This window comes from Caulobacter vibrioides (assembly GCF_002858865.1).
Taxonomy (GTDB): domain Bacteria; phylum Pseudomonadota; class Alphaproteobacteria; order Caulobacterales; family Caulobacteraceae; genus Caulobacter; species Caulobacter vibrioides.
Genome location: NZ_PJRR01000013.1, coordinates 1 through 57,380 on the forward strand (window position 1 = coordinate 1; position 57,380 = coordinate 57,380).

Below are 57,380 nucleotides of genomic sequence, written 5' to 3' on the forward strand. Positions count from 1 at the left end.
CAATTCAACAATGTCAAAGACCCGAACCGCCTCAGCGGCCCCATCGTTTAGCGCCCGATGTCGGCGGAGGCGGCTATCTATCCAACCCCGAATTCCGTGTCAAATCGTTTTTTTCAAAACTTTTCGAACCGGAGCGGCGAAACCCGAAAACCGGGGCCCGCCAGAGCGGCCAGCTTCTAGAGAAGTCGACCAATCCAGTCAACCGATTATTTTGAAGAAGCTTCAAAGCATCGAGTAACTAGACCTTACATCGCGCCGCTGAATTCTTGCGAAGTCTTGGCGGCGATGTTCGGAGCGGCGCTTCTAATGAGGCGACATTCCGAAGTCAACCAACTCTTTTCGACTTTTTCGACAACCGGGAGACCCAGGATCGAAGAGACAAAAAGAGGATCCCGGGGCCGCCGAAGCCGCCCTTGCGGATCCATCATTGAGTCGATTGGAGCGCGGTTTCTAGCGAAGCGTCTGGACCGATGCAACTCCCTTTCGGGGGCCGCGTCGTCCGGTCGCGATGCCGTTCCGAGCGAGGCGGTGATCTAGTCGGCCAGCCGACGACTGGCAACCCCCTCGCGACAATATAACGACGCTCTTTTGACGACGTCCTTAACAGACGCCCGTGGAGCCCGCCCAAGCGGGCTCCGGCCGTCATACTTAGTGCTGGCTTTCCGGCAGACGCACGACCAGGCCGTCCAGCGCGTCGCTGACCTTGATCTGGCAGGACAGGCGGCTGTTGGGTTCGACGTTCTCGGCGAAGTCCAGCATCGACTCTTCCATGGCCGACTTGTCGCCGGTCTTGTCGAGCCAGGCTTCGTCCACATAGACGTGGCACGTCGCGCAGGCGCAGGCGCCGCCACAGTCGGCGTCGATGCCCGGGACATTGTTCTTCACGGCGCCCTCCATGACCGTGAGGCCCGGCTTGACGTCGATGACTTGCTCGGCGCCGTCGTGCTGGATGTAGGTGATCTTGGCCATCTGTTTCCCGTTACCCTTGGAAGGCTCTCTGTATAGGGCGACCTTAGGCCGCCACCTCTTTCATGGACACCGACGGATCGGCGAGCTTGTTGGCGTCAACCGGCGTGCGCTTGGCGATCAGCTGTTTGCCGGCCATGAACTCCGGCGGAGCGTTCACCGCCTCGACAGCCTGGACCAGGTCGCCCTTGAGATGGAAGACGGCGAACTTCGCGGCGGCGACGTCGCCGCGCACGACCTGACGGTCGGCATCGAAGGGCAGCCCGGCGATCTGCAGCTTGAGGTCATACTGGTCCGACCAGAACCAGGGCGTCTCGGGCACGGGTCCCGGACGGCCCAGAATCGCCGAAGCCGCCTGCTTGGCCTGTTCGAGGGCGTTCGGAACGCTCTCCAGTCTGAACTGACGATCATAGAGCGGAAGGGGGCGATGGGTCACATCGCCGATGGCGAAGATCGAAGGATCTTCGGTCCGCGCCTCAAGGTCGACTACCACGCCATTGGCGGTGGACAGTCCGGCGTCCTTGGCCAGCTCGTCGTTCGGAACCGCGCCCACACCAACAAGCGCAACATCGCAAGCCACGACCCGGCCGTCATTGAAGCGCACACCGGTCACGTGGCCATCATGGCCTTCGAAGGCCGCAACGCCGGCGTTCAGCTCGAACGCGACGCCGTGCTTGCCGTGATAGTCCTGGAAGAAGTGGGACAGCGTCTCACAGGCGACGCGCGCCAGAACACGGCTCTCTCGCTCGATCACCATGGCGTGGCTGCCCAGAGCGCGCGCCGAAGCGGCGGCCTCAAGGCCGACATAGCCGCCGCCGACGACGGCGAGGCGCTTGTCCGGGCCCAGAGCGTTCTTCAGCAGTTCAGCGTCCGCCGCCGTGCGGAGCGCCAGGACACCAGCCAGATCCGCCCCCGGGATCGGCAGTTCGCGCGCGCGCGCGCCCGTGGCCAGAACCAGAAAATCGTAGGGGATCACCTCGCCCGAGGCGAGGGCCACGGTCTTGTCCGAACGGTTGATCCGTTCGGCGACGCCGCCGAGGCGCAACATCACATTGTTGTCGGCGTACCAGTCGGCGGGCTTGAGCGAGAGCGAGTCGGCGTCCGCCTCACCCTTCAGCCAGGCTTTGGAAAGCGGGGGACGTTGATAGGGCAGCAGCGGCTCGTCCCCGATCAGGACAATCCGACCCTCGTGACCATACTGGCGCAGGAACGCGGCGACCGAGCCGCCCGCGTGACCCGCGCCGACGATGACGACGCATGCGTTCTGATTAACTTCAGCGCTCAAGGACGCCCTCCCTTTCGTCAAAAATGACGCCGGCGTCACCTATTGGCAAGCGCCTTCGACAGAGGCGGATACGGAATGGGGCGGCTCGTTTCCGAAGCCGCCCCACATTTATCGCTCTGCAGCGTGCGTCAGACGACGCGCTCGACCATCATCTTCTTGATTTCGGCGATGGCCTTGGCCGGGTTCAGCCCCTTGGGGCAAACCTGGGCGCAGTTCATGATCGTATGGCAGCGATAGAGCTTGAAGGGATCCTCAAGCGCATCGAGGCGGTCACCGGTGGCCTCGTCGCGGCTGTCGATCAGCCAGCGATAGGCGTGCAGCAGGGCCGCCGGGCCCAGATACTTGTCGCCGTTCCACCAGTAGCTGGGGCACGAGGTCGAGCAGCAGGCGCACAGGATGCACTCATAAAGACCGTCGAGCTTTTCGCGGTCCTCGGGGCTTTGCTTCCACTCGGTCTGCGGCTCGGGCGTGTCGGTGTGCAGCCAGGGCTCGATCGAGGCGTACTGGGCGTAGAACAGCGTCAGGTCCGGGATCAGGTCCTTGACCACCGGCATGTGCGGCAGCGGACTGATCTGAACCGCCTTGCCCGGCACCTCGGCCCAGCCGTGGGTGCAGGCCAGGGTGTTGCGGCCGCCGATGTTCATCGAGCAAGAACCGCAAACACCTTCCCGGCACGACCGGCGGAAGGCCAGGGTCGGGTCGATGGTGTTCTTGATGTACAGCAGCGCGTCCAGGACCATCGGCCCGACGGCGTCGACGTCGACGTCGTAGGTGTCCCAGCGCGGGTTGCCGCCCGCTTCCGGATCGTAGCGGTAGATCTTGAAGGTCTTGACCTTCTTGGCGCCGGCCGGGGCGGGCCAGTGCTTGCCCGACTTGACCTGCGAGTTCTTGGGGAGCGCTAGCTCGACCATTCTACCGTCCTCTAGCTCGGTAATTGTGTTCTTCTTCCAACGCCACGATCAACCCGTTCAACGCTTCGACCTTGCCCAGCAAATCATTCGCTAACTTAGGATCCAGATCCTCGCCCTGCGTCAGGATTTCGTTCAGGCCTTCTTGTAGCTGACGACGAATATCGATCTTGCCGTATCTAATCTTATCCAACTGCTCTGCGGCTCGGAGAGAAAGTTCTTTCCGATCACCCAGATAGTGGAATGACAGGCGCTCCAAGGAGCTATCGACCCGCCACTCCGCATCGTTGAAATCACTGAGAACCTCTTCGATAGCTTCGCGAGAGGGCTGCCGCCCTTCCGCGAAATCACGGAGAAGTCCCCTTATCCCTTCCGGGGTGAAGTAAATGCGCCGCAAGGCTGCAACTATCTCATCCCGAACATCACCGTATCGTCGATCTAGGCGATCCTCTCGCCCAGAAGTCAGCGAACCTACGATCTCCAAGGCGGGCGAAAGCGTTGAAAGGACCTGCTCGAGCACCGCCTTCCCCCTCAGTAGACCCGTTGCTTCGGCGGGATGTAAGCGATGTCGTCCGACATGGTGTAGCTGTGGACCGGGCGGTAATCGATCTTCACCTTGCCGGTGTCGAGGTCGAGCCACGCCAGGGTGTGCTTCATCCAATCCTTGTCGTCCCGGTCGGCGAAGTCCTCGCGGGCGTGTGCGCCGCGGCTTTCGGTGCGGTTGGCCGCGCCGTTCACCGTGACGACCGCCTGGCCGATCAGGTTGTCGAACTCCAGGGTTTCCATCAGGTCGGTGTTCCACACCAAACCGCGATCGCTGACCTTGAGATCGGCCTTCTTGTCCCAGACGGCCTGCAGACGCGCAACGCCGCTGTCCAGGCTCTCGCCCGTGCGGAACACGGCGGCGTCTTCCTGCATCGCCTTTTGCATCTCAAGACGCAGTTCGGCGGTGCCGGTCGAGCCCGAGGCGTTACGGAAGCGATCGAAGCGCGCCAGGTGCGCGTCGGTCTGGGCGTCCTTCAGTTCCGGTTGCTTGGCGCCCGGCTTGAGAATCTCGGCGCAGCGCAGGGCTGCGGCGCGACCGAACACGACGAGGTCGATCAGCGAGTTGGAGCCCAGGCGGTTGGCGCCGTGCACCGAGACGCAGGCCGCTTCGCCCACGGCCATCAGGCCCGGGATCACCTGGTCGGGATTATCGCCCGACTTGGTGACGACCTCGCCGTGATAGTTCGTCGGGATGCCGCCCATATTGTAGTGGACGGTCGGCAGCACCGGGATCGGCGCCTTGGTCACATCGACGCCGGCGAAGACCTTCGCCGTTTCCGAGATACCCGGCAGACGCTCGGCCAGGATCTTGGGATCCAGGTGGTCCAGGTGCAGGAAGATGTGGTCCTTGTTGGGACCCACCCCGCGACCTTCACGGATCTCGATGGTCATCGCGCGGCTGACCATGTCACGCGGCGCCAGGTCCTTCACGGTCGGCGCATAGCGCTCCATGAAGCGCTCGCCTTCCGAGTTGGTCAGGTAGCCGCCTTCGCCGCGGGCGCCTTCGGTGATCAGGCAGCCGGCGCCGTAGATGCCGGTGGGGTGGAACTGCACGAATTCCATGTCCTGCAGCGGCAGGCCGGCGCGCAGCGCCATGGCGTTGCCGTCGCCCGTGCAGGTGTGGGCAGAGGTCGCCGAGAAGTAGGCGCGGCCGTAACCGCCGGTGGCCAGGATCACCATCTGGGCCTGGAAGCGATGCAGGGTGCCGTCGTCGAGCTTCCACGCCGTCACGCCGCGGCAGACGCCGTCGTCCATGATCAGGTCGAGAGCGAAGTACTCGATGAAGAACTCTGTGTCGTGGGCCAGCGACTGGCCGTACATCGTGTGCAGCATGGCGTGACCGGTCCGGTCGGCCGCCGCGCAGGTGCGCTGGATCGGGCCTTCACCGAAGTTCTTGGTCATGCCGCCGAAGGCGCGCTGATAGATCTTGCCGTCGGGCGTCCGCGAGAAGGGCACGCCCCAGTGCTCGAGCTCGTAGACCGCCGCCGGGGCGTTGCGGGTCAGGTACTCGATGGCGTCCTGGTCGCCCAGCCAGTCCGACCCCTTGACGGTGTCGAACATGTGCCAGCGCCAGTCGTCCTGGCCCATATTGCCCAGCGAAGCGGAAATGCCGCCCTGCGCCGCCACGGTGTGGCTGCGGGTCGGGAACACCTTGGTGATGCAGGCGGTCTTCAGGCCGGCCTGGGCGGCGCCCAGCGCAGCGCGAAGGCCAGAACCGCCGGCGCCGACGACGACGACGTCAAACTTGTGGTCGATGAACTTGTAGGCCGACATCAATGGGCTCCGGTCACGGTCAGGGCGACCTTGAGGATCGAGAAGACCCCCACGGCGCCGGCCAGCACGCAGACGAACAGGTTGCCGATCACCAGGGCGGTCTTGGTCGTGAAGCGCTCGATATAGTCTTCGATCACCACCTGCACCGCGCTTTGCAGGTGCACCAGGGCGGCGATCAGCAGCAGGCTCAAAAGCACGGCGTTGACGGGCTGGGCCATCCACTGGACGACCACGTCATGCGGCGCACGCACCTGCTTGAGCGCAGCATAGGCGCCCCACACCGTCAGCGGCGCCAGGGCCAGGCCCGAAACCCGCTCGGTGATGAAGTGGCTGACGCCGTGACGCGAGGCGCCCATGCCCCGGGCGCGCGACAGCGGCGTGCGGAACTGCTGGGGCTGAAAGAGGTCTTTCTTGCTCATGATCAGAACGCTCCGATGCCGCCGGCGATGACCCAGGTGACGATCGTCGCCACCACCGCGAACGCGATGGCCATGGCGCCGGTCATGTCGGCCGTGCGCGGGGCGAAGCCCTTGCCGGCGTCCCAGAAGGTCTGACGGATGGTGTAGGCGACGTTGAAGAACACCGCGAAGGTCTCGCCCAGCAGCACGAGCTTGCCGATCGGCGAACCCAAGAGGCCGACATAGCTCGCATAGGCGTCGGGCCCGGCGGCCAAAGCGGCGGCCCAGCCCGCCAGGATCACGGCGCCGACCCAGAGGCCGACGACGCAGCCGCGGTGAAGGATCGAGCAGGCCATCGTGATATGCCAACGCCACACCTGCAGGTGCGGCGACATCGGGCGCTCAGGCAGCCCCCGGCTCGTGTCGGTCATGAGAGGTCCAACCCCAGTAGCCTTTGTGCGTTGCGGGATGCTTTTAAGCGCGAGGGCGGGGGTGTCAATTAAACGGCGCCCTGTTGAGAAACGTTCGCAATTCTCCGCCTTGGCGGGTCGACGAGCGCATCCCAGCGCTTGAGGCGCAGGCCCTCGCCAACAATGCGAGGTCTAAGCCGCGCGCAGCTCTGTAAGGGCCAGGTGCTGGAGGAGCATGATCGTCTTGGCGTCGCGGATACGGCCGTCCGCGATCATGGCCAGAGCTTGCCCCATCGTCATCTCCAGGACCTCGATGTCTTCGCCCTCATCGGGGTGGCCTCCGCCGCCGCTGATGCGCATGGCCGCATCGTATTCGGCGACGAAGAAGTGCAGGATCTCGGTCACCGATCCGGGGCTCATGAAGGCCTCGAACACCTTGCGGACTTCACCCAGGCGGTAGCCCAGCTCCTCCTCGACCTCCGCTCGGATACGGACTTCGGGCTCGGCGTCGTCGAGCAGGCCGGCTGCGGCTTCGATCAAGAGGTCGTCGCAGCCGTTCACAAAGGCCGGATAGCGGAACTGCTTGACCAGCAGCACCGTCCGGTTCTCGATGTTGTAGGGCAGAAGGACGGCGCCGTTGCCACGATCGTAGTGCTCGCGCGACTGGGTCTGCCAGGTTCCGTCGCGGCGCTTCCAGTCGAAGGTCGTGGTCCGCAGCACGTACCAGTTGTCGGAGAGCAGTCTGGTTTCGCGAACCCGAACCCGATCCTTGACCGACATCGCCGCCTCCTAGTCCCTGACTCGACCGACATAGTCGGCGGACCGCATTTCCTGCAGGCGCGAGACGGTCCGCTCGAACTCAAAGGCCCCTTCCCCCTCTGGATAGAGCTGCTCCGGCTCGGCTTCAGCCAGCGCCACCAGCTTGACGTCGGCTTCGTAGAGCGCGTCGACCAGGGTGTTGAAGCGCCGCGCGGCGTCTCGGCGCGCCGGCGTCAGGCAAGGGACGTCCTCAAGGAAGAGTGTGTGGAAGCGCTCGGCGATCGCGAGATAGTCCTGCGGGCCGAGGGCTTGCTGGCACAGACTGGCGAAGGACGAGCGCACCAGGCCGCCCGCCGCGCGGGGCAGGCGCATCTTCCGCCCCAGCACCTCGAGAGTCGCGCCCGTCTCAGGCGCGCCGTCCAGCATGTCGGCCCAGAGGCCGTCGAACGCGGCCTGGCTCGCCTTGTCGTTGGGCGCCAACCAGGTGCGGGCCGCGCGCAGGCGATCCAGGCGGAAGTCGACGGGACCGCGCACCGCCACAACGTCCAACGCCGACTTCAGCATGTCGATGAACGGCAGGAAGAGCTGACGGTTGAGACCGTCCTTGTAGAGATCCTCCGGCGGCCGATTGGAGGTCGCCACCAGGGTGACGCCGCGCGCAAACAGCGCCTCGAAGAGCCGCCCCAGGATCATGGCGTCGGCGATGTCGGTGACCTGCAACTCGTCGAAGCACAGCAGGCGCGCTTCGCCGGCGATCCGCTCGGCGGTGGGCGCGACGGGATCATCGCCCTTGGACTGGCCAAAGCGCGCCTTGCGGGTGGCGGCGTCGCCCTTGCGCCAGACGTCGATGTCGGCGTGGACCTCGGCCATGAAGGCGTGGAAGTGGATACGGCGCTTCTTGGCCACCGGCGCGCTGTCGAAGAACAGGTCCATGACCATGGACTTGCCGCGACCGACGGGGCCCCACAGATAAACGCCGCGCTGGCTCTTGGGCTTGCGACCGAAGAACGAGAAGCCCGGCTCGCCGGCGGCGTCGAGATCGGCCTCCAGGCGCGACAGGGCCTCGACCGCGGCCGCCTGGGCGACGTCGGGCCTGATCTCGCCCTGGGCCAGGCGCTCGCGATAGGCGGTGCGAAGGGAAGTCGGCATCAAGGATTGCGGTTAGCGCGTTCGCCGCGCCGGGAGCAAGAGGGCGCTGACAGAACCGATCACCGCGCCTAAGCTCATCACATGGTTCATGTTCCGGCCGCCGGGGCGGTCCAAGCGGGCCAAGCCGCCGATCCCCACATCATCGACACCCTGATCGCCGAACGCGCCCCGCGCCTGACGGGCTCGCCGCTCTGGCCGCTGGTCAAGCCTGGTCTCTATCGCCTGCTCGACTACCGCAAGGCTCGCGCCATGGCGGAGACGATCGAGACGATGGGCGGCCAGGCGGCGCTCGATCATGTGTCGCGACTCTTGTCGCTGAAGGTCGATATCCGCGGCCTGGAGCATCTGCCCGCGGAGGGCCGCGTCGTGATCGTGGCCAACCATCCGACCGGCATTGGAGACGGCGTCGCCGTCTATGACGCCCTGAAGACCCATCGCCCGGACATCGTCTTCTACGCCAACGCAGACGCCCACCGCGTTTGCCCGCGCTTCGACGACGTCCTGATCCCCGTCGAATGGGTCGAGGAGAAGCGAAGTCGCGAGCGCATGCGCCTGACCCTATCCATGACCCGCGAGGCGATGGAGGCCGAGAGGGCGTTGATGATCTTCCCCGCCGGACGGCTGGCGGTGACGGATGCGCAAGGACGGCTCAGCGATCCGCCGTGGATGTCCTCGGCCGTCTCGATCGCCCGCAAATATGGTGCGCCGATCGCGCCCATCCACCTGGAGGGGCCGTGGTCGACCCTGTTCCACCTGTTCGGCCGTCTCTCGCGCGAGCTTCGGGACATCACCCTGTTCCACGAACTGCTGAACAAGACGGGACGGCGCTTCTCGCTGACCATCGGGCCGCCCGTTGATCCGGAGGCCTTGCCGCGAGACGCTGAGCAAGCCACCGAGGTCCTGAAGCGCTATGTGGAGCGCCAATTGCCGAACGAGCCGACGAGCCCCCTGACGTGAAGACCCTTTCCCTCGCCGACGAGGCCGCGACCCAGGCGCTGGGCCGGACGCTGGCTCGCGCCCTTCACCCCGGAGACGCCCTCTGCCTGACTGGCCCGCTCGGCGCCGGCAAGTCGACCCTGGCCCGGGCCCTGATCCGGGCTCTTACGACGCCGGACGAGGAGGTCCCCAGCCCGACCTTCACCCTCGTCCAATTCTACGAAACACCCGCTTTCCCCCTGGCCCATTTCGACCTCTATCGCCTTTCGGATCCCGACGAGGCCTACGAGATCGGTCTGGACGAGGCGCTCGACGACGGCGTCGCCCTGATCGAGTGGCCCCAGCGTCTGGAAGGGCGTTTGCCCCGGACTCGGCTCGATATAGACATCGCCCTCGACGGCGACGCCCGGCGCGCCGTCATCGTGGCGCACGGCGATTTCGAAGGACGTGACCTTGAGTTCTGAACGCGAGGCGGCCAAGGCCGCGTTCCTGTCCGCCAACGGCTTCGGCGACGTCCGCCGCGAGTCGCTGGGCGGCGACGCTTCGACGCGCGCCTATGAGCGGCTGCATCGGGGCGAGCAAAGCTACATCTTCATGGACCAGCCGCCCTCGCTCGAGACCGCACCCTGCCCGCCCGACGCCTCGCCGGCCGAGCGCGCGGCTCTGGGCTACAACGCTCTGGCGCGTCTGGCGGCGGGCCGCGTGGACGCCTTCGTGGCCTGCGCGGGGTGGCTCAACGCCCAGGGCCTGTCGGCCCCCAAGGTTCTGGCCGCAGACCCAGCCGCAGGCCTGGCGGTGCTGGAGGACCTGGGCGATGATCTCTACGCCCGCCTGATCGAGACCGGAACTGACGAGGCTCCGCTCTACGACGCCGCGATCGATGGTCTCTTGGCCATCCACGCGGCCCCGACGCCGAAGGTCCTGCGCTACGACGGCTCGACCTGGCCGCTGCTGACCTATGACGATCTGGCCCTGAAGACCGCGCACGACATCTTCGTCGAGTGGCAGCCCCGGTTCCGCGACATCGCCTTCGATGCGGCGGCGCTGGCCGAATGGGAAGCGATCTGGGCGCCGATCCGGGCCAAGGGCGAGGCCGACGCGACCGTCTTCTGCCATCGCGACTATCACGCCGAGAACCTGATCTGGCTGCCGGAACGCGACGGCGCGGCGCGGGTCGGCATGCTGGACTTCCAGGACGCCGTCCTGGCCCATCCGGCCTGGGACCTGTCGATGCTGCTGCACGACGCCCGCCGCACTGTCTCGCCGCAGCGCGAAGCCGCGTGCCTAGACCGTTATCTCGCCGCCCGCCCCGAGCTGGACCGCACGGCCTTCCTGGCCGACTACCATGCGCTGGGCGCGCTCAACATAATCCGGATCCTGGGCATCTTCGCCCGCCTAGTGACCCGCGACGGCAAGCCCCGCTACGCCGACTTCATTCCGCGCCTGTGGGTCTATCTGGACGTCTGCTTCGCCGACCCCGCCCTGGCCGAGCTGAAGGCGTGGTTTGATCGCTATGTGCCGGTGGAGACGCGTCGATGAGCAAGGCGCCCAAGATCGCCATGGTTCTGGCTGCAGGCCTTGGCACCCGCATGCGCCCCCTGACCAACGACCGGCCCAAGGCCCTGGTCGAGGTCGCCGAAAAGGCGCTGATCGATCACATGCTGGACCGGCTCGTCGCTGCCGGCGTCGAGACGGCCGTGGTCAACGTCCACTACTTCGCCGATCTGGTGGAGGCTCACCTGCGGGCCCGCGAGGCGAAGGGCCTCGCCCCCCGGATCGTCATCTCCGACGAGCGCGCCCAGGCGCTGGAGACCGGCGGCGGGATCAAGCACGCCCTGGCCTTGCTGGGCGAAGCTCCGGTGTTCGTCGCCAATATCGATTCGATCTGGATCGAACACGCCGGCGCCGCCGTCGACGCCGTGGCCGCCGCCTGGGATCCGGAGCGGATGGATGTGTGCCTGATGCTGGCCTCAACCACGGAGTCGCTCGGCTTCCACGATACGGGCGATGTGTTCCTCAGCGCTGACGGCCTGGTGCGCTTCAAGGACGCCGGAGAGATCGCGCCGCTCGTCTATGTCGGCGTGCACATCTGCAAGCCGGAGATCACGGCCGATGGTCCCGACGGGCCGTTCTCGCTCCTGCCGCTCTGGAAGCGCCTGGCCGCCGACGGCCGGGTCTGCGGCGTGGCCCCCGAGGGCCTCTGGATGCATGTCGGCGATCCGCAGGCCAAGCTGGCGGCCGAAGCCAGGCTCGCCGAGGCATGAGCGGGTCCGCGCCGTTCTTCGACCGTGAAGGGCCGCGCTGGTATTCGATCCCGGCGCACCGCCCGTTCGTCGACGATCTGGCGCGGGGCCTGTTGAACACGCTGGAGCCACTGGGTCCCGAGGCCCTGCCGCGCGCCACGGTGCTGACCCCGACCCGCCGGGGCGCGCGCGCTCTAGCCGACGCCTTCCTGTCGGTCGGCGGCGGTCGGGCGCTGCTGCTGCCGCAAATCCGGCCGCTGGGCGATCTGGACGAAGGCGAGCCGCCGTTCGAGCCGGGGGAGCTGTCCCTGACTCTGCCGCCGGCGATCTCGTCGCGGCGGCGGCGGTTCGAGCTGGCGAGGCTGGTGACCGACCACGGCGACAAGCTGTCGTTCAAGCCCGGCCCCGTTCAGGCGCTGGAACTGGCCAAGGCGCTCAGCGAGTTTCTCGACAGCTGCCAGATCGAGGAAGTGAATTTCGACGACAAGCTGGACGGCCTGGCGGAGGGCGATCTGGCCCAGCACTGGCAGGTCTCGGCCCGGTTCCTGCGATCCGTGTTGCGGGCCTGGTCCACGCGGCTGGACACTCTGGGCCTGATCGACGTCTCCGAACGTCGCGTCCGACTGCTACGCGCTCTTGAGGCGCAGTGGCGCGACAACCCACCGACCGAGGTGCTGGTCGCCGCCGGTTCGACCGGCACCGCGCCAGCGACCGCCGACCTGCTGCGGGTCATCGCCGCCGCGCCCAAGGGGGCCGTGGTGCTGCCGGGTCTCGATGAGGATCTCGCGGACACCGCCTGGGCCAAGATCGAGGGTTCCCAGGGCGAGCAGCATCCCCAGGGGGCGATGAAGCGCCTGCTGGACCGCGCCGGCGTCTCGCGCGCCGAGGTCCGCGCCTGGGTTCCCGAGGTCGACAGCCGCGGCCGCTGGCGTCGTCGCATCGTCAACGAGGCGCTGCGTCCCGCCGAAGCCACCGCCGACTGGCTGAGCCAGATCGCCGCCCTGCGCGCCGAGGCTCCCGGCCTCGACCCCGTCGCCGAGGGCCTGACGGGCTTCTCGGTCATCGCCGCCCGCGCCGAGGAAGAGGCCGCCGGCGCCTGCGCCCTCCTGCTGCGCGAAGCTCTGGAAGATCCGGTGCGTACGGCCGCCCTCGTCACCCCGGACCAGACCCTGGCGCGTCGGGTCATGACCCGCCTACAGCGGTGGGGCGTCATCCCCGACAGCTCGGCCGGCGCGCCGCTGGCCGCCGCCGGGTCGGCGATCCTGGCTTTGCACCTGGCCAGGCTGGTCGAGGAGCCGCTCAATCCCGTCCGCCTGCTGGCCTTCGCCAAGCACCCGCTCGTCTTAGGCGAGGATGAGGCGCCCGCCGCCGCCCTGCTGGAGCGCAAGGGCCTGCGCGGCGCAGCGCCGGGCTCGGCCGATGGGCTGCGCGCCCGCCTTCGCGACGCGCCGGACGCCCTGACCTTAGCCGACCGCATCCTCGCCGCCGTGAACCATGCCGCCGCGCCCTATGGCGGCGGAAAGCTCGCCGCCCCCGCCCGCGCGGCCCAGGCTCTGGTCGAGGCGCTGGAGTCGCTGATCGCGCCAGATCGTCTTTGGGCGGGCAACGCCGGGGAGTGCCTGGGGACGCTGATGGCCGCCCTGATCCAGGACGGCGAGCCCCTGCCCGACGCCTCGCCCCAGGCCTTCGCTGACATTCTCGACCGCCTGGTCAATGAGGAGACCGTCCGCGTCGGCGGGGCGAGCCATCCACGTCTGCGCATCCTCGGCGCGATCGAGGCGCGTCTGGTGCGCGCCGACCGGCTGGTGCTGGCGGGCCTTGAGGAAGGCGTCTGGCCGCAAGGTGCGCCGATCGATCCGTTCCTGTCGCGGCCCATGCGCCAGCGCCTGGGCCTGCCGCCGCCCGAGCGGCGGATCGGCCTGACGGCCCACGACTTCGCCCAGGCCGCCAGCGCGCCGCACGTGGTGCTGGTGCATTGCGAGCGGCGCGGCGGCGCGCCGGCCGTCGAGTCGCGCTGGCTGTGGCGCCTCAAGACCCTGGCCGCTGGCGCGGGCCTCGAATTGCCGCGTCGCGACGATGTGACAGACTGGGTCCGCGCTCTGGACGCGCCAGGGCCCTACGCCCCGATCGCTCGTCCCGCCCCGACCCCGCCGGTCGAGGATCGCCCACGCCGGATGGCGGTGACGCGCGTCGAGGCCCTGACCCGCGACCCCTACGCCGTCTGGGCGCGGGATATCCTGAAGCTCTATCCGCTGGAGCGACCCGACGAACCGGTCGAGGCGCGGGCGCGCGGCACCGCCATCCACGCCGCCTTTGAAAGGTTCGCCGAGCTCTATCCCGACGCCGTCCCGGCCGAAGCGGCTTTGGCCTTCGAAAAGCTCTATGTCGACGCCCTGGTCAGCGCCGGCATGCCGCCTACCGCCCTGGCCCGCGAGAAGGCCCTGGCCCGTGAGGCGGCGCTTTGGGTCGCCGACTGGGAGCGTCAACGGCGCACCCATGTGCGCCGCATCGTCGTCGAGGCCGAGGGCAAGCTGGACCTCGTCATCAACGGCCGCCCGTTCACCCTGACCGCCAAGGCCGACCGCATCGAGCCGACGCCGGACGGAACGGCCCACATCCTCGACTACAAGACCGGCGCTGCGCCGTCGCAAAAGCAGGTCGACACCGGCTTCTCGCCGCAACTGACCCTGACGGCGGCGATCCTCATGAACGGCGGGTTCCCGGATCTCGGCAAGCCGGTGCCCGGCGATCTGACCTATGTCCGCGTCACGGGCCGACGCCCCGCCGGCGAGGAGCAGGTCCGGGCCAAGGGCGACGGCGAGAGCGAGGACGCCGCGCGCAAGGCGTTGGAGGGCCTATCGTCCCTGATCGCCCGTTACGATGACCCGGACGAGCCGTACCGTTCGCGGGTCGCGCCGCAGTTCGTCAAGGAGCACCCCGGCGACTACGCGCATCTGGCGCGGGTGTTCGAATGGTCGACCAGCGGGGATGACGGAGAGGGCGAATGAGGCCGCTCGTCCAAATCCTCCCCCCAGCGGGGGAGGTGGTCGCGCAGCGACCGGAGGGGGAAGTGCGATCGGCGGGGTCATTCCCCCCTCCGGTCCTTCGGACCGCCTCCCCCACGGGGGGAGGATTGTGATGCACGACCCCCAGCGCATCGCCGCCGATCCGACGATCTCGGCCTTCGTCACCGCCAACGCCGGTTCGGGCAAGACCAAGACCCTGATCGACCGCGTCGCCCGTCTGCTGCTGGCCGGGGTCGAGCCGCAGGCCATCCTGTGCGTGACCTACACCAAGGCCGCCGCCGCCGAGATGCAGCGTCGCCTGTTCGACCGGCTGGGCAAGTGGTCGGTGACCAGCGACGCCGATCTGCGCGCCGAACTGGTCAAGCTGGTCGGCGAGGCCGACGCCCGCTACGACGCCAAGAGCCTGTCCGACGCCCGCGCCCTGTTCGCCAAGGCGCTGGAGACGCCGGGCGGCCTGAAGATCCAGACCATCCACGCCTTCTGCGAGAAGCTCTTGCGGCGCTTTCCGCTGGAGGCCGGGGTCTCGCCAGGCTTCACGGTCATGGACGATCAGGCCGGCGCCGCCATCGCCCGCGCCGCCCGCCGCGCCGTCGCCGCCTGGGTCGACAGCCACGACGACGCTTTTTCGGAAGCCTATGCCCGGTTCTCCGTCGCGCTGGATTTCCAGAGCTTCGAGGCGATGTTCGCCGGTTTCGAGGCGCGGCGCGGTCAGATCATGACCTATGTCCAGCGCTGCGGCGGTCTTGCCGTAGCCGTTTCCGACGCCTGGAGGCGTTGCGGCTTTGATGGGCCAACCTCGGCGCAAGACCTGGCCGTCAGGGCCATGGCCCGCCTCGACCTGCCGGCCTGGCGCGCCGCTGCGACAGTGCTGTTCGACGGCGGCGGCAAGCAGGACGCCAAGTCCGCCGAGGCCCTCGCCGCCGTGGCCCGCGATCCCGAAGCCACGCTGGACGTGGCCCTGCGCGCCCTCTTCACCGAGGGCGGCGAGGGGACGCCCGCGACCTGGCCGGCCAAGACCTCGGGCCTGAAGAGCCGCGAGGACCTGCGCGAGGCCCTGCTGCTGGAGCAGGCCAAGCTGGAGGCCGCCCGTGAGCAGGTCCGCGCCGCCAGGGTGGCGGAAGACACGCAGAACGCCCTGCTGCTGGCCGGTCTCTATATCGAGCGCCACATGGCCGAGAAGGAAGCGCGGGGCGCGCTCGACTTCACCGACCTGATCGACAAGACGCGGCTGCTGCTGACCGAGAAGGTCGAGGCGGCCTGGGTGCTCTACAAGCTGGACGGCGGCATCGACCACATCCTGCTGGACGAGGCCCAGGACACCGCGCCCGAGCAGTGGGAGATCCTGCGCGCCCTGACCGCCGACTTCTTCGTCGGCGAAACGTCCGAAGGCTGGAGCGGCCGCCGCGCCGAGCGGACCCTGTTCGTGGTCGGCGACGAAAAGCAGTCGATCTATTCGTTCCAGGGCGCCGACCCGACACGTCTGCTGGAAGAGACCCAGGGCTATATTTCGCGGATCGAGGCGGTCGGCGCGGTCGGTAAGGGCGTGCCGCTGACGGTCTCGTATCGCTCGACCCACCAGGTCCTGAGCTTCGTCGACGCCCTGTTCTCCGATCCGGACACCCGCGAAGGGGTGCCGCCCCCCGTCGGCCAGGATCTGGTCCGGCACGAACTCTTCCGGCACGGTCACCCCGGTTGCGTCGATCTGTGGCCGCTGACCCGTGAACTGCCCGGTGAGGACCGCGAGGCCTGGGAGAAGCCGCTCGACGAAGAGGGCGAGCGCAGCGCCAATCGTCGTCTGGCCGAAGCGATCGCCGCCGAGACCAGGGCGATCCTCGATCGCGGCGATGCGGTCTTCGACAAGGATATGGGGCGTCACCGCGCCGCTCACGCCGGCGACATTCTCGTCCTTGTTCGCCGACGCAAGGCGCTGTTCGAGGAGATCATCCGCGCCCTGAAGCGGCGCGGCGTCCCGGTGGCGGGGGCCGACCGCCTGGCCCTGTCCAGCCACATCGCCTTCGAGGACCTCGTGGCGCTGGGCCGGTTCATTCTGTTTCCCGATGACGACCTGACCCTGGCGGCCCTGTTGAAGACGCCGTTCTGCGGGCTTGGCGATGATGACGTCTACGCGCTCGCCAAGGGTCGGCGGGGGACGCTATGGGCCGAACTGACCCGACGGTCGGAGGAGCGTCCCGAATGGGCCGCCGCCCGCGCCGTTCTCGATTGGGCGCTCGCCGAAGGACGCCGCCGCCAGCCGTTCGAGTTCTACGCCGGCTGGCTGGGCCTGACTGATGCGGACGGTCGCTCGCATCGCGCCAAGGTGCTGACCCGGCTGGGCGCCGAGGCGGAAGAAGCGCTCGACGAATTCCTGGCGCAGGTGATGGAGGCCGAGCAACGCGGCGTTCGCGACCTGGAAGCCCTGGTCGCCGACTTCGCGGCGCTGGACATCATCGTCAAGCGCGAGATGGAAGGCGCCCGCCGCGAGGTGCGGGTGATGACCGCCCACGGCTCCAAGGGCCTGGAGGCGCCGATCGTCTTCCTGCCCGAGACGACGGTTAAACGCGGCGCCGGCGGCTCGCCGCTGCTGGTCACCGAGGACGGCGCCCTGCTCTGGTGCGCCTCAGGCAAGGGCGACTGCGCCGCCTCGGCCAAGGCCCGAAAGCTGCGCGAGGACAAGGAGGCGCAAGAGGCCCTGCGCCTGCTCTATGTGGCCCTGACCCGGGCCCGCGAACGGCTGATTCTCTGCGGCCGTATCGACGCCCGCACCAAGGACGACAAGGTCGGCGGCTGGTACGCGGCGGCCCGCGCCGCCTTCGCCCATCCCGACATCGCGCCAGGCGTCCGCACGATCGGCGACGGCGAGACGGCGTTCCTGCGCTATGGCCCCGATCCGCTCGGCGCGCCGAGAGTCGCCCCCGCCACGGCGGCCGTCGCCGCCCCGCCCGCCTGGATCATGGCGCAGGCGACGCCCGAGCCCGCCGCCGCCCGCTATGCCGCACCGTCGCGGCTCGAGGACACCGCCCGCGTTCCGGCACCCTCGCCTCTGGCCAGGATCGCCGGCCTTGGCCGGTATCGGCGCGGCGAGCTCATTCACAAGCTGCTCCAGCTGCTGCCGGACCTGCCGCCCGCTCAGCGCCCCGACGCGGCGCGGCGCATCCTGGCGGCCGAGCGCGACCTGACCGACACGCAGCGGACGGAGATGGCCAGCGCGGCGTTCGGGGTCCTGGAGGACGCGCGGTTCGCGGCAGTGTTCGGACCTAATTCGCGCGCCGAGGTCGCTCTGGCCGGAACAAGCGTCCATCTGCCCCAGGGCCTGGCCGTCTCGGGGCGAGTCGACCGCTTGGTGGTCGATGATGCCCGCGTGCTGGTGGTCGACTACAAGACCAACCGCCCCTCGCCGGACCGGATCGAGGACGCCGACACGGCCTATCTGGCCCAGATGGCGGTCTATGCGGCCGTGCTGCGCGAGGTGTTTCCCGGCCGCACTGTGGAGGCGGCGCTGGTGTGGACGGACGGCCCCAAACTGATGCCTGTTCCAGAAAAGGTGATGGCCCTGGCTCTGGCGCGGCTGGCTTAATCCCGTTGCCGGACGCGCCCGGTCCTCCTACATCTTGGGTAACCGCCCGGAAGCTTCCGGGCCAGAACCTTATTGCGTCCTCCGCGCCGGACACCGCCGCGCGACGCCAGACTGGAGCAGACCATGAGCACCGTTGCGGTGACCGACGCCACCTTCGAAGCCGACGTCCTGAAGTCGAGCAAGCCCGTGCTCGTCGATTTCTGGGCCGAATGGTGCGGTCCGTGCAAGCAGATCGCCCCGGCGCTGGAGCAGCTTTCGGAAGAGCTGGCCGACGTGGTGACCATCGCCAAGGTCAATATCGAGGACAGCCCGACCACCCCGTCGCGCTACGGCGTTCGCGGCATCCCGACCATGATGCTGTTCCGCGATGGCCAGATGACCTCGATGAAAGTCGGCGCCATGCCCAAGCAGAAGATCCTGGAATGGCTGAACGAAGCCGGCGTCCAGGCCGCCTAAGCGGCTCTCTTTGCTTAATTGAAGACGCCCGCTCCGGTCTCCGGGGCGGGCGCTTTTCGTTATGATATCCCGACCTTCCCGGCGAATGCCGGGATCCAGATCAGATCCCGTGACCCGTCATATGCGGTACGGACGGCTGGCGCGAACCCGCTCAAGGCTCGGGATGTATCTAGGCCCCGGCAGTCGCCGGGGAATTCGGATGAGGAAGGGGCTTACTTCTTCCCCGTCACGATGAACGGCGAGACCGGCGCGGGCGGCGGCTTCTTTTCGGCCTTCGGTTTGCGGATTTCCTTGTTGGACTTCTTCTGACCCTTGGCCATCGGCGGTTCCTGCCAGGACGGGCGCGCCTGCCGAGGATGTCCAGCGGGCCGTGCCGCCCTATCGGCGTGCGACAGCCTTACGCGCTTAGACCGGCCAAGTCTCGGGGCTCATCGCCAGGACCTCGCCGGCCAGATAGAGCGAGCCGCAGATCAGGATATGAGGGGCCGGCTCCAGCTGGAGCGCGCGATCGAGCGCCTCCGCCACTGAATCGCAGGCGCTGGCTCGCAAGCCCGCCAGTTCAGCGGCGGCGGCCGTGTTGGCGGCGCTGGCGGCGGCGTGGCCCTCGAAGGTCACGGTGAAGACCTTGGTCGCCACGCCCCGGAAGGCGCCGAAGAAGCCGGCGGCGTCCTTGTTGGCGAGCAGACCCGAGATCAGCGCCACCGGCCTGCCGTCGCGAGCGGCGAGATCGGCGACGGCGCGGGAGACGGCCAAGCCCGCGTGCGGATTGTGGCCGCCGTCCAGCCAGAGATCCGCGCCCGCCGCCTTGGCCCGTTCGGCCAACGGACCGGCGGTCAGGCGCTGGAAGCGGGCCGGCCACACGGTCGATTCCAGGCCTCGCGCCATGGCGGTCTCGTCGATACGCGGATCGCCCAGCGCCAAAAGGGCGGCGACCGCGAGGCCGGCATTGGCGAACTGATGCTCGCCGGGCAGCGACGGGGCGGGCAGGTCCAGCAGACGGTCCTGCATCTGGACCAGCAGCCGCCCCCGCTCGCTCCAGGCGTCGAAGTCGCGGCCCATCAGCGTCAGCGAAACCCCGGCGCGATCGGCGGCGGCCTCGATGACGGGCTCGGCGTCCTCGTGCTGCCGGGCCGAAACGGCCGGCGCGCCAGGCTTGATGATTCCCGCCTTCTCGCCGGCGATCTGGCCGATCGTGTCGCCGAGGAACTCGCGATGATCCAGATCGACCGGAGCGATCACGCTGACCTTGGGCGTGACGACATTGGTCGCGTCGAGGAGTCCGCCCAGGCCCACCTCGATGATGCACAGATCGGCCGGGACCTCGGCGAAGGCGACGAAGGCGGCGGCCGTGGTGATCTCGAAAAAGGTGATCGGCTGGCCGGCGTTGGCCTGCTCGACGCGGTCCAGCACGTCGGCCAGGTGCGCGTCGGTGATCAGCGTCCCGGCCAGGCGGATGCGCTCGGAAAAGCGGACCAGGTGCGGCGAGGTGAAGACGTGGACCTTCAGACCCGCCGCCTCGGCCATGGCGCGCAGGAAGGCGACCGTCGAGCCCTTGCCGTTGGTGCCGGCCACGTGGATCACAGGCGGCAGGCGGTCCTGAGGATCGCCCAAAGCGGCGCACAGCCGCCGCATCCGGTCCAGCGACAGATCGATCAGCTTCGGATGCAGCGCCTGAAGCCGCGCGAGGGCGGCGTCGTGGGCGCGGAGATGGTCGGTCACGCCGAAGCTCTAGGCCGCCTGGCGCTTGCGGCCCATCATCAGGGTGCCCAGCAGCGAGCCCAGGACTTCCGGCAGCTCCTTGCGGTGCGTGACGCGGTCGACCATGCCCTTTTCGACGAGGTACTCCGAGCGCTGGAAGCCCGGCGGCAGGGTCTCGCGGATGGTCTGTTCGATGACGCGCGGACCGGCGAAGCCGATCAGGGCGCCCGGCTCGGCCAGGTGGATATCACCGAGCATGGCGTAGGAGGCGGTGACGCCGCCGGTGGTCGGGTCGGTCAGGACCACGACGTAGGGAAGGGCCGCGTCCTTCAGCTCGTTGATGGCCAGCGTGGTGCGGGCCATCTGCATCAGCGACAGCGCGCCTTCCTGCATCCGCGCGCCACCGGCGGCGGTGAAGGCGATCATCGGGACCTGGCGTTCCAGGGCGGCCTTGGCGGCGGCGATGAAGCCCTCGCCCGCGGCCATGCCCAGCGACCCGCCCATGAAGGCGAAGTCTTGCACCAGCACCACGGCGTCGACGCCGCCGACCTTGCCATAGCCGATGGCCATGGCGTCCGGCTCGCCCGTCGCCTTGCGAGCGGCGACCAGACGGTCCTTGTAGGGCTTGCCGTCCGAGAACTTCAGCGGGTCCTCGACGACCGGCGGGGTCGGCAGGGCCTCGTACTGACCGTCATCGAAAGTGAACTTGAAGCGGGCTTCGGGCCCGATCCGCATGTGGCGACCGGCCGGCGTGACCCACAGGGCCGCCTCCAGGTCGGAGCGGAAGATCATCTCGCCCGTATCGGGGCACTTGACCCAGAGATTCTCGGGCGTCTCGCGCTTGGCGAACGCGCCGCGTACGCCGGGCGCGATCCGCGACAGCCAACCGCCGCCCCGGCGCTCCGCTGTTTTCTTGTCGCCCTTTTTCGGGTCCTGGGGTTCAGCCATAGCCATAGCCTTAAAGCCTCACTTCGTCCCGACTCGCGCCGAACGCACAGCCTTAGCCAGCTCCGACGCTTTTAGAAGAACCTTCTCGGTCACGTTTTCGTTCAACTGCGCCGCCGACTCGATTTCATCGACCAGGGCCGAGCCGACGACGGCCGCGTCCGCCACCTTGGCGACGGCGGCGGCCTGGTCCGGCGTGCGGATACCAAAGCCCACGGCGACCGGCAGGCCCGAGGCCTTGCGCAGGCGCTCGACGGCGGGGGCCACATCGGCCGCGTCGGCCGACTTCACTCCGGTCACCCCGGCGACCGAGACGTAATAGACGAAGCCCGAGGTGCGGCGCACCACCATCGGCAGGCGGGCGTCATCGGTGGTCGGGGCCGCGAGACGAATCAGGGCGATGCCCTCGGCTTCCAGCGCGTCCGACAGCGGGTCGGCCTCTTCGGGCGGGCAGTCGACGATGATCAGGCCATCGACCCCGGCCTTGGCGGCCAGCGCTGCGAAGGTCTCGAAGCCCTTGTTCAGAACCGGGTTCAGATAGCCCATCAGGATGATCGGCGTGTCCTGGTCGCCTTCGCGGAAGGCGGCCACCAGATCCAGCGTGCCCTGCAGGGTCATGCCGGACTTCAGGCCGCGCTGGGCGGCGCGCTGGATGGTCGGGCCCTCGGCCATCGGATCAGAGAACGGAAAGCCCAGCTCGATCAGGTCCGCGCCGGCGGCGGGCAGGCCCTTGAGCACGGAAAGCGTCGTGGCGGCGTCAGGATCGCCGGCCATGACATAGGTCACGAAGCCGGCGCGGTTTTCGGCCTTCAGCGCCGCAAAGCGGCGATCGATACGGTCTTTGGTCACGCGAGGTCGGTCCTAGATCTTGCGCCCGAGGGCTTCGGCCACCGTGAAGATGTCCTTGTCGCCGCGACCGCAGAGATTCATCACCACGATCTTGCCCTTGCCCAGCTCCTGGGCGATTTCGCCGACCCGGGCCAGGGCGTGGGCCGGCTCCAGGGCCGGGATGATGCCTTCCAGCGTCGAGCACAGTTTGAAGGCCTCCAAGGCCTCGGTGTCCGTGGTCGAGACATATTCGGCGCGGCCGATGTCGTGCAGGAACGAGTGCTCGGGGCCGATGCCCGGATAGTCGAGGCCAGCCGAGATCGAGTGAGCGTCGATGATCTGGCCGTCGTCGTCCTGCAGCAGGTAGGTGCGGTTGCCGTGCAGCACGCCAGGACGGCCGCCGGTCAGCGAGGCGGCGTGCTTGTCGGTGGAGACGCCGTGGCCGGCCGCCTCGACGCCGATCAGGCGCACACCCTCGTCGCCGAGGAACGGGTGGAAGAGGCCGATGGCGTTGGAGCCGCCGCCGATGCAGGCGACCACCGCGTCGGGCAGTCGGCCTTCCATTTCGAGGATCTGCTCACGCGCTTCGGCGCCGATCACGCTCTGGAAGTCACGGACCATCACCGGATAGGGGTGCGGGCCGGCGGCCGTGCCGATCAGGTAATAGGTGTCATGCACGTTGGTCACCCAATCGCGCATCGCTTCGTTCATGGCGTCCTTCAGGGTGCCGGTGCCCGAGCTGACGGGGCGAACTTCCGCGCCCAGCAGGTTCATGCGGAAGACATTGGGCTTCTGCCGCTCGACGTCGGTGGCGCCCATATAGACCACGCAGGGCAGGCCAAAGCGGGCGCAGACGGTGGCGGTGGCCACGCCGTGCTGGCCAGCGCCGGTCTCGGCGATGATCCGGGTCTTGCCCATGCGCATGGCCAGAAGGATCTGGCCCAGGGCGTTGTTGATCTTGTGCGAGCCGGTGTGATTCAGCTCGTCGCGCTTGAAATAGATCTTGGCCCCGCCGAAGTGCTCGGTCAGGCGCTCGGCGAAATAGAGCGGGCTCGGCCGGCCGGCGTAATGGGTGTTGTAGCTTTTCAGCTGCGCCTGGAATTCCGGATCGGCCTTGGCGTCGGCATAGGCCTTGCCCAGGTCCAGGACCAGCGGCATCAGGGTCTCGGCGACATAGCGGCCGCCGAACCCGCCAAAGCGGCCCTCCGCATCGGGATAGGCCGAGTAGTCATTGGGTTTCGCAGGAGCGTTCACGAGGGCTTCCAAGCTGGGCTTTTCAGTCTTTGGCGCGTTTGACGGCGTCGAGAAACGCCGAGATCAGAGCCGGGTCCTTTAGGCCGGGACCACGCTCCACGCCAGAAGAAACGTCCACCAGAGGCGTTCCGGAGGTCTTGATGGCCTCACCGACGTTCCACGGATCAAGCCCCCCGGCCAGGAAATGCGGCCGCGAAAAACGTCGCCCGGCCAGCAGGCCCCAGTCGAAGCGGGCGCCAGTGCCGCCGGGCAGGACCGAACCTTCCACGGGCCTGGCGTCGAACATCAGGTGTTGGGCCACGCCGTCAAAGGCCGCAGCCTGATCGACATCCGCCGATGAGGAGACGGAAAAGGCCTTGATCACCCCGACGCCGGCGCGGGCGGCGATCTCGCGAACCCGCGAGGGCGTCTCCTTGCCGTGCACCTGGATCAGGTCGGGCCGCATCGTCGCCATCAGGCGGTCGATCAGGGCGTCGTCCGGATCGACGGTGACGGCGACCGTCTGTACGCCCCGGCCGCGAACCGGCTCCACAAGGCGCGCGGCGACTTCGGGCGCGACATTGCGCGGGCTCTTGTCGAAGAAGACAAAGCCCAGGAACGCGGCGGCGCCGTCAAAGGCGGCCTTGACCGTCTCGGGCGTCGACAGTCCGCAGATCTTGGCCCCATGGGCGGAAATGCTCATCGCCGGGGGAGTTACGGGCGGGGAAGCCGCCGCGCAACCCCGGCGATGCTCATTGCAGCGTGAAGACGCCGTTCACGACCCGCCATTCCCGGGGACTGATCAGCCGGTTGTGCGCCACCCGCACCGAATGCAGCACCCCGTCCAGCTCCTTGGCCCAGAAATCCAGGAACCCCTTCAGGGTCGGGAATTTCGGCGCCAGATCATACTCCTGCCAGACATAGAGCTGCAGCAGGCCGGGGTGGTCGGGCATGTGGTAGTGAATTTCGGCCGTGGTCAGGCCGTAGCCCATCATCTGCAGCTCGAACGCCTTACTCGCCATCGAAGAGCCTCCGACAAACGTTCCGACACCAGAAGATTTGGCCGACTTGGCGAGTCGCTCAAGCGGCGCGTTGTCGCGGGCTGACAGAGCCTCCTGCCCCTCGATGAGGAAGGGTGAGAGAACAATCCTCCCCCTCGCGAGGGAGGATTGAGCCGTCTCCCGCGATCACCCCTCGCCGTCGTCCACCGGCTGATCGTAGGCGGCCATCATCGCCATGTTCAGGATCTTGGACACCGAGGCCGACAGCGGCGCGATCTGCACCGACTTGGAGAGGCCCAGGAGCACCGGGCCGATCACCGTGGCGCCGCCCAGCGACTGCACCAGCTTGGTCGAGATCGAGGCGGCGTGGATGGCCGGCATGATCAGGATATTGGCGCTGTCGGTCAGACGCATGAACGGATAGTTGGCGCGCTTTTCCGGATCCAGGGCCAGTTCGGGGGGCATCTCGCCCTCGTACTCGAAGTCGACATCCATCTCGTCGAGCATGGCCACGGCCTCGCGGACCTTTTCCGAGCGCAGGCCCATCGGGTTGCCGAAGGTCGAGTAGCTCATGAAGGCCACGCGCGGCTTGAAGCCCAGGCGCTTGACGGCGCGAGCCGCTTCGCAGGCGATCTCGACCAGCTCGTCAGCCTCGGGCAGCTCGGTGACATTGGTGTCGGCCACGAAGATCGTCCGGCCCTTGGCCAGCACCACCGACATGCCCATGATCCGGCCGCCGGGGGCGGGATCGACGACGCGCAGCACCTCTTCCAGCGCCTGGTCGAAGCTGCGGGTGACGCCGGTGACCATGCCGTCGGCCTCGCCCAGCGTGACCATCGAGGCGGCGAAGCTGTTGCGGTCCTGGTTGATCAGGCGCTGGACGTCGCGCTTCAGATAGCCCTGGCGCTGTAGGCGGGCATAGAGCGCGTCGACATAGTCCGGATTGCGGTCCGACAGGCGGGCGTTGATGATCTCCAGACCCGCCGTGTCGGGATCCAGGCCCACCAGCTTCATGTTCTCGTGCACCAGGTTCTCGCGGCCGCACAGGATGGCCTTGCCGAACCCGCCGCTCTGATAGGCGTAGGCGGCGCGGATGACGCTGGGGTCCTCGCCTTCGGCGAAGACGATGCGCTTGGGATTGGCCAGCACCGAGCCGGAGATCTTCTGCAGGAAGCCGGCGGTCGGATCCAGGCGCTGGGCCAGACCCGCGCGATAGGCGTCCATGTCGGCGATCGGCTTGCGGGCCACGCCGGTGTCCATCGCCGCCTGGGCGACGAACGGCGGCACATACCAGATGAGGCGCGGGTCGAAGGCCGACGGGATGATGTAGTCGGGACCGAACTTCAGCTGACGGCCGTGATAGGCGGCGGCGACCTCGTCGGGCACGTCCTCGCGGGCCAGCATGGCCAGGGCCTGGGCGCAGGCGATCTTCATCTCGTGGTTCACGCGGCGGGCCCGCACGTCCAGCGCGCCGCGGAAGATGTAGGGGAAGCCCAGGACGTTGTTGACCTGGTTGGGATAGTCGCTGCGCCCCGTGCCCATGATCGCGTCCTTGCGCACGCGCTTGACCTCTTCGGGCGTGATCTCCGGATCGGGATTGGCCATGGCGAAGATGACCGGGTTGGGGGCCATCGAGGCGATCATCTCAGGCGTGAAGGCGCCCTTGGCCGAAAGCCCCAGCAGCACGTCGGCGCCGACCACGGCCTCCGCGAGCGTGCGCTTGTCGGTCTCGACCGCATGGGCGCTCTTCCACTGGTTCATGCCCTCGGTGCGGCCGCGATAGAGCACGCCCTTGGAGTCGACGGCGATGCAGTTCTCGGCCCGCACGCCCATGGCCTTGATCAGCTCCAGCGAGGCGATGCCGGCCGCGCCGGGGCCGTTCAGCACGACCTTCACGTCCTCGATCTTCTTGCCGGTGATGTGGCAGGCGTTGATCAAGCCGGCCGCGCAGATGATCGCCGTGCCGTGCTGGTCGTCATGGAACACCGGGATGTCGAGCAGCTCCTGCAGCTCGGTCTCGATGCGGAAGCACTCGGGGCTCTTGATGTCTTCCAGATTGATGCCGCCGAAGGTGACGCCGATGTTCTTGACCACCGTGATGATCTCGTCGGGGTCCTTGGTGGTGACCTCGATGTCGATCGAGTCGACGTCGCCGAAGCGCTTGAAGAGGACGCTCTTACCTTCCATCACCGGCTTGGAGGCCAGGGCCCCCAGGTCGCCGAGGCCCAGGATCGCGGTGCCGTTCGAGATCACCGCCACCAGGTTGCCCTTGGAGGTGTACTCATAAGCCATGTCCGGATCGGCGGCGATGGCGTGGACGGGGACGGCGACGCCCGGCGAATAGGCCAAGCTCAGGTCACGCTGGGTGGCCATCGGCTTGGTCGGCACGATGGCGATCTTGCCGGGGGTCGGATAGCGGTGGAAGGCCAGGGCCTCCGCGTCGGTGAAGGTCTTGCGTTCCGCGTCGCTCATGTCGGCGTTCCCCATTCCTGCTGCGCAAGTTGATCAAGGGGCGGGCCGATCGATGCGGACACGCCCTTATATGTCCGCACCGTAGCGACGGGGACCGGGCGTCACAACCGGGTCAGAACGCGAAAATCCCTGCAAACGCTTGTTGGACTTGGCGTTGCGTCAAGCGCGACGCCCTCGGGGAAGGCGGCGTGAGGTTGACCTGAAGGGGCGGAACAGGTGATTTGCCCAAGGTCAGTTTTCTCCCGGAGTCCGCCTTGTCCCAGCCCGTGAAGATCGCGATCGCCGGCGCCAATGGCCGCATGGGCCGCGCCGTCGCCCAGGCGCTGGAAGGTCGGAGCGACGCCGTGGTCGCCGCCCGCTTCGAGCGTCCCGGCGTCGCGGGCGAAGGCCTTGTCGCGCGCGAGACCGCCCTGGCCGCCGCCGAGGCGGTGATCGACTTCACCCTGCCCGAGGCCTCGGTCGCCCTGGCCGAAGAGGCCGCCGCGAACGGCGGTCCGGCGCTGGTCATCGGCTCCACCGGGTTCTCGGACGAGCAGCTGGCCCGCATCGACGCGGCCGCGCAGCAGATCGTCATCGTCCGCTCGGGCAACTATTCGCTGGGCGTGAACATGCTGATGGGCCTGGTGCGCCAGGCCGCCGCCGCCCTGCCAGCTCAGGATTGGGATATCGAAGTCTTCGAGGCCCACCACAAGCGCAAGATCGACGCGCCGTCGGGCACGGCCCTGATGCTGGGCGAAGCGGCCGCCGAAGGACGAGGCGTCAACCTCGCCGAGGTCTCGGACCGCGGCCGCGACGGCGTCACCGGTCCCCGCAAGGAAGGGGACATCGGCTTTTCGGTGGTGCGCGGCGGCGGGATCATCGGCGAGCACAGCGTGATCTTCGCCGGCGAGAGCGAGAGCCTGACCCTGTCACACTCGGCCATCGACCGGGGCCTGTTCGCGCGCGGCGCCATCGCCGCCGCCGTCTGGGTCAAGGGCAAGCCGCCAGGCCTCTACGACATGCAGGACGTGCTGGGCTTCAAGAAATAGGGATCCAAAGCTTGGCCGGGGGGCTTTGTTAGGACACCAGACGCCAGGACGTGATGGCCGAAGCCTCGACCGAACCGACGCCAGACAACGCGGCCAGAACCGCGCCCAGCCCGCGCGCGCGCCTGGTGGATCTCGGCCTAGAAGCGGTGTCGCTGTCGATGCTGGCCGTCATCGCCACGGGCCTGGTCGTCTGGTCGGGCCGACGCGAAATCAGCCGCGAGCTGGCCGAGTCGTGGCTGCGCGAGCGCGGGATCGAGGCCGCCGTGCAGCTGGAGGAGGTCGACGCCACCGGCTTCGTCGGCACGGTGCGCCTGGGTCCGCGCAATGCGCCGATCTTCACCGCCGATCGGCTGGAGGTGGCCTATGACCTCTCCACGCCCTGGAGCGGGGGCGCGTTCGCCATCCAGACCAAGGCCGTGCGCATCGTCCGGCCGCGCATCGCCGCCAGCCTCGATGATAAGGGCCTGCGGCTGGGCGCCCTGCAGCCGCTGATCGACGAGGTCCTGAAAGCGCCGCGCCGGCCCGATGCGCCCTTGCCCACGATCCTGATCGAGAATGCGCGGCTGGATCTGACCACGCCCGGGGGCCGCGCGCGGATCACCGGCGACGCCAGCCTGGACGAGGGCCAGCTACGGCGGCTGGACGCGCGGCTTGCGCCGCTGCGCTATGCGGTCCGGGACCTCGCCATCGACGCGAGGGGCGCGAGCGTCATGGCCCGCAAGCGTGGCGAGCGGCTGACGATCGAGGTCACCCTGGCGCTGGACAGCCTGGAGACCTCGGCGGCCGATCTGGCTGGAACCACCGCCCGGCTCAGCGCCGACCTGCCCTATCCGGACCTTGCCCGCATGACCGCCCAGGGTCCGCTGGCGGCCCAGCTGGCCCTGCGCGCCGACACCGCCAGACTGAGCGAAGGCCAGATCGAGGGGCTGGCCGCCGACCTGTCGTGGAACGGACGGCTCGACGGCGGCACGCAAGACTTCGCCCTGATGGGCAAGGGCCGCGCGGCCCTGCGCGGCGACCGGCTTTCGGCCCCGTCGCTGCAGGCGCGCGACACAACGCTCGCCCTGGCGCTTGACCGCATAGAGGGCGAGCGTCGCGACGGCCGGCTGAGCCTGCGCGGCGCGACCACCGCCGAGTTGCGCGCCGGACAGGCGATCGCGGGCGGCGTCGCGGTGCGCAACCTGCGCGGCCAGGGCGCGTCGGAAAGCCTGGCCCTGGCGACGGACGCGCAAGGCGCGCGCCTTGAAGGGCCGCTGAAGATCGAGACGCGCGCCGATCGGCTGGCCATAGGCGCCCTGGCGCTGGCGTCGGCGCGCCTGGCCGCCAGCGGTCGGATCGGCCAGGACGCTCAAGGCCTGACGCTCAGCCTGCAGGGCGTAGCGTCTGGCGCGAGCGGGATCTCCGGGCCCGACGCGGAGCGGTTCGCCGCCCTGATCCCCAACCCCGCCTATGGCGCGCCCCTGAGCCGGGCGCTCGGCACGTTCGAGCTCGCCGCGCCTGGCCTTGGCCTGGAGATGACCGATGGCCGCACGCGCGTGACGCTGTCGCGCGAGGCCCGCCTGAGCGCTCCGAACGGCGCCCGCCTGACCGCCGCTGCGCCGGGAGGGCTGCTCCTGGACGCGGGGCCGAGCGGGGCTCGGGGCGGTCTGCGGGCGGTCCTCTCCGGCGGCGGCCTGCCGATGGTGCGTCTGGCGGCGAGCGACTGGCGCGCGGCCGGCGGGGTTGTGACCTCGCCGCTGACCCTCGCCGCCGAGGGCTTCGACCTGCCGCCGGTCCAGGGCGTCACCGGCCAGATCGACGGCCAGGCGCGGATCGCGGGCGGCCGCTTCACCCTGGTGACCAGCCAGTGCGCCCCGGTCACGGCCAAGGCCTACGCGCTGGGTGAAAGCCCGGTGACCGCCATCAAGGCCCGGGTCTGTCCGACCGCCGCGCCGCTGCTGGCCGCCGGACCCGGCGGCTGGAGCGCGGGCTTGCGCTTCACGGACGGCGAAGGCGCGCTGGCCAGCGCTCAGGCCAGCTTAGAGACGATCCAGGGCGAGGCGTCGCTGGGCGGAACGCGCGGCTTCGAGCGCGCGCAGGTGCGGGTCGACAGCGCGGCCGTCGCCGACGCCGCCCCGGAGCGCCGCTTCAACCCGATCCTCGCCAAGGGCCGCCTTGGCCTGGCGAGCGGCCTGTGGACCGGCGACTTCCAGGCCACGACGCCGGTCGGCGCGCCTCTGGGCGCCATCCGCCTGCGCCATGTGGTGGCGACCGGCAGGGGCCAGGCCGATATCGACGCCTCCAAGCTGGCCTTCGCACCGGGCGGCCTGCAGCCGGGCGAGCTGTCGCCGATGGCCGCCTTCGCGCGCCAGGCCAAGGGCCCCGCGAGCTTCACGGGCGTCTTCGCCTGGGACCAGGCCGGCGCGACCAGCCGGGGGCGTCTGGTGGCCGACAGGATCGACTTCACCAGCCCGATCGGCTTCGTCGCCACCCTGGACGGCGCGGTCGACTTCACCAGTCTCGCCCCGCTGGCCAGCGCGCCGGATCAAACGATGCGGGTTGTCAAAATCGACTCCCTGGTGCCGCTCACCGGCGTGGAGTCGGTGTTCCAGCTGGGCGCGGAGATGTTGCACATCTCCAAGGCGACGTTCGAAGCCGCCAAGGGCCGGGTGTCGATCGAGCCGATCGACGTGCCGCTGGGCGCGGACAAGACGATCAAGGGCGCGATCGTCATCCAGCATCTGGACCTTGGCGAACTGATCGCCGCCTCGTCCCTGGCTGATCGCATCAAGATCGACGCCGTGGTCGACGGCCGCCTGCCCTTCACCTTCGGGCCCGAGGGCCTGCGGTTCCAGAACGGCCAGGTGCGGGCGATACAGCCCGGTCGCCTGGAAATCGCCCGGACGGCGCTGTCGAACGTCGCCGCCAGCCCGGCCGACGCCCCCGGCGCGCCGCCGTCTCAGCCGCCCGGCCAGGTGAACGCCATCCAGGACTTCGCCTATCAGGCCATGGAGAACCTGGCGTTCGACCAGCTGGAAGCGGGCGTCAACAGCACCGACAACGGACGCCTGGGCATTCTCTTCCATGTGAAGGGTCAGCACGCCCCCAAGGTGGCCGAGAAGGCCAGGGTCGGGATCTTGGACCTTCTGCGCGGCCGCGCGTTTGACAAGCGTATCGCCTTGCCGGCCAAGACGCCCGTAGACCTCACCCTCGACACGTCGCTGAACTTCGACGAGCTTCTGGACGCCTGGCGGCGTTCGATCGCCGGCGAGGACACCGAGCCGCCCCGTTCAGGTCCGGTTCAACCGTGACCCGTCACCCTGTCTACGAACTGGAGACCAGACGCATGAGAAAGCGCGCCCTCTTGATGGCCCTGATCGCGACGGGAGCGCTCGGCGCGGCCGCCTGCACGCCGACCGTCCGCGTGAAGGTCGACCCGATCAATATCTACGCCAAGCTGGACGCCGACGTGCGCGTGCGGCTGGACAAGGAAGTCCAGTCGCTGATCCAGCAGAACCCCAACCTGTTCTAAGCAAGGAGGACCGACATGATCCGCAAGACGATGACGGTTCTGGCTCTGGGCCTGGCGATGACCGCCGCCGGCGCGGGCCTGGCCATGGCGCAATCGGCCGCCGCCAAGGCGACCGTCGACGCCGCCAAGATGGCGGGCACGGTGGGCGAGCAGGCCGACGGATACCTCGGCATAGTCTCCGGCGGCGACGCCGCCCTGCGCGCCGCCGTGACCGAGATCAACACCGGCCGCGCCGCCGCCTACAAGGACATCGCCGCCAAGACCGGCGCGACGCCCGAGGCCGCCGGCCAGGCCACCGCCAAGCAACTCTACGCCCGCCTGGCGCCGGGCCAGTACTGGAAGCCGCTCGACGGCGGCTGGATCAAGAAATAGCCGGCTGACGTTTCGACCAAGACGAAGGGCGGTCTCCTCACGGAGGCCGCCCTTCTTTTTTCTGTGGTCGCGTTGAGCGTGGGCTCTGGCCGGGATGGAAATCCTCATTCGGCGGCAGGCGGCGGCGCGTGGCTATGGCGTCCACATTCGGGTGACGTCAGCACGCTGGTGATCACGAAAGGCCTGCACCGTCCCGGCGGAGGCGCCCATCACGGCGATCACGACCAGCGCCATGATCCGCGAACGGATCTGTTTTGGGCGCCTGCTGGGCGTCGAAACGAAAACCGTACCGCCATGGTCGGCCACATAGGTGCGCATCATGACGTCGCTCCCCTGCCCGACGGACCCGATGTCCGCCCAGGGATTCCAACGCCTTGCGCGCACACCTGTTCCGCCCGTTCGCGCGCTGCAGCGTCTCTTCAAAAAAATCACGGCGCGGCGGGAACCAAGGGACGGGGCGGTCGTTTTGTGAGTGCGAAGGCGGCGACGCCCCCCGACTTGAGACTGGCGAAAGCCAGTCCGCCGCCTTCGCACCCCTTTGTTGATGCGAACTCAGGCGGACCGGGTGACCGGACCGCCTTTCCTTATGCGCCGAGGCCAACCGCCGCGACCTGCACCGTTCAAGCCTCTGGGCTCGCAAGGCTCGCTTCTGAGATCGCAGACACAACAAAGGCGACCGGGCCAGACCGATCGCCTTCGTGCGGAGCTTCGACGACGCGCTCAGGGGCGGGGCGCGCCATCTTCCCAGTAATAACGGCCACTACGGGCGTCGTAGTAGTAATAGCGCCCGGTGCGCTCGTCATAGTACTGGCGACGGTTGACGTTGCCGGCGCCGCAGCCGCCGTCCTCGCGACAGCCCTTCACCGCGCCGGCCGCGCCGCCGACCGCCGCGCCGATCGCCGCGCCCTTGCCGGCGCTGCCACTGCCCACATTGTTGCCGATCACCGCGCCCGCGATGGCGCCGATCGCCGCGCCGCCGGCGGCGTTACGCTCCACATTGCCGGTCGAGGTGCACGCCGCGGCGAGCACGCCGACGCCCATCAGGGCGATCAGGGTCGTCTTCATCTTGGCTCTCCGTTTCGAGCTGTTCCAGGCCAGCTAACGGCCCCGACGGATCAGGGTTCCGCATCGCAAGCCGAACCACGGCGGGAACGGACCGTTGCGTCGCGGAAGTTTTCATGAGGGGGTGTGCGCATGAAGCGCATCGATGTTGTCGTCAACACCGCCTCAGGCTCGGTCGGAGCCGACGCCCCCGAGATCGCCGAACGCCTGTTGGCCGAGCATGGCGTGACCGGCGTCGTCCATGCGCCCACGCCTGATGAGCTCGTCGACTGCCTTCGCGCGGTGATCGATGGTGCGCCGGACGCCGTTCTGGTCCTGGCCGGCGACGGCACCGCCCGCACGGCGGCCGAAATGGCCGGCGCGGACGGCCCGCTGATCGCGCCGCTGCCGGGTGGAACCATGAACATGCTACCGCACGCCCTCTATGGCGAACGCCCCTGGGAAGAGGTGATGCGCGACTGCCTTAGCGACGGCGAAGCGCGGATGATCTCGGGCGGCGAGGTGGGCGGACGTCCGTTCTTCGTCGCCGCCATCCTGGGCAGCCCCGCCCTGTGGGCCACGGCGCGCGAAGCGGCCCGCAAGGGGCGTATCGATCTGGCTCTCGCGCGCGCCCAGCGCGCCTTTCGTCGCGCCTTTTCCGGTCGCCTCCGCTACGCGCTCGACGGTCGCCCCAAGGGCAAGGCCGAGGCCCTGACCTTTCTGTGCCCGCTGGTGTCCCGCGAGCTCGACGCCGACGCCCAGGCGCTGGAGGCCGCCGCCCTCGACCCCAGCGGCGCGGTCGAGGTGTTCCGCCTGGGGATGAACGCCGTGCTCGGCCAATGGCGCGAGGACCCTTCGGTGTCCGTCGGCCTGTGTCGCGCCGGCCAGATCTGGGCCCATGGGCGCATCCCCGCCATCCTCGACGGCGAGCCGGCGCGGCTGGACATGGAAACCTCGATCCGCTTCCGACCCGAAGCGTTCCGCGCCCTGGTTCCGGCGACCCGATGAGACTGATCCAGCTCTCGGACATCCATTTCGGCGGCGAGAATGCCGAGGCCGTCGCCGCCGCCGGCGCCTGGATTCGCGCGGCCGCGCCCGATCTCGTGGTGGTGGCGGGCGATCTCACCCTGGACGGGAGAGCCTGTGAGTTCGACGCCGCCGCAGCCTGGCTGGAGACCCTGCCCCGGCCGATGATCGTCACGCCCGGCAATCACGACACGCCGTTTGTCGGCCCCGGCGAGCTCTGGGAGCGCTTCACCCGCCCTTGGCGACGCTTCTGCGACCGCTTCGGCGCGGAGGACGGCGCGCGCTGGCGCGGTCCTGGTGTGACGCTCACCACGCTGAACACCGCCCGGGCCGCTCAGCTGCGCTTGAACTGGTCAAAGGGCGCGGTGGGCCAGGACCAGATCCGACGCGTGGTGGACGAGCTTGAGGCGGCCCCGGCCGGGGACCTGCGCATCGTGGTCTGTCACCATCCGCTGATGGAGATATTGGGGGGGCCGATGACCGCCCGCGTGCACGGCGGCGTGGGCGCCGCCAAGCAGTTCGTGAAAGCCGGCGCCGACGTGATCCTGTCGGGTCATATCCATCTGCCGTTCGTCACGCCGCTGCCGTTCGGCGACGGGCGAACCCAGGCGATCGGGTCAGGCACCCTGTCCCAGCGCGAGCGGGGCGCGGCGCCCGGCTTCAATGTGATCGAGATCGCGCCCGGCTACGTGCGGGTGACGGCCATGGCCTATGCGCACGGCGACTTCGAGGCCTGGCGGACCTGGGCGGTCGATCGGCGCCCCTGAGATAAGGAGGCGGCGCGAACACGCTCGCGCCGCCCTTTTCCGGTTAGGTCGGCGCCGGATAGGCCCAGCCCTGGGCGCCCGACTTGGCGGCCGCATACTGGCTGTCGGCCAGGGTCCAGTTGATCAGGTTGTCGAAGACCGCTTCCAGGAAGCCCTTCCGCAGGTTCTGGTAGTCCAGATAGTAGGCGTGCTCCCAGACGTCGGCGACGACCAGGGCCGTCAGGTCCTGCGTGACCGGGCTCTCGGCGTCGTGGGTCGAGATGATCTTCAGGGCGCCCGAGGCGTCCGAGACCAGCCACACCCAGCCCGAGCCGAAGTGGCCGATGCCCTCGGCGACGAACTTTTCCTTCAGCGCGTCCATGCCGCCGAAGGTGGCGTCGATGGCGGCGGCCAGTTCGGCGCCCGGCGCGGTCTTGGTCGGCGACAGGCCGTCCCAGAAGAAGGCGTGGTTCCAGGCCTGGGCGGCGTTGTTGAACACCTTGCCGGGGCCGGCGCCCTTGATCACCGCTTCCAACGAGCCCTTGTCGTCGCCGTTCAGCAGGCCGTTCAGAGCCGTGACATAGGCGGCGTGGTGCTTGTCGTGGTGGAAGCGCAGGGTGTTGGCCGAGATGGTCGGCTCCAGCGCGTCATAGGCGTAGGGCAGGTCGGGAAGCGTGTACGTCATGATCACTCCATGGGAAGGCGTTCCCATGAAGGGAGGAGCGGGAACGCGCGGGAAGGCATCTAGTGCGCGCGGAGGCGAAGCGTAAGCGGCTTCGACCATCCCGAACGCTCAACTTTAGTTGAGAAATCCCCTTGGAAACTTGGGGTTTCCGCGAGGCTGGGCTCACAAGAAACGCCGCCGAGGCCAGCCCGGCGGCTTTCGGCTGACAACACAACGCGCGATCAGCGTTCGGGTGGCTTGGGATCCAGGAAAGCCTTGGCCACGGTCGCGGTCAGGCTGGGGTTCTTCAGGGCGAAGATCCCGGCGGCCAGGCCAAGCCCGATCGACATGATCGGGCGCTCGCGGACGATCTCGACGATCTTGCCCGTGAGATCGAAACCAGCAGGCGGCGGCGCCTGGTGGCTGGCGGCTCGCCGGTTTTCGACCTTGCGGGCGGCGATCATGCCGGCGATGGCGACGATCAGGGCCGCGACGGCGGCGACGATCGCCGCAGCGCCGGCGGGCGACACCAACGGGACCAGGACCGCATACAGCGCGAAGGCGGCGGAAACGACGCTGACCGCAGCAGCGGCGGCGATCGCCGCGGCCGCCGCCAGCGTCATCAGAGTTTTTTCGAACATCACCGGTTGTGACGGCTGCCGCCGGCGATGAGCAGACCAATCAGCACGCCCACGCCCAGGCCCGCCAGGGTGGCGGTGATCGGACGTTCGCGGATGCGCTCGGCGGCATAGGCCTGGGCCTCTTCCAGGGTCTGGCCGGCGGTGTCGGTATAGGCGCGGCTCTGGGCGCGCAGGGTATCGAAGCCTTCCGACACCGACTTTTCGACGCGCTTGGCCGCTTCGGTCAGCGAGACACGGGCCGCGTCGGCGGCGTGGGTGAAGCTGCGCTCGGCGTGCTCGACCGCCTCGAGGGTCGCGGTCTTGGCCTTGGCGGCTTCCTTGGCGGCGGGGGAACTGGCGGGCATGGGTCTTCTCTCCTGTTCACGACGCGACCGACCGGGCGCTGTCGACGCGCACCGTCAACGCCGAGCTTGGCGCTAGGGTTCCAAGTTAGCGCAACGCCAAAGGCTTCACCACCGAGGAATCCAAAGGCGCTCGCGCAATGCGCGAAGCGAGGCTAAGGTCGAATCATGGACGACGCCCCAAGAGCCAGCGACGATCGCCTGGAAGCAGAGCGCCTTGAAGCTGTGCGGGGACTGGGCGTCGTCGATGGGGTCGTCAACGGCCCCGGGCTGTCTCGCCTGATCCGGCTCGCAGCACGCCTGTTCGACGCGCCCAAGGCCGCGGTCGTGCTTGTGGACGAAGCACGCATCTGGCGCGCCGCCTATGTCGGCTATGCGGGCCCCGAAGCCCCGCGCGAGGGTGATCTGGCCCACAGGGTGGTCGTCGCCAACGCGCCCGTCGGCCTTGCCGTCCCGATTCGCGATTGCGCAGGTCGCGTGCTGGGCGCCCTGGTGGTCGAAGGCCCCGGCATGGGCGGTCCCGCTGCGGAAGAGGACCTGCAGGCCCTGAGCGATCTGGCCGACCTGGCGACGGAGGTCCTGTTCGGGCCGTGCGCCAAGGTTCCGACGCTGGAGAGCGAGCGCCTCGACCTGGCCATCGCCGCCGCCAGCCTGGGCGAATTCGAATGGTGCGTGGCCACCAACACCTTCAGGATCAGCCCCCGCCTGGCCAAGCTGTCGGGGATTCCCGAAGGCGAGCTGGACAGCCAGGGCGGGAACGCTCTCTACGCCTACATCCATCCCGATGACCGCGAAGCGGTCCGCGCCAATATCGATCGGCAATTGGCCCAGAGCGGCCGCTTCACCGCCGAGTATCGACGCACGCCCCTCGAGCATGGCGGCGAGACCTGGAACAGCGTCGCCGGCGTCATGCTGATGGACGCCGACGGACAGCCCTCGCGGCTGATCGGGGTCGTCCAGGACATCACCCCGCGCAAGCTGCAGGAAGCCCAGCGTGAGAGCCTAGTCGCCGAGCTGGACCATCGGATCAAGAACCTGCTCGCCGTGGTCCAGTCCGTGGCGGCGCAGTCGGCCCGCAAGTCCGCGTCTCTGGACGTCTTCCTGAAGACCTTCGCCGCGCGCCTGAAGTCGATGAGCTCGGCGCACGACCTGCTGAGCGCCGCGCGCTGGCGGGGCGCGACCCTGGCGCGCATCGCCGCCGCCGAACTGGGAGGCCTGGCCCCCACCCAGACGCGATGGGACGGCCCGGAACTGTTCCTGACGCCCCGCGCGGCGGCCGCCCTGTCGCTGGCCCTGCACGAGTTGGCGGTCAACGCCGTACGCTACGGGTCACTGTCGACCGAGAACGGCAAGGTCGAGGTGGTCTGGCGACGCACCCCCGAAGGCGGCTTCGCGCTCGAATGGCTGGAGACCGGCGGCCCGCCGGCCGTGCCCCCCGCGACCAAGGGCTTCGGCGCCACCCTGATCGAGGACGTGGCCGGTCGCGAACTGGGCGGTGCGGCCAAGATCAGCTATCGCCCCAGCGGTGTGACCGCGATGATTCAGGGCGCCCCGGACGCCCTGGCCGACGCCCCGCCGATCGAGCCTGTCAGCGCCGCGCCCGAGCGTATTGTTGAAACCGTGGTCGCCGCCGACGAAACCGTGCGCCCGGGCGCCATCGCCGGCCTCAAGGTGCTGATCGTCGAGGACTCGCTGCTGCTGGCGCTCGAGCTGGAAGCGGGCCTGGAGGACGCCGGCGTTGAGGTGGTCGGCTGCGCGGCCGAACTTGGCGAAGCGCTGTCGATGGTCGAACTGGACTTCGATGTGGCGGTGCTCGACGCCGATCTCAACGGCCAGTCCGTGGCCCCGGTCGCCGAGATCCTGCGCTCGATCGGACGGCCGTTCGTCTTCGCCACCGGCTACGCCGACAAGGCCGCCCCGATGGGCTTCGACGCCCCGATCGTGCGCAAGCCCTACAACGTGCACCAGATCGCCCGCGCGGTGGCGGGGGTCACCGGACGGGCCTGAGGGCCGCCCCCGCCTCAGCCCAGAACGCCCGCCTTTCGCAAGCCTTCGATCGCCTCGGCGCTCATCCCAGCGACGTCCGCCAGGACCGCGTCGGTGTGCTCGCCCAGGGTCGGCCCCGGCCAGCGCACCCCGCCCGGGGTCTCGGTAAGCCGTGGGAAGGCGTTCTGCATCTTGATCGCGCCGAACACCGGATGCGGCACCGTGACGATCGACTCCCGGGCCGCGTACTGCGGGTCGGTCAACATGTCGGGCGCGCGGTAGATGCGCCCCGTCGCCAGGCCCGCGCCCTCCAGCTTCGGCAGCAGGTCCTCGATGTCCTGATCGGCGGTCCAGGCGGCGATGCGGGCGTCGAGCTCAGCCTGGTGGGCCCCGCGCGCGGCATGGTCGCGATAGCGCGGATCATCGGCCAGATCCGGCCGTCCCATCAGCTCGCACAGGCGGCGGAACAGGGTGTCCTGGTTGGCGCCGATCAGAACGAGTTCGCCGCTTCTCGTCGGATAGACATTGGACGGGGCGATGCCCGGCAGCACCGCGCCGGACCGTTCGCGCACATAGCCGGTCAGGTCATATTCGGTGACCAGGTTCTCCATCACCGTCAGCACGCTCTCATAGATGGCGGTGTCGACCACCTGCCCCTTGCCAGTGCGCTGGCGGGCGTGCAGGGCCATCATCACGCCCAGCGCCGCGTTCAGACCCGACAGGCTGTCGCCGATCGAGATGCCCGCGCGCGCGGGCGGCCGGTCGGGCTCGCCGGTGATGTGGCGCAGGCCGCCCATGGCCTCGCCGACCAGGGCGTAGCCGGCGCGGCTGGCATAGGGCCCGGTCTGGCCAAAGCCTGACACCCGCGCCATCACCAGGCCCGGATTGGTCTTGGCCAGGGCCTCATAGCCCATGCCCCATTTCTCCAGCGTGCCGGGGCGGAAGTTCTCGACCACGACGTCGGCCTTGGCGATCAGGGCCCGGGCGATGTCACGCCCCGCCTCGCTGCGCAGGTCGACGGTGACGGACTTCTTGTTGCGACCGATCACCGGCCACCAGGGCGAAAGGCCCTTGGGCTTGGAGCGTCCCCACTGGCGCATGGGGTCGCCGACCTTGGGGTCCTCCAGCTTGATGACCTCGGCCCCGAAGTCGCCCAGCACCTGGCCGCAGAAGGGCCCGGCGATCAGCGAGCCCATCTCGATCACCCGCAGCCCTTGAAGGGGACCCGTCGGACTTGGGTCAGCCATCTCGATAATCCCCCTGTTCGCGGAACCAATCACGGCGCCGTGATGTTCTCTTGCGTAACGGCGAACTGCGGCGCCGCCCCTACCCCTCACTACAAAAAGAACCGCAGGGAAAGACAGCCATGATCCGTCATTTTCTCATGACCGGCGCCGCCGTCGCGGCGCTGGGCCTGGCCGCGTGCGGCCAGAAATCCGATGAAACCAAGGGCGCCGCCACGCCGGCCGAGCAGGCCGCGACGCCGGACGCCAAGCCCGCCGCAACCGTTCCGACGCTTGCCGGCGAAACCAAGGCCGACGTGTTCGCCGCTAAGCTGGCCGACGGCGCCATGTTCGAAATCGAGGCCGCCAAGCTGGCTACCTCGCGCTCGACCAATCCGTCGGTGAAGAAATTCGCCATAGCGATGGACGCGGCCCAAAAGAAGACCAGTCGGAGCCTGAACACGGCGATCATAACCTCAGGCGTCACGATCAATCTGCCCACCATGCTGTCCCAGGATCTGCAGGACGCGTTGGATGATCTGGCGAAGACCCACCCCAAGGACTTCGACAAGCAATACGCCGACGTCATGATCGACACGCATCAGTCCACGCTGAACCTGCTGCAACGCTACGCCCAGGATGGCGACACGCCGACGCTGAAGACCTTCGCCGCCGAGACCGCGCCGACGATCCAGGAACACCTGAACATGGCCGAGGGCCTGAAGAAGGGCTTCGGCGCCGGCGAGAAGGTGGCCAAGGCGCGTCAGTAATGGGCGAGCGGAAGCTCTAAGCGAAAAAGGGGTGTCATCCCGGGCGGAGCCCGGCGAAAGCCGGGCGCAGAGCCGGGCCCCAGAGGCGGCGCGCATGGCGTTCCTTCACCCCCTGGCCCCCGGATAAGCCCTCCGGGCCTTCCGGGGTGACACGGATTTTGATGCAGAGAGGTTCGGCGGTCTACGGAATGGCGTAGGCGACCGTCGCCTTGGCGGCGGCGCGCTCGCGCCCTTGCGTCCACATCAGGACATCGACCGTCGCAATGCGGCGGCCGAGCTTGAGCAGGGTGGCCTCGGCATAGAGGTCGCCCGGCTTGCAGCCCCGCAGAAAGTGGATGTTCAGCGAGGTGGTCACCGAAAGGGCCACCTCGCCGATCCGCGCCAGGATCATGGCGTAGGCGGCGGTGTCCGCCAGGCTCATCATCGTCGGGCCGGAGATCACGCCGCCCGGCCGCAGTTGCCGGGACGCATAGGGCAACTTCAGCAGAGCCCGCCCCGCCTCGACCTCAAGAACCTGCGGCATCTGCTCCGGATCCACTTCTGGAAAGGCGCGATGCAGGAACGCGTTCAGCGCCCCTGCATCCATCCGGATCTCGGCCGCGTCGCTCACCCGCCGACCTTGACCGTATTGTCGTCGCCATTGCGGTCGATGACCGTGTTGTACGGGTCGATCCCGGCGAAGGTCGGCGCCTTGTCGACGGTGAAGGTGAAGGTGTTCTCGCCCGATCGGATCGGCCGGCGCTGATAGAGCACGACATTTTTGGCGACAAAGCCCTTGTCGCCCGGCTTGGCGGTGAACAGGCCGATCTCCATCGTCTCGTTCAGCGCCGCAACGGTCTCCTTGCCCTTGCCGTCGGCGTACTTTTTCTGGGCCTCGACCACGACCGTGACGTCGAACTTGCCGTCGGCCCGCTTCTTTACCGCAGCGCTCTTGGTCTTCAGGTCATAGAGCGTGATCTTCTCGAAGAGATCGGTGATCAGCGCCTGCTTGTCGGCCGGGGCTTCGGCCCGGAGCGCGGCCATGAAGTCGAGCGTCGTCGGATAGGGCGCACCCTTGAAGGCGTGGTCGGCGATCAGCTTGCGCAGGGCGCGATTGACGGCCTCTTCGCCGATCTGGTCCTGCAGCCGGTACATGACCAGCGAGCCCTTGCGATAATAGATGTAGGGCTGGTTCTCGACCTTGTAGAGCGGCTGCTCGTCGATGACGTCGCCGCCCCGCGCCCGCAGATAGCTGTCCAGCTCGAACTTCAGGAACTTGCGGATCTGGTCCTCGCCATAGGTGTGCTTCATCACCATCAGGGCCGAGTACTGGGCGAAGGTCTCCGACAGCATCGCCCCACCCTGCTGGTTGGCGCCGATGACCTGGTGGGCCCACCACTGGTGGCCGATCTCGTGCGCGCCGACATAGGTGACCATGTCGATCTTGGTCGGGTCGCGGTAGTCGGAGATGAAGAACATCCCTTCCGACCACGGAATGGTGTTGGCGAACGACTGCGCGAACTGGGCGTAGTCGGGGAACTCCTGGTAGCGCAGCTGGCGGAACTGATAGGGGCTGAAGTTGGTCCCCATATAGTCCAGCGAGCGCTTCATCGACGTCTTCATCCGGTCGATGTTCCAAGCGTGTTGGGGGTCGTAATAGACCGCCAGCTGGACGCCCTTGTAGGTCTCCTCGGCCACCTTGTAGCGCGCCGACTGGATCGACACGAACGGCATGATCGGCGCCTCGGTTACGAAGCGCGCGGTGCGGCGGCCGTTCCTGACGGTGTCGGAGACCTTGTAGCCCGGCGCGATCGGCGTCTGGTCGGCCACGGTAGTGACCGTGATGTCGGACTGGATGAAGTCGGCGTCCTTGCGCAGGCCGTTGAACTGCATCGACGAAACATCGCCCAGCTTGGCCATGCGCTGCTCGGGCGGCAGGCCGTACTTGCGGCGCTTGGCCCGGTCGGTCAGCAGCCCGTCGCGCGACATGCCCAGGATCGGGGCGATCTCCAGGTTGTTGACGAAGGTCCCGTTGTCGACGACCCGCGTCTCGGCCCCGCTGTTGGGGAAGCCGCGCTGGGCGCGCAGGGTGATGAAGCTCATCTTGCGCTGCTCGCCCGGCGCCATGGGCGTATCGAAGGCGAAGATACGGTAGTTGAACTTTTCGAAGGTCTTCTTGGGCCGCGCGCCCTCGATCGACAGGCCCTTGACCTCCAGGTCGCGGTCGAAGCGGACGTGAATCTCCTTCAGCGCCGCGCCGGTCTTGTTCTCCAGCACATACGAGCCCTTGGTCTCCAGACTGGGCGCGTGGGGCTGGATGTCGATGTCGAGGGTCTGGGCGATGATCTTGGGCTGCGGCGTGTTCTCGAACGGCAGCAGGGTCTTTTCGTACTCGGCCTGCCACTTTTCGCCGTCGATATTAGTGCGATATTCGTTCCAGACATTGGTGTTGACGTAGATGAACCCGCCCAGGCCCGCGAAGGCGACCAGCGACACGCCCATCAACGCCCCGGCCCCACCGTTAAGGCGCAGCGGCAGGCGACGCAGGCGCGGCAACAGGCGGCTTTCGGTCCCGCGCCGCCACAGGCCATAGGCCAACACCAGCAGCACCAGCGCAAAGGCTGTCCAGTAGGCCCGCAGCCACCAGGCGCCGATCCAGAACTTGCCCAGGCCGTTCATGTCGGAGAAGGGCGTCTCGGTGGTTGCGCCGTAGTTGTAGAGCTTGTGCTCGAAACCAAGGTTGGTGAAGGTGATGGTGCTGACGATGTAGATCACCATCAGCGCCCAGCCGATGAACTTGTGCGGGCTGATCGTCTGCAGGAATACCGCCAGCACGGCGAGCAGGATGAAGTCCAGCGCCTGCGGCAGCACGTACCAGAGCAGATACTTTTCGAGCTCGAAATTGAAATAGCCGTGGAACACCTGGCTGAGCATGGCGGCCACCACGCTGATCAGCAGGGTCGAGATCAGCACCAGACTGATGGCCAGGGTCTTGGGCGCGACGAACGCCCAGTCCGGAACCGGCGTGGCGTCGATGATCTCGTGGGTCTTCTTCTCCCGCTCGCGCCAGACCAACTCGCCCGAATAGTAGATGGCGATGATGATCGGGATCAGGCCGAATGAGCCCAGCAGCGGAAAGAGCAGGATCCGCGTCACCGGATAGACCACGCCGCCATAGCGACCGGCCTCGGTGGCGAACCACAGTGCGCCCATGGCGTTGGCCAACCCTAAGAACAACAGCACGAAAAAGGCCGGGCTCTTGAAGACCTGGCCCATGTCGAGGCGCGTGCGGACCACCAGCTGGGTCCAGGCCGTCCGGCGGTCGAACACCGGGGTCGGCAGCGGGCCGGACGCGGCGGGCGCGGCTTCAGTCGGCGCGGCCTTGGTCTTCTTGGCGCTCTTGCGCTGCCCCGACAGCTCGGCGGACTGGAAGCGGAACAGGCTGTAGGCGAGCGCCAAGAAGCCGGCCGCCAGGACCAGGACGAACACCCGGTTGAACAGCAGCGCGCCGGCCAGCGGCGGGGTCAGGCTATTTCGCTCGCTGGCGGTCCAGTACTTGGTCACGAGGCCGAAGGCGGCGGTGCCCAGCGGCTCCCACAGCGCCGCGCCCTTCTCGTATTCGGGCCGATCCAGCGCGATGCCGGCGATGATGTACAAAACCAGGAAGGCGATGACGCCGACATAGGTCCACATCATCGAGCGGGTGACGGTGGCCAGGGCGAAGAAGATCGCCGAGGTCAGCAGGATGGCCGGCAGGGCCAGGGCGAAATAGGAGAACAGATAGGCGTTCAGATCGTTGGGGCCGAGGCGTTCGGGATCGACCCAGGGCATGAACGAGCCCACAAAGATGGCCAGCGGCACGACCAGGAACGAGATTGCCGCCGCTAGGAACGCGCCGGTGAACCGGCCATACAGATAGTCGAACTTGCGGATCCGCGTGGACCGCAGGATCGGCCCAAAGCCCGTCTCGTCATCGCGGACGACCACATTGGCCACGAAGGCCGTCGTGACGAACATGTAGAAGATCGCCAGGATCAGGTGCGTCTGGGCGATCGCGTACGGGGCGTTCTTGTGGATGTTGCCGCCGCCGCCGATCCGGATCTGATCGATCGTCGCCGCGCCGAAGGTCATCAGGAAGAAGATGACCGCCACCACCCAGAACACGGGCGACTTCAGTTGGTAGCGGAGCTCAAAGCCCGCGATCTTGCCAAACATCGGCTGGTCCTCCTTACGCGGCTTGGCGCGAGCGGGTGGACGACAGGGTGGAGAAGTAGACGTCCTCCAGCCCGCCCTCGACGGCGGTGAAGCCGTCGCCCGGATCGGTCTCGGACTCGATGTGGATCACGGTGCGGCCGGCCAGCAGGCGGGTGGAGATGACCTTGTAGCGGGCCTTGGCGGCCTCCAACTCGGCCTTGTCGATGATCTTCTTCCAGATCCGGCCCTTCAGCTGGGCCACTAGGTCGGCGGGAGCGCCCTCGCGCACGATGGCGCCGTTGCAGATGATCGCCATGGCCGGGCAGAGGTCGGAGACGTCCTCGACGATGTGGGTCGAGAGGATCACCACCACGTTCTCGCCGATCTCGGCCAGCAGGTTCAGGAAACGGTTGCGCTCTTCGGGGTCGAGGCCCGCCGTCGGCTCGTCGACGATGATCAGGCGCGGATCGCCGATCAGAGCCTGGGCGATGCCGAAGCGCTGGCGCATGCCGCCGGAGAAGCCGGCGATGGCCTTCTTGCGTACGTCCCACAGGTTCACCTGGTTCAGCAGGTGCTCGACCGTCGCCTTGCGTTCCTTGCCGCCGGAAATCCCCTTGAGCACGGCCATGTGGTCGAGCATGTCGTAGGCCGACACCCGCGGATAGACGCCGAAGTCCTGAGGCAGATAGCCCAGCGTCTTGCGCAGTTCCTCGGGGTGCTTGAGCACGTCAATGTCGCCGAACCGGATGTGGCCCGAGGTCGGGGCCTGCAGGGTGGCGATGGTGCGCATCAGGGTCGACTTGCCGGCGCCGTTGGGGCCCAGAAGGCCGTACATGCCGCGCGGGATCGTCAGGCTGACCTCATCCAGGGCGCGGGTGCCGTTGCCATAGACGTGGGTCAGATTCTCGATGATCAGCATGGTCTTCCTAATGCCCCCGATGGAAGCCGGATCGCCGCGCGGCCAAAGCTGCGCAGCGGAGCCAAGCTCCAAAGTTTCCAATTCGGCGCCCGTCGTCCCGGATGTCGACACCCGCCCGACGGGCGTCCTAGCCCTAGTCCCCAACAGTGAGATGACTCGACGGCGGGCGTGGCGGCAAGTGAAAGAACGTTTAGCCCGTCTGTTCAACCATATCGTTGCGAAACGGCGGCCAATTTGAGTCCGGATTTCACGGTTTCGCGACCGGGGTTTTGACACGCGACGTTTGGGTCTACAGGAGGCGCCATGACGACCTACGCTTTTCCCCCGCACGCCATCCCGACGGTCCCGGTGGAGGGATCGGACGCCCTGTTCCCGGTGCGTCGCATCCTGTGTGTCGGCCGCAACTACGCCGCCCACCGCCGCGAGATGGGGGGCGATGATCGCGACCCGCCGTTTTTCTTCGCCAAGCCCGCCGACGCGATCGCGCCGCTGGCCGACGCGATCGCCTATCCGCCGGCGACCGGCGACCTGCATCACGAGATCGAGCTGGTCGTGGCCCTGAAGGCGGGCGGCGCGGATCTGTCGATCGAACAGGCCCTGGCCTGCGTGTTCGGCTATGCGGTCGGCGTCGACCTGACGCGCCGCGACCTGCAAGGGGCGGCCAAGGCCAAGGGGCAGCCCTGGGAAGCCGGCAAGGCCTTCGACCAGAGCGCCCCGATCAGCGCCATCCGGGTGATGGACGCTCCGACGGCCGAAGCGGCGGTCACCCTGTCGGTCAACGGCCAGGAGCGCCAGCGCGGACAGGTCGGCGACATGATCTGGAACATCGGCGAGGTGATCGCCAAGGCCAGCCAGCTGTGGACCCTGGCCGCCGGCGATCTGATCTTCACCGGCACGCCCGAGGGCGTCGCCGCCATCGTCCGCGGCGACAAGGTCGTCGGCGAGATTGAGGGCGTCGGCCGCCTGGACTTCACCCTCGTCTAGCCGCGCAGCGCCGGTCCGCGTCCAAGAGAAAAGGCTGACATGAAGCTCGTCCTGCACAGCGCCAAGCGCGCCAGCGCGCCCTACCGAGTGCGCATCGGCCTAAACCTCAAGGGCCTTGCGTTCGAGCTGCGCCCCGTCGACCTGGTGGCCAACGCCCATCAGGGCGAGGCCTACCGCGCGCTGAACGCCCAGGCCCTGGTGCCGACGCTGGAGGTCGACGGGCGTCCGCTGACCCAGAGCCTGGCGATCCTGGAATGGCTGGACGAGACCTATCCCGCGCATCCGCTGCTGCCGACCGACCCTTTTGACCGCGCCACGGTGCGGGCCATGGCCGAGATTATCGCCTGCGACATCCATCCGCTGAACAACCTGCGCATCCTGCGCCAGCTGACCGCGCTTGAGATCGACGAGCCGGCGCGCAACGCCTGGGTCGCCCGCTGGATCCAGGACGGCTTTTCCGCGTTGGAACCGATGATCGCGCGCCATGGCCAAGGCTACGCCTTTGGCGATGCGCCAGGCTTGGTGGACTGTCTGCTGGTGCCCCAGGTGTTCAACGCCAACCGCTTCAATGTCGACCTGTCGCCGTTTCCGGCCCTGGAAGCCGCCGCCGCGCGTGCCCGGGCGCATCCGGCGATCGCCGCAGCTCACCCTGACCACCATCCGGAACGCTAGATGCTTGAAGACCTGAAAGCCAAGAACGCCGCCTGGTCGAAGAGCAAGACGGCGGTCGATCCGGACTTCTTCACGCGCCTGGCCAAGCAGCAAAGCCCGGAATATCTGTGGATCGGCTGCAGCGACAGCCGCGTGCCGGCCAACGAGATCGTCGGGCTCGACCCCGGCGAGCTATTCGTGCACCGCAATGTGGCCAACCTCGCCCCGCCGCAGGACGCCAACTATCTGAGCGTGCTGCAGTTCGCGGTCGACGTCTTGAAGGTCAAACACATCATGGTCGTCGGCCACTACGGCTGCGGCGGGGTGGCGGCGGCGATCGACGGCAAGCGCCGGGGCCTGGTCGATCACTGGCTCCACCCGATCCGCGAGGTCTACGCCGAACACCGCCCAGAGCTCGAGGCGATCCCGGAAAAGCGCGAGATGATCGACCGCCTGACCGAGCTGAACGTCGCCCGCCAGGTGCGCAACGTCGCCGCCGACGTCTTCGTCCAGGACGCGTGGGGGCGCGGCCAGTCACTGGCCGTGCACGGCTGGGTCTATTCGCTGACCAATGGCCTGGTGAACGACCTCAATGTCGGCATTGCCAGCCTCGAGGACTACGAGCGCACGGTGGCGGAGACGGTGGTTCCGGATCGTCCGTTCTGGAAGCGGGGCCAGGCGGAAGGCTAGAGGGCTCTAAATCTCTGATTTATAGCCTTTTTATCTGGTTTAGAGACTGGGGTGGAACACCGACGAACTTGGCCGGACTATTCGCCCTTGATCCGCACCTTGGCCGTCGCCCGTCGCCCCTGCGCGTCCACCACCACGAGCTTGTAGAACCCCGGCGCGGCGGGCTTCCAGATCGCACGGCCACTGACCGGATCAGGGTCCAGCGGCGCGCCTTCCACATACCAGGTCAGGCCCTCCCCTTCGGCCGCGAGCACAAGGCCGCGCGCCTTGGGGCCCAGGGCCTCGACCTGCACCGCCGCCCCGTCGGGCGGGAAGATCAGGCGCGGCCCTTCGTCGGCGGCGCGCAGCTTCTGCAGCGCCAGCGGCGCGGCCTTGGGGGCGATCGGGCGCGGCGCCGAGCCTTGCGCGCCGATCGCGTCGGCCACGTCGAACAACAGCGGCAGGGCCGCGTCCCGGCCCGTCAGCCCGCCGCGCGCGCCGCCGTCGGCCCGGCCGGTCCAGACCAGGATCGCATAGCCGCCGACCACCCCGGCGGCCACTGCATCGCGGAACCCGTAAGAAGTGCCGGTCTTGAACGCCATCGAGGGCCCGCCCCGCGTCAGGGCCGACGGCGCGCGGCCCTTAGGCGAGGGGGCCTCGCGCAGGATGTCCAGCACCTGCCGCGCCGCCTCGGGCCGCACCAGGCGCGTCCCGCCCGACCGCTCTCGGGTCGCCGCGTCCGCCTGCGTCCAGGCCAGGGGCTTGGCGATCCCGTTGTCGCCCAGCGCCGCGTACAGCATGACCAGATCGCGCCAAGTGATCCCCTCGCCGCCCAGGGCCAGGGCCAGGCCCGCTTCCTTCAGCTTCGCCTTGGGCCGCGCCAGATGCGCGCCCGCCGCCTCGATGCGACCGGCGAAGGCCTCCGTCCCTAGCTTCTCCAGAGTGGCGACGGCCGGGACGTTGAGGGAATGGGTCAGCGCCTCGCGCACCGTGACCTTGTCGTGGAACACCCGGTCGAAGTTTTCGGGCTGATAGTCGGCGAAGCGGGTGGCGCTGTCGGTCAGCTGGGTGTCGGCGGCCACGAGGCCGTCATCCATGGCCATGGCGTAGATGAAGGGTTTGAGCGCCGAGCCCGGCGAGCGCAGGGCGCGGGTCATGTCGACCCAGCCCCCGGCCCGGTCGCGCCCGGCCGAACCCACCGAGGCCCGCACCGCCCGGTTGCGGATCTCGACAACGATGATCGCGGCGGTGGCGTCGGGACCTTGCGCGGCGGCGACGGCGGCGGCCATCGGCTCAAGGCGCGACTGCAGGTCGGCGTCCAGGGTCGAGACCACGCTGGCCTGGCCGTTGGGCGCGGCCCGCGCCAGCTCGCCGGCCGCATGCCAGGCCAGGGTCGGGAAGGCCGCGCGTCTGGGCAGGGGCTCGTTCTCAGCCTCGTAGGCGGCGGCTGCGCTCAGCGTTCCACCCCGGACCATCTTGTCCAGCACCGCCCGCCGCGCCGCCTTGGCCGCCTCGGGACGGCGGTCTGGGCGACGGGCCTCGGGCGATTGCGGCAAGGCGATCAGCAGCGCCTGCTCGCCGTCGGTCAGGCTGGACGGCTCATGGCCGAAATAGCTGAGGCTGGCGGCCCGCGCGCCCTCCAGATTGCCGCCATAGGGCGCCAGGGTCAGGTACAGCGCCAGGATCTCGCGTTTGGACAGCCGCGACTCCAGCTGCATCGCGCGGACCATCTCGATCAACTTGGCCCCCAGGGTGCGGGGCCTTGGCTCCAGCAGACGCGCGGTCTGCATGGTCAGGGTCGAGGCGCCGGACGTCACCCGACCATGGACCACCGCCGAGCCAACGGCCCGAACCAACGACAGGGGATCAACCCCCAGGTGCCAATAGAATCGAGCGTCCTCGACCTTGATCAGGCGCTTTTGGAAGGTCGCGTCGGTGCGTTCCAGGTCGGCGCGAATGCGCCAGCGCCCGTCCTCGACCGGCAGGGCCCGCAGCCAGGCGCCGCGTTGGTCCAGCACCACCGCAGAAGACTGCCGCGCGCGGGTCATGTCGGGCGGGAAGGCGGCGCTGAGGGTGAACAGCACGACCTCGGCGGCGAGGACGGCGATCAGGGCTTTGGTCAGCCGGGGGACGCGACGGGCTTCATCTCCCCAAAACTCAAAGCGTGTCATCCCGGCCGGACCCCGGCCTTGAGCCGGGGGGAGAGCCGGGACCCAGGGGTCGACGCAATGCGCTTGGCCCCTGGGTCCCGGATCGACCCTGCGGGTCGTCCGGGATGACACGGTGTTTCAGGTCGCACGCAGGCCCTCACTGCCCCGGCGCGATGGTCGCGCGCGAGGCGTCCGAGCGCGCCACGATCGCCGGGCGGTACATGTCCTTGGCCACGGCGCCGGGCAGGAAGAACGAGCCCGGCGTCACCGCCCGCGCCACATAGGCCAGGGCGAAGGGCTTGTTCCCCTCCAGGTCCAGAGCCGCGATGAAGCGATCGTCGCGGCTTTCCTGCACGTCGGCGGCGGTCAGCTCGCCCAGGAACTTGAACGGACCGTTCTGAGCATCGTCGGCGCCCAGGGTGGTCTCGATCTCGAACCCGGCGGGCAGGGCGTCGTCGACCACCAGGGCCACCGAGCGCTCCTGCATCGAGCGGCCGGAGACCAGAACGATGATCCGGTCACCCTGGCGGATGGTCGCCGGATCGATCGCGGCGCCGCCCATCGACAGCAGGCGCTTGCCCACCGACAGGCCGCTGACGGTGGCCGGCGGAGCCGAAACCGGCGTGCCGCGCACGCTGACCGTCCGCCACAGCACGCCCTTGCCGGTGTTGACGAAGCGGGCGTCGGCCAGCTTGCCCACCGCCCAGCGGGGCGCGCCGCCGGCGGGCGGCAGCGGGTTGGCGCCGGTCGCCTGGATCGAGATCGGGCCCGAGGCCTTGATCAGAGCGTTGGCCGCGTGCAGCAGCGCCGCCTGTTCCTGGGTGTTGAGGGCGTCAGGATCCTTGACCGAGTTCTCCAGGCGCCCCTGCATCTGGCGCGCCACGTCCATCATGCCGGACTCGGCGGCCAGCGCCGTCAGCACGGCGGTGTCGCGCAGAATGGACTGGTACCAGTCCATCTCGTCGCGGTAGCCCAGCGACCCGACCGCCTGGCGCATGGCCGAGCGGGCGCGGGCGTTGTCGCCCATCCGGGCCAGACCCGCAGCGACATAGGCCTTGGCGATCGGCTGGTCCTCGTCCTTCATCTGCACGTCGTGCCACCAGCGCAGGCGCGCCAGGTCGCCCTTGCCGGCCTTGGCCATCACATAGAGGGCGTAGGCGCTGGCGCGGCGACGCATGCGCTCGGTCGCCTCCTTGGAGGCGTCCTCGTTGCTGGCCCACCAGCCCGGATACTCCATGCGGTAGGCGACCGAGGCCCAGCCGTCGGGACGGCTGACCTGGCGCATGGCGTTCACGGCCTTGTCGATGGCCGCGTCGGGCACGGCCACGCCCTGCGCCTTGGCCTCCAGCAGGAAGTCGACGACATAGGCGCCCAGCCAAGGGTCGGCCTCGCCGTCGCCCACCCGCCACAGGCCAAAGGCGCCGTCCAGCGTCTGGCGGTCCAGGAGCTTGCCCACCGCGCCCGCAAGGGCGGCCGGCGTGCGCTTGAGCTTGGGATCGTTCGAGAAGGTCTGGGCGTACAGCAGCGGATAGGCCGTAGAGACCAGTTGCTCGGTGCAGCCGTACGGATAGCGCTGCAGCGCCACCGCGATCGCCGAGGGGTCAAAGCCCCGGATCGGCGAGTAGCTGACCTGCATGGTCACATCGCCCGCCGCCAGACCCGCCAGCAACGGGTACGAGGGCGTGAAGGCTTCACCCGGCTTCTGCGGCTCGGTGGTGGTGCGCACGATGTCGCCCCAGCCCAGACGCGTCTGGATCGGATAGTCCTTCTGGGTCGCAAAGCCCGGGCCCGCGACCTTGAAGCCGATCTTGCCCACGCCGGTGACGTCGGGGGCCAGGAACGGGATCTTCTCGGCGACGCGCTGGCCCAGGATCAGCTGGAACACCTTCTTGAAGGCGACCTTCAGCCCGCCCACCGAGAAGGCCTCGGCCGTATAGGCGCCCGGCTTGCCCTCGACATTGTGCAGCTCCAGCGTGGCGTAGGCCTGATCGCCCGGCGCCAGGAAGCGCGGCAGGTTGAGGTCCGCCACCACCGGCTGGCGCACGGTCAGGGGCTTGGAGGCCGAGCCGACGGCGGTGTCGGTCCAGGCCACGGCCTGGATGCGCAGTTCGCCGTTGAAATCGGCGGCCGGCAGCTTGACCACCGCCTTGCCGTCAAAGCCCGTCTCCACCACGCCCGACCACAGGGCCACCGTCTTGATCGGCGTGGTCGTCAGACCCTCGCCGCCGATCTCGTCGCCGCCGAAATTGACATTGGCCGGCGCGCCCATGTTCGGGTCGAGCAGGCGACCGTAGTCGTCGCGGTAGTTGAGGGTCAGGGCCCGCTTGCCGAAGTACCACTTCACCGGATCGGGGCTTTCCTGGTGGGTCAGGCGCAGAATGCCCTCGTCCACCGCCGCGATGGTGATGCGCGCCTTCTGGCCAAGGCCCATGCCCGACACCTTCACCGGGATCTCGACCGGCGCCTTGCTGTCGATCTTGCTGGGCGTGCCCAGATCGACCGTCAGCTTGCGGCCCTTGGGGTCGATCGGGACATAAACCAGGCCCAGCGCCCGACGCGGCTTGGGCGAGGCGACCGGGTCGCGCGGCTGGATGACGCTGACCATCACATAGGCCCCGCCGCCCCAGGCGGCCGAGGTCTTCAGGCGTACGGTCGTCCCGTTCTCGCCGACGCTGACGGTCTTCAGGTCGATCAGGCGATCGGTGGCGACCGCGATCTGGGCCTCGCCGGCATAGGGCGGCTTCAGGGTGATCTCGACGGTGTCGCCCTGCGCATAGGCCTTGGTTCCGGCGGTGACGCGGACGACGTCCGGCGCCTCGCCCTCACGGGCCGGCGCGCCCCAGCCCGCCGAGAAGCGGGTCACGGTGCGCGCGCCATCAGCCCCTTCGACCTCGAGGCGATAGTCGCCCCAGCCCAGGCGACGGTTGATCCTGGCCGGCTGGCCCGCGCCGATATTGACCTGAGCCTTGGCCACGATCGCGTCGCGGCTGCTGCGCCGCCACTGCCAGCGGCCGTTCTGTTGGAACCAGTCATAGTCCCAGCGCTCGGCCACCAGGGTGTAGGTCGCCGTCGCGCCGATGCGCTGGCCCGCAGCGTTGACCGCGATGAGGTCCAGGCTGACGGGCGGATCGCCCTGGCCCGCCTCGCCCTGCTCGACCTTGACGCCGTAATAGACCGCCTTGGGTCGGACCTTCAGCTCCAGCCCCTCGCGGACCGGACGACCGCCGGGCTCGAACACCGAGGCCGTCACCGAGGCCACCAGCGGCTGGGCGGTGTCGCCGACCTCGCCGGTTCCCACCGACAGGATCGCGCGGCCCTCGCCGTCGGTCACCGTCGCGCCAAGGTCGAGATACTTCTCCTCGAACGGCTTGCCCTGGTCGCCCCATTCAAAGCCCTTGAAGGCCGGGAACGGGTCGGTGTCGGCGCGCAGGCGCGCCTCGCCTTGAGTCTGCAGGCCCGCGCCCGGTGCGCCATAGAGGAACCGCGCCGAGATATCGACCTTGCGCGTGTCGCCCGCGCCCATCGGCACGGACTCCTGGCCCGTGGCGGTGACGGCCAGGCGCTGGGGCGCGAAGTCCTCGACCGAGAAGCTCAAGCTCCCCGTCGCCTCCTCGATGCCCTCGATACGCAACTCCGCCGTCCAGCGCCCGCGCGGCGCAGAGCGCGGCAGAACGATGTCGGCCAGGGCCACGCCGGCGTTGGCCTGGCTGAATTGATAGCGGCGGAACTCGACGCCCGAGGGGCGCTTGACGATGATCTCGCCCTTGCGGTCGTTGACGGCCTTGGCCATCCGGTCCCGGATCATCGCCGTCAGGTGGACCGTCTCGCCCGGACGATAGATGCCCCGGTCGGCGTAGAGATAGCCGTCGATGTCGGCCGCCACGCTGCGACCGTCGACCCCGCCCTCGGTGCGACCGCCCACGCCCTGCTTGGACAGGTCCACCGGCGAACGGTCCAGATCCAGCACCGCCAGGTCGCCTTGCGCGCCATAGGCCATGACCATCTTGGCGCGCTCGGCGCCCTGGCCCTTGAGCAAGGGACGCAAGAACCGCACGCGGCCGTCGGCGTCGCTCTGGGCTTCGGCCAGGGATTCGCCGTCGGCGGCCACGAGGGCCACGCGTACGCCCGAGATCGTCTTGGCGCTCTTCAGCGAGCGGACGACCACGTCCAGACTTTCGGAGCCGTCATAGGCCAGCATGGCCATGTCGGTGAACACGATCCAGCGGCGCGCCTGGGCGGGATTGTTGTCGCCGTCCTCGGCCTCGCGGCCGCCCGAGGCGTCACGCGCCTTGATGACAAAGGCCCCGGCCTTCATGTCCTTGAGCACCGCGCCCAGCGGGAAGACGGTAGTCGCCTTCTGGCCGGTCGCGCCGCCGGTGACCTGAACCGTGCCCTTCCAGACCTGGCGGCCGTCATCGCCGACGGAATCCTCGCCATAGTCGCCGGCCCAGTCGCCCTCGCCGGTGGGTTCGGGCGCGCTGATCGACTTGCGGACCAGGTTGCGGTCCGGCACGCGCCAGACCTCGATGGCCAGGGCCTGGACGTTGATCGTCTCGATGGCGACGCCGTCGGACTCTTCACGCGGCAGGATCACGCCATCGCCGGCGAAGCCGACATAGGGCGGCTTTTCGCCGAAGGTGAAGTCGACATCGGCATTGGCGCCCAGGGTCTCGCCGCCCTTGGCGGGCAGGCCCTTGAGCAGGGTGATGCGATGGTCGGTAAAGCCGATCCCGCCCAGGCACAGCTCGTCGCCCTTCACCCGGACCGACGGCTGGCGGCCAAGATCGGGCGAAACCAGCACGAAGTCGGCATAGGCCTTGGAGGGATCAAGATCCCGGCTCATGCGGATACAGGCCAGCGGGTCAGGCCCGCTGCTGTCGACGCGGGTCTGCCAGACCGCGAAGTCTTCGGGTTTGGGGATTCCGCGGCGGGGGGCGTTGGCCGAGCGCGGCTTGCCAAACAGCGACCACGCCTCGCCCTTGACCGACTCCGCGCCGGCCGGCTTGCCGCCACCGAAGAAATGTCCGCCCTTGCCGACCGCGAAACCGCCGCCGAAGCCGACGACCAGCGCCCCGGCCAGGGCCAGGGCGACGGGGCCTTTCAAGGCGTCCGGCCAGCGCTTGGCGACCGTGTCGCGCGCGGTGTCCCAGCGAGCCTTCAGAGCCGCGCGGAAGTCGCGGCCACCTTCCGGCGGCGTCTCGTCCGTCGACATCGTCATTCCCCTTCGGCTCAGCCCCGAGGGGACTTGAGCCTAAGCGGCGACAGGGGTCAACGGCGCCAAGATGACGATGTCAGGCGTCGAAGGCCACGAGGCCGCTGGCCAGGTCGTAGCAGGCCGAGACGACCTTCAGGCGTCCCTCTCCCAGCTTCTCGGCCAGCACGCCGTCGGCGACCTTGAGCCGGGCGGCGACGTCGCGGACATTCTGGCGGATGGCGGCGTCCTGCAGGTCAGCGGGATGCTTGGCCTCGGCCGCCGTGACGGCCGGCAGGATCGGCAGCACCATCTCGTGCAGAGCCCCGTGCAGGTGCGCGGACTTGGTGGCGACGTCGACGGCGGCGCCGACCGCGCCGCACTTGGTGTGACCCAGCACCACGATCAACGGAGCGCCCAGGTGCTCGACCGCATAGATGATCGAACCCAGCCCTTCGCGGCTGACGGTGGAACCGGCGACGCGGACCACGAACAGCTCGCCAAGATTGCAGTTGAAGACCAGCTCGGGCGGCACGCGGCTGTCGGAGCAGCCGACGATGATCGCGAACGGCTTCTGACCCTTCGACAGCTCGTTGATCCGCGCCAGGCTGGGCAGCATCAGATTGGCCCCGCCGCGGGCGAAGATGCCGTTGCCGTGCTTGAGGCGGCCCAAGGCTTCGTCGGGCGAGACCTCCTGCGGCGGCGCATGGGCTTCCGGTGCGTGGGCGGGATCGGGTTCCATCGGCTTGACGCTGGCCATGGCCTTGTCGAGCGCGGCCTTGTCGCCGGCCTGGTGCTTGAGGGCGCTGGCGGTGCGGCGCCCCTTCTTGGTCAGCAGGTTGGGCGAATGCCCCTCGCCCTCGGCGAAGGCCAGAGCCGGCGCGGCCATGCCGGCCAGCGCCCCCAAGAGGAGCCGTCTCGAAACCATCTCGTCCCCCGACGCGATTGAAAGTCGAGAGAAGCTTAAGGCCCGACGGCTCAAGACAAGGTTAATCGATCCCTACAGCGGCAATTCGACACGTTTGACCACGGTGCGCATGGCGATGCTGGAACTGACCCGCACCACGCCGGGGATCCGCGTCAGTTCCTGAGCGTGGACGCGCTCCAGGTCGTCGACATCGCGCACCACCAGCCGCAGCAGATAGTCCGAGCCGCCGGTCATCAGGTAGCACTCGGCCACCTCGCGCACAGTGGCGATGGCCTTCTCGAAGGCGCTGAGCGCGCTCTCAGCCTGGGACGACAAGGTCACGGTGACGAACACGCTGAGCGGCAGGCCCACGGCCCGTTCGTCGATCACGGCGGCGTAGCGGCTGATGACGCCCTGCTCCTCAAGCGCCCGGACGCGACGCAGACAGGCCGACTCCGACAGGCTGACCGCCTCGCCCAGCTCGACATAGCTGGCGCGGCCCCGCCGCTGCAGCGCGGTGAGGAGCTTCCGGTCGAAACTGTCCAGTTCCACAGCGGCTTTCTTCATCTCAGTACCATAACACGCAGGATTCCTGCATCAACCGATGTCTCGAGGCCGAAAACGCCATGAAAACTGCAAGGAAAGAGGCGCATGATCGATCTCAAAGCGCTTTTGGAGGAAACATCATGCGCGTTGGCGTCCCTTCCGAGATCAAACCGGGCGAACACCGGGTCGGACTTACCCCCACCGCCGTCCGTGAATATGTCGGCCACGGCCACACCGTCATCGTCCAGGCGGGCGCGGGCCTCGGCGCCGGCTATGCCGACGACGTCTACGTCAAGGCGGGCGCGAGCATCGTCGCCGACGCCGACGCGGTGTTCGCCGGCGCGGACATGATCGTGAAGGTCAAGGAGCCGCAGAAGGTCGAGTGGGAAAAGCTCGAGCCGCGCCACATCCTCTTCACCTATCTGCACCTGGCGCCCGATCCGGCCCAGACCGAAGGCCTGCTCAAGAGCGGCTGCGCGGCCATTGCCTATGAAACCGTGACCGACGCCAAGGGCGGCCTGCCGCTGCTGGCCCCGATGTCGGAAGTGGCCGGCCGCATCGCCGTGTTCTCGGCGGCCGAGACGTTGCTCAAGCACAATGGCGGCATGGGCCTGCTGCTCAGCGGCGTGCCCGGCGTGCCCCCGGCCCGCGTCGCCGTGCTGGGCGGCGGCGTGGTCGGCAGCAACGCCGCGCGGATGGCCGCGGGCCTGGGCGCCGAGGTCGTGGTGCTGGAACGCTCGATCCCGCGCATGCGCGAACTGGACGATCTCTACCAGGGCCGGATTCTGACCCGCTACTCGACCTTCGGGGCGGTGGAGGAAGAGATCCTCAAGGCCGACGTCGTCATCGGCGCGGTGCTGACCGCCGGTGCGGCCGCGCCCAAGCTGGTGCGTCGCGAGCACCTCAAGCAGATGAAGCCGGGCTCGGTGCTGGTCGACGTCTCGATCGACCAGGGCGGCTGCTTTGAGACCAGCAAGCCGACCACCCACGCCCAGCCGACCTACACGGTCGACGGCGTCGTCCACTACTGCGTGGCCAACATGCCGGGCGCGGCGCCGCGCACCTCGTCCGAAGCGCTGGGCAACGCCACCCTGCCCTTCGGCCTGGCCCTGGCCGACAAGGGTCTCGACGCCCTGAAGGCCAACGCCCACCTGGCCCGGGGCCTCAACGTCCTGAAAGGCGAACTGACCCATCCGGCCGTGGCCGAGGCGCTGGGCAAGACCTCGATCGATCCC

Annotated in this window: 49 protein-coding genes and 1 pseudogene (1 of these 50 running past the window's edge); 20 read left to right on the top strand and 30 right to left on the bottom strand. The window is 68.5% G+C overall.

Annotated elements, in window-relative coordinates:
* Positions 1-215: pseudogene (locus CVUC_RS20010) on the top strand (hypothetical protein); the annotation flags it as partial.
* Between the two features lie 433 nt (positions 216-648).
* Here CVUC_RS20010 and CVUC_RS08175 read toward each other — a convergent pair.
* The 9 genes from CVUC_RS08175 to zapE form a co-directional block, all read right to left on the bottom strand.
* Positions 649-969, bottom strand: coding sequence for a 2Fe-2S iron-sulfur cluster-binding protein (locus CVUC_RS08175; protein ID WP_010921353.1), 321 nt, complete (start codon positions 967-969; stop codon positions 649-651).
* Positions 970-1,012: 43 nt separating this feature from the next.
* Positions 1,013-2,251 (bottom strand): NAD(P)/FAD-dependent oxidoreductase, encoded by a 1,239-nt coding sequence (locus CVUC_RS08180; protein WP_096034511.1) that lies wholly within the window; start codon positions 2,249-2,251, stop codon positions 1,013-1,015.
* A gap of 128 nt (positions 2,252-2,379) precedes the next feature.
* The gene (locus CVUC_RS08185; RefSeq protein ID WP_096034512.1) at positions 2,380-3,162 is read right to left on the bottom strand and encodes a succinate dehydrogenase iron-sulfur subunit; all 783 of its coding nucleotides are present in this window, start codon (positions 3,160-3,162) and stop codon (positions 2,380-2,382) included.
* A 1-nt stretch (position 3,163) separates the two neighbouring features.
* Positions 3,164-3,679: a hypothetical protein gene (locus CVUC_RS08190; RefSeq protein ID WP_125469944.1), complete on the bottom strand. Its 516-nt coding sequence runs from the start codon at positions 3,677-3,679 to the stop codon at positions 3,164-3,166.
* An 11-nt stretch (positions 3,680-3,690) separates the two neighbouring features.
* Positions 3,691-5,478 (bottom strand): succinate dehydrogenase flavoprotein subunit, encoded by a 1,788-nt coding sequence (gene sdhA, locus CVUC_RS08195; RefSeq protein WP_096034514.1) that lies wholly within the window; start codon positions 5,476-5,478, stop codon positions 3,691-3,693.
* Positions 5,478-5,933 (bottom strand): succinate dehydrogenase, hydrophobic membrane anchor protein, encoded by a 456-nt coding sequence (gene sdhD, locus CVUC_RS08200; RefSeq protein ID WP_015923304.1) that lies wholly within the window; start codon positions 5,931-5,933, stop codon positions 5,478-5,480. Before sdhD ends, sdhA begins: the two co-directional genes overlap by 1 nt.
* Positions 5,900-6,307, bottom strand: a complete 408-nt coding sequence (gene sdhC / locus CVUC_RS08205; protein WP_010921358.1) for a succinate dehydrogenase, cytochrome b556 subunit — start codon at positions 6,305-6,307, stop codon at positions 5,900-5,902. The genes sdhD and sdhC overlap by 34 nt, the downstream gene beginning before the upstream one ends.
* Positions 6,308-6,478: 171 nt before the next feature.
* Complete coding sequence (locus CVUC_RS08210; protein WP_096034515.1) at positions 6,479-7,066, bottom strand: NUDIX domain-containing protein; 588 nt, start codon at positions 7,064-7,066, stop codon at positions 6,479-6,481.
* 9 nt (positions 7,067-7,075) lie between these two features.
* Positions 7,076-8,194 (bottom strand): cell division protein ZapE, encoded by a 1,119-nt coding sequence (gene zapE, locus CVUC_RS08215; RefSeq protein WP_096034516.1) that lies wholly within the window; start codon positions 8,192-8,194, stop codon positions 7,076-7,078.
* An 81-nt stretch (positions 8,195-8,275) separates the two neighbouring features.
* Between zapE and CVUC_RS08225 the strand changes: the two genes are divergently transcribed.
* The 7 genes from CVUC_RS08225 (at position 8,276) to trxA (ending at position 18,429) form a co-directional block, all read left to right on the top strand.
* Positions 8,276-9,151 (top strand): GNAT family N-acetyltransferase, encoded by an 876-nt coding sequence (locus tag CVUC_RS08225; RefSeq protein WP_164468241.1) that lies wholly within the window; start codon positions 8,276-8,278, stop codon positions 9,149-9,151.
* Positions 9,148-9,594, top strand: a complete 447-nt coding sequence (gene tsaE, locus CVUC_RS08230) for a tRNA (adenosine(37)-N6)-threonylcarbamoyltransferase complex ATPase subunit type 1 TsaE (protein ID WP_096034517.1) — start codon at positions 9,148-9,150, stop codon at positions 9,592-9,594. Before CVUC_RS08225 ends, tsaE begins: the two co-directional genes overlap by 4 nt.
* A complete protein-coding gene (gene amgK, locus CVUC_RS08235; protein WP_096034518.1) occupies positions 9,578-10,669 on the top strand; it encodes an N-acetylmuramate/N-acetylglucosamine kinase AmgK in 1,092 nt (363 codons plus the stop codon). The genes tsaE and amgK overlap by 17 nt, the downstream gene beginning before the upstream one ends.
* Positions 10,666-11,394: an N-acetylmuramate alpha-1-phosphate uridylyltransferase MurU gene (gene murU / locus CVUC_RS08240; protein WP_096034519.1), complete on the top strand. Its 729-nt coding sequence runs from the start codon at positions 10,666-10,668 to the stop codon at positions 11,392-11,394. The genes amgK and murU overlap by 4 nt, the downstream gene beginning before the upstream one ends.
* Entirely contained in the window at positions 11,391-14,381 is a 2,991-nt protein-coding gene (addB, locus tag CVUC_RS08245; RefSeq protein WP_096034520.1) for a double-strand break repair protein AddB, read from the top strand. Before murU ends, addB begins: the two co-directional genes overlap by 4 nt.
* A 130-nt stretch (positions 14,382-14,511) precedes the next feature.
* Positions 14,512-17,973: a double-strand break repair helicase AddA gene (gene addA, locus CVUC_RS08250; protein WP_096034521.1), complete on the top strand. Its 3,462-nt coding sequence runs from the start codon at positions 14,512-14,514 to the stop codon at positions 17,971-17,973.
* Positions 17,974-18,096: 123 nt separating this feature from the next.
* Positions 18,097-18,429 (top strand): thioredoxin, encoded by a 333-nt coding sequence (trxA, locus tag CVUC_RS08255; protein WP_010921368.1) that lies wholly within the window; start codon positions 18,097-18,099, stop codon positions 18,427-18,429.
* A gap of 212 nt (positions 18,430-18,641) precedes the next feature.
* Here trxA and CVUC_RS08260 read toward each other — a convergent pair whose 3' ends face one another.
* The 8 genes from CVUC_RS08260 to CVUC_RS08295 form a co-directional block, all read right to left on the bottom strand.
* Positions 18,642-18,749 (bottom strand): hypothetical protein, encoded by a 108-nt coding sequence (locus CVUC_RS08260; RefSeq protein WP_096034522.1) that lies wholly within the window; start codon positions 18,747-18,749, stop codon positions 18,642-18,644.
* 85 nt (positions 18,750-18,834) lie between these two features.
* Entirely contained in the window at positions 18,835-20,148 is a 1,314-nt protein-coding gene (locus CVUC_RS08265) for a bifunctional folylpolyglutamate synthase/dihydrofolate synthase (protein WP_096034523.1), read from the bottom strand.
* A 9-nt stretch (positions 20,149-20,157) separates the two neighbouring features.
* Positions 20,158-21,081 (bottom strand): acetyl-CoA carboxylase carboxyl transferase subunit beta, encoded by a 924-nt coding sequence (locus tag CVUC_RS08270; protein WP_010921371.1) that lies wholly within the window; start codon positions 21,079-21,081, stop codon positions 20,158-20,160.
* A gap of 12 nt (positions 21,082-21,093) precedes the next feature.
* A complete protein-coding gene (gene trpA / locus CVUC_RS08275; RefSeq protein WP_010921372.1) occupies positions 21,094-21,921 on the bottom strand; it encodes a tryptophan synthase subunit alpha in 828 nt (275 codons plus the stop codon).
* 12 nt (positions 21,922-21,933) lie between these two features.
* Complete coding sequence (gene trpB, locus CVUC_RS08280; RefSeq protein ID WP_024265976.1) at positions 21,934-23,154, bottom strand: tryptophan synthase subunit beta; 1,221 nt, start codon at positions 23,152-23,154, stop codon at positions 21,934-21,936.
* A 22-nt stretch (positions 23,155-23,176) separates the two neighbouring features.
* Complete coding sequence (locus CVUC_RS08285) at positions 23,177-23,836, bottom strand: phosphoribosylanthranilate isomerase (protein WP_010921374.1); 660 nt, start codon at positions 23,834-23,836, stop codon at positions 23,177-23,179.
* Between the two features lie 49 nt (positions 23,837-23,885).
* Positions 23,886-24,155, bottom strand: a complete 270-nt coding sequence (locus CVUC_RS08290; RefSeq protein WP_010921375.1) for an usg protein — start codon at positions 24,153-24,155, stop codon at positions 23,886-23,888.
* Positions 24,156-24,320: 165 nt separating this feature from the next.
* A complete protein-coding gene (locus tag CVUC_RS08295) occupies positions 24,321-26,621 on the bottom strand; it encodes an NADP-dependent malic enzyme (RefSeq protein ID WP_096034524.1) in 2,301 nt (766 codons plus the stop codon).
* 239 nt (positions 26,622-26,860) lie between these two features.
* Here CVUC_RS08295 and dapB point away from each other — a divergent pair, with 239 nt between their 5' ends.
* The 4 genes from dapB to CVUC_RS08315 are packed head-to-tail and all read left to right on the top strand — an operon-like array spanning position 26,861 to position 31,517.
* Positions 26,861-27,634 (top strand): 4-hydroxy-tetrahydrodipicolinate reductase, encoded by a 774-nt coding sequence (gene dapB, locus CVUC_RS08300; RefSeq protein ID WP_096034834.1) that lies wholly within the window; start codon positions 26,861-26,863, stop codon positions 27,632-27,634.
* Positions 27,635-27,684: 50 nt separating this feature from the next.
* Positions 27,685-30,924, top strand: a complete 3,240-nt coding sequence (locus tag CVUC_RS08305) for an intermembrane phospholipid transport protein YdbH family protein (RefSeq protein WP_096034525.1) — start codon at positions 27,685-27,687, stop codon at positions 30,922-30,924.
* Between the two features lie 35 nt (positions 30,925-30,959).
* The gene (locus tag CVUC_RS08310; protein WP_024265977.1) at positions 30,960-31,145 is read left to right on the top strand and encodes a YnbE family lipoprotein; all 186 of its coding nucleotides are present in this window, start codon (positions 30,960-30,962) and stop codon (positions 31,143-31,145) included.
* Between the two features lie 15 nt (positions 31,146-31,160).
* Positions 31,161-31,517 (top strand): YdbL family protein, encoded by a 357-nt coding sequence (locus CVUC_RS08315; protein WP_096034526.1) that lies wholly within the window; start codon positions 31,161-31,163, stop codon positions 31,515-31,517.
* A 132-nt stretch (positions 31,518-31,649) separates the two neighbouring features.
* Here the strand turns inward: CVUC_RS08315 and CVUC_RS08320 are convergent, their stop codons facing one another.
* Both CVUC_RS08320 and CVUC_RS08325 read right to left on the bottom strand, forming a co-directional pair.
* Positions 31,650-31,838: a hypothetical protein gene (locus CVUC_RS08320; protein ID WP_096034835.1), complete on the bottom strand. Its 189-nt coding sequence runs from the start codon at positions 31,836-31,838 to the stop codon at positions 31,650-31,652.
* Positions 31,839-32,237: 399 nt separating this feature from the next.
* Positions 32,238-32,582, bottom strand: a complete 345-nt coding sequence (locus CVUC_RS08325) for a YMGG-like glycine zipper-containing protein (protein WP_096034527.1) — start codon at positions 32,580-32,582, stop codon at positions 32,238-32,240.
* A gap of 129 nt (positions 32,583-32,711) precedes the next feature.
* On the opposite strand from CVUC_RS08325, the gene CVUC_RS08330 reads away from it, so the two are divergent.
* Positions 32,712-33,566 (top strand): diacylglycerol/lipid kinase family protein, encoded by an 855-nt coding sequence (locus tag CVUC_RS08330; RefSeq protein ID WP_024265978.1) that lies wholly within the window; start codon positions 32,712-32,714, stop codon positions 33,564-33,566.
* Positions 33,563-34,351 (top strand): metallophosphoesterase family protein, encoded by a 789-nt coding sequence (locus CVUC_RS08335; protein WP_096034528.1) that lies wholly within the window; start codon positions 33,563-33,565, stop codon positions 34,349-34,351. Before CVUC_RS08330 ends, CVUC_RS08335 begins: the two co-directional genes overlap by 4 nt.
* A gap of 43 nt (positions 34,352-34,394) precedes the next feature.
* Here CVUC_RS08335 and CVUC_RS08340 read toward each other — a convergent pair whose 3' ends face one another.
* The 3 genes from CVUC_RS08340 to CVUC_RS08350 form a co-directional block, all read right to left on the bottom strand.
* Positions 34,395-35,015 carry a superoxide dismutase gene (locus CVUC_RS08340; RefSeq protein WP_010921386.1) on the bottom strand — a complete coding sequence of 207 codons (621 nt, stop codon included), beginning with the start codon at positions 35,013-35,015 and terminating at the stop codon, positions 34,395-34,397.
* A gap of 221 nt (positions 35,016-35,236) precedes the next feature.
* On the bottom strand, positions 35,237-35,638 hold the full coding sequence (locus CVUC_RS08345) for a hypothetical protein (RefSeq protein WP_010921387.1): 402 nt from the start codon (positions 35,636-35,638) through the stop codon (positions 35,237-35,239).
* Positions 35,635-35,979, bottom strand: coding sequence for a hypothetical protein (locus CVUC_RS08350; protein ID WP_010921388.1), 345 nt, complete (start codon positions 35,977-35,979; stop codon positions 35,635-35,637). The genes CVUC_RS08345 and CVUC_RS08350 overlap by 4 nt, the downstream gene beginning before the upstream one ends.
* Positions 35,980-36,144: 165 nt before the next feature.
* Between CVUC_RS08350 and CVUC_RS08355 the strand changes: the two genes are divergently transcribed.
* Complete coding sequence (locus tag CVUC_RS08355; protein ID WP_096034529.1) at positions 36,145-37,983, top strand: HWE histidine kinase domain-containing protein; 1,839 nt, start codon at positions 36,145-36,147, stop codon at positions 37,981-37,983.
* A gap of 14 nt (positions 37,984-37,997) precedes the next feature.
* On the opposite strand, the gene CVUC_RS08360 is transcribed toward CVUC_RS08355, so the two are convergent.
* Entirely contained in the window at positions 37,998-39,209 is a 1,212-nt protein-coding gene (locus tag CVUC_RS08360; RefSeq protein WP_164468242.1) for a CaiB/BaiF CoA transferase family protein, read from the bottom strand.
* A gap of 119 nt (positions 39,210-39,328) precedes the next feature.
* Between CVUC_RS08360 and CVUC_RS08365 the strand changes: the two genes are divergently transcribed.
* A complete protein-coding gene (locus tag CVUC_RS08365; RefSeq protein ID WP_164468243.1) occupies positions 39,329-39,955 on the top strand; it encodes a DUF4142 domain-containing protein in 627 nt (208 codons plus the stop codon).
* Between the two features lie 181 nt (positions 39,956-40,136).
* Here the strand turns inward: CVUC_RS08365 and CVUC_RS08370 are convergent, their stop codons facing one another.
* From CVUC_RS08370 to CVUC_RS08380, 3 genes are read right to left on the bottom strand one after another with little or no spacing between them, the layout of a single operon-like run.
* On the bottom strand, positions 40,137-40,565 hold the full coding sequence (locus CVUC_RS08370; protein ID WP_010921393.1) for a PaaI family thioesterase: 429 nt from the start codon (positions 40,563-40,565) through the stop codon (positions 40,137-40,139).
* Positions 40,562-44,149 carry an ABC transporter permease/M1 family aminopeptidase gene (locus CVUC_RS08375; protein WP_096034532.1) on the bottom strand — a complete coding sequence of 1,196 codons (3,588 nt, stop codon included), beginning with the start codon at positions 44,147-44,149 and terminating at the stop codon, positions 40,562-40,564. The genes CVUC_RS08370 and CVUC_RS08375 overlap by 4 nt, the downstream gene beginning before the upstream one ends.
* 13 nt (positions 44,150-44,162) lie before the next feature.
* Complete coding sequence (locus CVUC_RS08380) at positions 44,163-45,047, bottom strand: ABC transporter ATP-binding protein (protein WP_010921395.1); 885 nt, start codon at positions 45,045-45,047, stop codon at positions 44,163-44,165.
* A gap of 303 nt (positions 45,048-45,350) precedes the next feature.
* On the opposite strand from CVUC_RS08380, the gene CVUC_RS08385 reads away from it, so the two are divergent.
* The 3 genes from CVUC_RS08385 to CVUC_RS08395 are packed head-to-tail and all read left to right on the top strand — an operon-like array spanning position 45,351 to position 47,372.
* Positions 45,351-46,031, top strand: coding sequence for a fumarylacetoacetate hydrolase family protein (locus tag CVUC_RS08385; RefSeq protein ID WP_096034533.1), 681 nt, complete (start codon positions 45,351-45,353; stop codon positions 46,029-46,031).
* 39 nt (positions 46,032-46,070) lie between these two features.
* Positions 46,071-46,703 (top strand): maleylacetoacetate isomerase, encoded by a 633-nt coding sequence (gene maiA, locus CVUC_RS08390; protein WP_096034534.1) that lies wholly within the window; start codon positions 46,071-46,073, stop codon positions 46,701-46,703.
* Positions 46,704-47,372: a carbonic anhydrase gene (locus CVUC_RS08395; RefSeq protein WP_096034535.1), complete on the top strand. Its 669-nt coding sequence runs from the start codon at positions 46,704-46,706 to the stop codon at positions 47,370-47,372.
* 77 nt (positions 47,373-47,449) lie between these two features.
* On the opposite strand, the gene pbpC is transcribed toward CVUC_RS08395, so the two are convergent.
* From pbpC to CVUC_RS08415, 4 genes are all read right to left on the bottom strand, one after another.
* Positions 47,450-49,633: a penicillin-binding protein 1C gene (pbpC, locus tag CVUC_RS08400; protein ID WP_164468244.1), complete on the bottom strand. Its 2,184-nt coding sequence runs from the start codon at positions 49,631-49,633 to the stop codon at positions 47,450-47,452.
* 25 nt (positions 49,634-49,658) lie between these two features.
* Positions 49,659-54,719 (bottom strand): alpha-2-macroglobulin family protein, encoded by a 5,061-nt coding sequence (locus tag CVUC_RS08405; RefSeq protein WP_096034537.1) that lies wholly within the window; start codon positions 54,717-54,719, stop codon positions 49,659-49,661.
* 73 nt (positions 54,720-54,792) lie between these two features.
* The gene (locus CVUC_RS08410; protein ID WP_096034538.1) at positions 54,793-55,620 is read right to left on the bottom strand and encodes a carbonic anhydrase; all 828 of its coding nucleotides are present in this window, start codon (positions 55,618-55,620) and stop codon (positions 54,793-54,795) included.
* Positions 55,621-55,692: 72 nt separating this feature from the next.
* A complete protein-coding gene (locus tag CVUC_RS08415; RefSeq protein WP_010921402.1) occupies positions 55,693-56,166 on the bottom strand; it encodes an Lrp/AsnC family transcriptional regulator in 474 nt (157 codons plus the stop codon).
* Positions 56,167-56,285: 119 nt separating this feature from the next.
* Here CVUC_RS08415 and ald point away from each other — a divergent pair, with 119 nt between their 5' ends.
* Positions 56,286-57,380, top strand: the 5' portion of a protein-coding gene (gene ald, locus CVUC_RS08420; RefSeq protein WP_096034539.1) for an alanine dehydrogenase. The gene runs 18 nt beyond the window's last position; the window shows 1,095 of its 1,113 coding nt (coding positions 1-1,095); the start codon lies at positions 56,286-56,288; the stop codon falls past the right edge of the window.

What these genes read in the sequence shown, in the direction of transcription:
- maiA (WP_096034534.1), top strand. Translation starts at nt 46,071, where the DNA reads ATGAAGCTCGTCCTGCACAGCGCCAAGCGCGCCAGCGCGCCCTACCGA.
- CVUC_RS08175 (WP_010921353.1), bottom strand. Translation starts at nt 969, where the DNA reads ATGGCCAAGATCACCTACATCCAGCACGACGGCGCCGAGCAAGTCATC.
- CVUC_RS08395 (WP_096034535.1), top strand. Translation starts at nt 46,704, where the DNA reads ATGCTTGAAGACCTGAAAGCCAAGAACGCCGCCTGGTCGAAGAGCAAG.
- murU (WP_096034519.1), top strand. Translation starts at nt 10,666, where the DNA reads ATGAGCAAGGCGCCCAAGATCGCCATGGTTCTGGCTGCAGGCCTTGGC.
- CVUC_RS08270 (WP_010921371.1), bottom strand. Translation starts at nt 21,081, where the DNA reads ATGGCTATGGCTGAACCCCAGGACCCGAAAAAGGGCGACAAGAAAACA.
- CVUC_RS08375 (WP_096034532.1), bottom strand. Translation starts at nt 44,149, where the DNA reads ATGTTTGGCAAGATCGCGGGCTTTGAGCTCCGCTACCAACTGAAGTCG.
- zapE (WP_096034516.1), bottom strand. Translation starts at nt 8,194, where the DNA reads ATGCCGACTTCCCTTCGCACCGCCTATCGCGAGCGCCTGGCCCAGGGC.
- addB (WP_096034520.1), top strand. Translation starts at nt 11,391, where the DNA reads ATGAGCGGGTCCGCGCCGTTCTTCGACCGTGAAGGGCCGCGCTGGTAT.
- CVUC_RS08335 (WP_096034528.1), top strand. Translation starts at nt 33,563, where the DNA reads ATGAGACTGATCCAGCTCTCGGACATCCATTTCGGCGGCGAGAATGCC.
- CVUC_RS08350 (WP_010921388.1), bottom strand. Translation starts at nt 35,979, where the DNA reads ATGCCCGCCAGTTCCCCCGCCGCCAAGGAAGCCGCCAAGGCCAAGACC.
- CVUC_RS08290 (WP_010921375.1), bottom strand. Translation starts at nt 24,155, where the DNA reads ATGGCGAGTAAGGCGTTCGAGCTGCAGATGATGGGCTACGGCCTGACC.
- CVUC_RS08210 (WP_096034515.1), bottom strand. Translation starts at nt 7,066, where the DNA reads ATGTCGGTCAAGGATCGGGTTCGGGTTCGCGAAACCAGACTGCTCTCC.
- CVUC_RS08225 (WP_164468241.1), top strand. Translation starts at nt 8,276, where the DNA reads ATGGTTCATGTTCCGGCCGCCGGGGCGGTCCAAGCGGGCCAAGCCGCC.
- CVUC_RS08380 (WP_010921395.1), bottom strand. Translation starts at nt 45,047, where the DNA reads ATGCTGATCATCGAGAATCTGACCCACGTCTATGGCAACGGCACCCGC.
- CVUC_RS08260 (WP_096034522.1), bottom strand. Translation starts at nt 18,749, where the DNA reads ATGGCCAAGGGTCAGAAGAAGTCCAACAAGGAAATCCGCAAACCGAAG.
- CVUC_RS08340 (WP_010921386.1), bottom strand. Translation starts at nt 35,015, where the DNA reads ATGACGTACACGCTTCCCGACCTGCCCTACGCCTATGACGCGCTGGAG.
- CVUC_RS08360 (WP_164468242.1), bottom strand. Translation starts at nt 39,209, where the DNA reads ATGGCTGACCCAAGTCCGACGGGTCCCCTTCAAGGGCTGCGGGTGATC.
- CVUC_RS08415 (WP_010921402.1), bottom strand. Translation starts at nt 56,166, where the DNA reads ATGAAGAAAGCCGCTGTGGAACTGGACAGTTTCGACCGGAAGCTCCTC.
- CVUC_RS08185 (WP_096034512.1), bottom strand. Translation starts at nt 3,162, where the DNA reads ATGGTCGAGCTAGCGCTCCCCAAGAACTCGCAGGTCAAGTCGGGCAAG.
- CVUC_RS08405 (WP_096034537.1), bottom strand. Translation starts at nt 54,719, where the DNA reads ATGACGATGTCGACGGACGAGACGCCGCCGGAAGGTGGCCGCGACTTC.
- sdhC (WP_010921358.1), bottom strand. Translation starts at nt 6,307, where the DNA reads ATGACCGACACGAGCCGGGGGCTGCCTGAGCGCCCGATGTCGCCGCAC.
- CVUC_RS08315 (WP_096034526.1), top strand. Translation starts at nt 31,161, where the DNA reads ATGATCCGCAAGACGATGACGGTTCTGGCTCTGGGCCTGGCGATGACC.
- CVUC_RS08385 (WP_096034533.1), top strand. Translation starts at nt 45,351, where the DNA reads ATGACGACCTACGCTTTTCCCCCGCACGCCATCCCGACGGTCCCGGTG.
- CVUC_RS08355 (WP_096034529.1), top strand. Translation starts at nt 36,145, where the DNA reads ATGGACGACGCCCCAAGAGCCAGCGACGATCGCCTGGAAGCAGAGCGC.
- CVUC_RS08285 (WP_010921374.1), bottom strand. Translation starts at nt 23,836, where the DNA reads ATGAGCATTTCCGCCCATGGGGCCAAGATCTGCGGACTGTCGACGCCC.
- CVUC_RS08295 (WP_096034524.1), bottom strand. Translation starts at nt 26,621, where the DNA reads ATGGGGAACGCCGACATGAGCGACGCGGAACGCAAGACCTTCACCGAC.
- CVUC_RS08330 (WP_024265978.1), top strand. Translation starts at nt 32,712, where the DNA reads ATGAAGCGCATCGATGTTGTCGTCAACACCGCCTCAGGCTCGGTCGGA.
- CVUC_RS08410 (WP_096034538.1), bottom strand. Translation starts at nt 55,620, where the DNA reads ATGGTTTCGAGACGGCTCCTCTTGGGGGCGCTGGCCGGCATGGCCGCG.
- CVUC_RS08365 (WP_164468243.1), top strand. Translation starts at nt 39,329, where the DNA reads ATGATCCGTCATTTTCTCATGACCGGCGCCGCCGTCGCGGCGCTGGGC.
- sdhA (WP_096034514.1), bottom strand. Translation starts at nt 5,478, where the DNA reads ATGTCGGCCTACAAGTTCATCGACCACAAGTTTGACGTCGTCGTCGTC.
- CVUC_RS08320 (WP_096034835.1), bottom strand. Translation starts at nt 31,838, where the DNA reads ATGATGCGCACCTATGTGGCCGACCATGGCGGTACGGTTTTCGTTTCG.
- CVUC_RS08325 (WP_096034527.1), bottom strand. Translation starts at nt 32,582, where the DNA reads ATGAAGACGACCCTGATCGCCCTGATGGGCGTCGGCGTGCTCGCCGCG.
- CVUC_RS08310 (WP_024265977.1), top strand. Translation starts at nt 30,960, where the DNA reads ATGAGAAAGCGCGCCCTCTTGATGGCCCTGATCGCGACGGGAGCGCTC.
- trxA (WP_010921368.1), top strand. Translation starts at nt 18,097, where the DNA reads ATGAGCACCGTTGCGGTGACCGACGCCACCTTCGAAGCCGACGTCCTG.
- addA (WP_096034521.1), top strand. Translation starts at nt 14,512, where the DNA reads ATGCACGACCCCCAGCGCATCGCCGCCGATCCGACGATCTCGGCCTTC.